The sequence below is a fragment of the Bradyrhizobium xenonodulans genome (assembly GCF_027594865.1).
Classification (GTDB): Bacteria; Pseudomonadota; Alphaproteobacteria; order Rhizobiales; family Xanthobacteraceae; genus Bradyrhizobium; species Bradyrhizobium xenonodulans.
Map to the genome: position 1 here is coordinate 3575029 of NZ_CP089391.1, position 56363 is coordinate 3631391.

54 protein-coding genes and 1 pseudogene (2 of these 55 only partly in view) are annotated in these 56363 nt (G+C 65.0%); 20 read left to right on the forward strand and 35 right to left on the reverse strand.

The features are described 5' to 3' along the window. Positions 1-532: the 3' portion of a guanylate kinase gene (gene gmk, locus I3J27_RS16605; RefSeq protein ID WP_270171348.1), read on the forward strand. Its footprint begins 128 nt before the window's first position; 532 of the gene's 660 nt are visible here — the last part of the coding sequence; its start codon lies beyond the left edge, outside the window; the stop codon is at positions 530-532. Here the strand turns inward: gmk and I3J27_RS16610 are convergent. From I3J27_RS16610 to I3J27_RS16620, 3 genes are all read right to left on the reverse strand, one after another. After that, entirely contained in the window at positions 465-1754 is a 1290-nt protein-coding gene (locus I3J27_RS16610) for a hypothetical protein (protein WP_270171350.1), read from the reverse strand. The two genes, gmk and I3J27_RS16610, sit on opposite strands and share 68 nt — an antisense overlap. A gap of 152 nt (positions 1755-1906) precedes the next feature. Then, positions 1907-2422, reverse strand: coding sequence for a hypothetical protein (locus I3J27_RS16615; protein ID WP_270171352.1), 516 nt, complete (start codon positions 2420-2422; stop codon positions 1907-1909). Positions 2423-2450: 28 nt separating this feature from the next. Beyond that, complete coding sequence (locus tag I3J27_RS16620) at positions 2451-3791, reverse strand: caspase family protein (RefSeq protein ID WP_270171354.1); 1341 nt, start codon at positions 3789-3791, stop codon at positions 2451-2453. Between the two features lie 210 nt (positions 3792-4001). Between I3J27_RS16620 and I3J27_RS16625 the strand changes: the two genes are divergently transcribed. Then, positions 4002-4616 (forward strand): cupin, encoded by a 615-nt coding sequence (locus tag I3J27_RS16625; protein WP_270171356.1) that lies wholly within the window; start codon positions 4002-4004, stop codon positions 4614-4616. Positions 4617-4742: 126 nt separating this feature from the next. Beyond that, complete coding sequence (locus I3J27_RS16630) at positions 4743-4970, forward strand: hypothetical protein (protein ID WP_270171358.1); 228 nt, start codon at positions 4743-4745, stop codon at positions 4968-4970. Between the two features lie 95 nt (positions 4971-5065). On the opposite strand, the gene I3J27_RS16635 is transcribed toward I3J27_RS16630, so the two are convergent. From I3J27_RS16635 to lptF, 13 genes are all read right to left on the reverse strand, one after another. Then, the gene (locus I3J27_RS16635; RefSeq protein ID WP_270171360.1) at positions 5066-5287 is read right to left on the reverse strand and encodes a hypothetical protein; all 222 of its coding nucleotides are present in this window, start codon (positions 5285-5287) and stop codon (positions 5066-5068) included. Positions 5288-5341: 54 nt separating this feature from the next. Further along, complete coding sequence (locus I3J27_RS16640; RefSeq protein WP_270171362.1) at positions 5342-5518, reverse strand: hypothetical protein; 177 nt, start codon at positions 5516-5518, stop codon at positions 5342-5344. A 32-nt stretch (positions 5519-5550) separates the two neighbouring features. Further along, the gene (locus tag I3J27_RS16645) at positions 5551-5742 is read right to left on the reverse strand and encodes a hypothetical protein (RefSeq protein ID WP_270171364.1); all 192 of its coding nucleotides are present in this window, start codon (positions 5740-5742) and stop codon (positions 5551-5553) included. A gap of 124 nt (positions 5743-5866) precedes the next feature. Continuing rightward, positions 5867-6082, reverse strand: coding sequence for a DUF6894 family protein (locus I3J27_RS16650; protein ID WP_270171366.1), 216 nt, complete (start codon positions 6080-6082; stop codon positions 5867-5869). A 57-nt stretch (positions 6083-6139) separates the two neighbouring features. After that, complete coding sequence (locus I3J27_RS16655; RefSeq protein WP_270171368.1) at positions 6140-6856, reverse strand: Crp/Fnr family transcriptional regulator; 717 nt, start codon at positions 6854-6856, stop codon at positions 6140-6142. Between the two features lie 358 nt (positions 6857-7214). Further along, positions 7215-7451: a hypothetical protein gene (locus I3J27_RS16660; RefSeq protein WP_270171370.1), complete on the reverse strand. Its 237-nt coding sequence runs from the start codon at positions 7449-7451 to the stop codon at positions 7215-7217. 61 nt (positions 7452-7512) lie between these two features. Further along, positions 7513-8571 carry an alcohol dehydrogenase gene (locus I3J27_RS16665; RefSeq protein ID WP_270171372.1) on the reverse strand — a complete coding sequence of 353 codons (1059 nt, stop codon included), beginning with the start codon at positions 8569-8571 and terminating at the stop codon, positions 7513-7515. Positions 8572-8596: 25 nt separating this feature from the next. Beyond that, positions 8597-9451 carry a 16S rRNA (adenine(1518)-N(6)/adenine(1519)-N(6))-dimethyltransferase RsmA gene (gene rsmA / locus I3J27_RS16670; RefSeq protein WP_270171374.1) on the reverse strand — a complete coding sequence of 285 codons (855 nt, stop codon included), beginning with the start codon at positions 9449-9451 and terminating at the stop codon, positions 8597-8599. Further along, positions 9448-10464: a 4-hydroxythreonine-4-phosphate dehydrogenase PdxA gene (gene pdxA / locus I3J27_RS16675; protein ID WP_270171376.1), complete on the reverse strand. Its 1017-nt coding sequence runs from the start codon at positions 10462-10464 to the stop codon at positions 9448-9450. Before pdxA ends, rsmA begins: the two co-directional genes overlap by 4 nt. Next, complete coding sequence (locus I3J27_RS16680) at positions 10464-11387, reverse strand: SurA N-terminal domain-containing protein (protein WP_270171378.1); 924 nt, start codon at positions 11385-11387, stop codon at positions 10464-10466. The genes pdxA and I3J27_RS16680 overlap by 1 nt, the downstream gene beginning before the upstream one ends. A gap of 69 nt (positions 11388-11456) precedes the next feature. Then, positions 11457-13943 (reverse strand): LPS-assembly protein LptD, encoded by a 2487-nt coding sequence (locus I3J27_RS16685; RefSeq protein ID WP_370691959.1) that lies wholly within the window; start codon positions 13941-13943, stop codon positions 11457-11459. Further along, positions 13943-15040, reverse strand: a complete 1098-nt coding sequence (gene lptG / locus I3J27_RS16690; protein ID WP_270171380.1) for an LPS export ABC transporter permease LptG — start codon at positions 15038-15040, stop codon at positions 13943-13945. The genes I3J27_RS16685 and lptG overlap by 1 nt, the downstream gene beginning before the upstream one ends. Beyond that, a complete protein-coding gene (lptF, locus tag I3J27_RS16695) occupies positions 15037-16206 on the reverse strand; it encodes an LPS export ABC transporter permease LptF (protein ID WP_270171382.1) in 1170 nt (389 codons plus the stop codon). The genes lptG and lptF overlap by 4 nt, the downstream gene beginning before the upstream one ends. A gap of 339 nt (positions 16207-16545) precedes the next feature. Here lptF and I3J27_RS16700 point away from each other — a divergent pair, with 339 nt between their 5' ends. The 3 genes from I3J27_RS16700 (at position 16546) to I3J27_RS16710 (ending at position 19149) form a co-directional block, all read left to right on the forward strand. Then, entirely contained in the window at positions 16546-18045 is a 1500-nt protein-coding gene (locus I3J27_RS16700) for a leucyl aminopeptidase (protein ID WP_270171384.1), read from the forward strand. Continuing rightward, positions 18042-18494, forward strand: coding sequence for a DNA polymerase III subunit chi (locus tag I3J27_RS16705; protein WP_270171386.1), 453 nt, complete (start codon positions 18042-18044; stop codon positions 18492-18494). Before I3J27_RS16700 ends, I3J27_RS16705 begins: the two co-directional genes overlap by 4 nt. A 166-nt stretch (positions 18495-18660) precedes the next feature. Next, positions 18661-19149, forward strand: coding sequence for a hypothetical protein (locus I3J27_RS16710; RefSeq protein WP_270171388.1), 489 nt, complete (start codon positions 18661-18663; stop codon positions 19147-19149). 18 nt (positions 19150-19167) lie between these two features. On the opposite strand, the gene I3J27_RS16715 is transcribed toward I3J27_RS16710, so the two are convergent. The 5 genes from I3J27_RS16715 to I3J27_RS16735 all read right to left on the reverse strand — a co-directional run bounded on the left by I3J27_RS16715 (position 19168) and on the right by I3J27_RS16735 (position 24032). Further along, entirely contained in the window at positions 19168-20136 is a 969-nt protein-coding gene (locus I3J27_RS16715) for a Bug family tripartite tricarboxylate transporter substrate binding protein (RefSeq protein WP_270171390.1), read from the reverse strand. A 95-nt stretch (positions 20137-20231) separates the two neighbouring features. Beyond that, complete coding sequence (locus I3J27_RS16720) at positions 20232-21359, reverse strand: helix-turn-helix transcriptional regulator (protein ID WP_270171392.1); 1128 nt, start codon at positions 21357-21359, stop codon at positions 20232-20234. Positions 21360-21462: 103 nt separating this feature from the next. Next, on the reverse strand, positions 21463-23325 hold the full coding sequence (locus tag I3J27_RS16725) for an ABC-F family ATP-binding cassette domain-containing protein (protein ID WP_270171394.1): 1863 nt from the start codon (positions 23323-23325) through the stop codon (positions 21463-21465). 67 nt (positions 23326-23392) lie between these two features. After that, positions 23393-23566, reverse strand: coding sequence for a hypothetical protein (locus tag I3J27_RS16730; protein ID WP_270171396.1), 174 nt, complete (start codon positions 23564-23566; stop codon positions 23393-23395). Positions 23567-23780: 214 nt separating this feature from the next. Then, the gene (locus tag I3J27_RS16735; protein ID WP_270171399.1) at positions 23781-24032 is read right to left on the reverse strand and encodes a sulfur globule protein precursor; all 252 of its coding nucleotides are present in this window, start codon (positions 24030-24032) and stop codon (positions 23781-23783) included. A 310-nt stretch (positions 24033-24342) separates the two neighbouring features. Here I3J27_RS16735 and ndk point away from each other — a divergent pair, with 310 nt between their 5' ends. The 4 genes and pseudogenes from ndk to I3J27_RS39090 all read left to right on the forward strand — a co-directional run bounded on the left by ndk (position 24343) and on the right by I3J27_RS39090 (position 28269). Then, the gene (ndk, locus tag I3J27_RS16740; RefSeq protein ID WP_027535388.1) at positions 24343-24765 is read left to right on the forward strand and encodes a nucleoside-diphosphate kinase; all 423 of its coding nucleotides are present in this window, start codon (positions 24343-24345) and stop codon (positions 24763-24765) included. A gap of 41 nt (positions 24766-24806) precedes the next feature. Continuing rightward, complete coding sequence (locus tag I3J27_RS16745; RefSeq protein ID WP_270171402.1) at positions 24807-25667, forward strand: TerC family protein; 861 nt, start codon at positions 24807-24809, stop codon at positions 25665-25667. A gap of 671 nt (positions 25668-26338) precedes the next feature. Then, positions 26339-27598, forward strand: a pseudogene (locus I3J27_RS39085) (TonB-dependent receptor); the annotation flags it as partial. 134 nt (positions 27599-27732) lie between these two features. Continuing rightward, on the forward strand, positions 27733-28269 hold the full coding sequence (locus I3J27_RS39090) for a TonB-dependent receptor domain-containing protein (RefSeq protein WP_370691960.1): 537 nt from the start codon (positions 27733-27735) through the stop codon (positions 28267-28269). Positions 28270-28287: 18 nt separating this feature from the next. Here I3J27_RS39090 and ppx read toward each other — a convergent pair whose 3' ends face one another. From ppx to I3J27_RS16770, 4 genes are all read right to left on the reverse strand, one after another. After that, entirely contained in the window at positions 28288-29790 is a 1503-nt protein-coding gene (gene ppx / locus I3J27_RS16755; RefSeq protein WP_270171404.1) for an exopolyphosphatase, read from the reverse strand. Between the two features lie 15 nt (positions 29791-29805). Next, positions 29806-31998 (reverse strand): RNA degradosome polyphosphate kinase, encoded by a 2193-nt coding sequence (locus I3J27_RS16760; RefSeq protein WP_270172822.1) that lies wholly within the window; start codon positions 31996-31998, stop codon positions 29806-29808. A 141-nt stretch (positions 31999-32139) separates the two neighbouring features. After that, the gene (locus I3J27_RS16765; protein ID WP_270171407.1) at positions 32140-32817 is read right to left on the reverse strand and encodes a P-loop NTPase family protein; all 678 of its coding nucleotides are present in this window, start codon (positions 32815-32817) and stop codon (positions 32140-32142) included. Positions 32818-32909: 92 nt separating this feature from the next. Next, positions 32910-33452, reverse strand: coding sequence for a CDP-alcohol phosphatidyltransferase family protein (locus I3J27_RS16770; RefSeq protein ID WP_270171409.1), 543 nt, complete (start codon positions 33450-33452; stop codon positions 32910-32912). Between the two features lie 156 nt (positions 33453-33608). Here I3J27_RS16770 and purM point away from each other — a divergent pair, with 156 nt between their 5' ends. Together purM and purN are read left to right on the forward strand one after the other, a co-directional pair. Further along, positions 33609-34682, forward strand: a complete 1074-nt coding sequence (purM, locus tag I3J27_RS16775; protein ID WP_270171411.1) for a phosphoribosylformylglycinamidine cyclo-ligase — start codon at positions 33609-33611, stop codon at positions 34680-34682. After that, positions 34682-35335 (forward strand): phosphoribosylglycinamide formyltransferase, encoded by a 654-nt coding sequence (gene purN / locus I3J27_RS16780; RefSeq protein WP_270171413.1) that lies wholly within the window; start codon positions 34682-34684, stop codon positions 35333-35335. The genes purM and purN overlap by 1 nt, the downstream gene beginning before the upstream one ends. A gap of 87 nt (positions 35336-35422) precedes the next feature. Here purN and I3J27_RS16785 read toward each other — a convergent pair whose 3' ends face one another. Continuing rightward, positions 35423-35629 carry a cold-shock protein gene (locus tag I3J27_RS16785; protein ID WP_007591938.1) on the reverse strand — a complete coding sequence of 69 codons (207 nt, stop codon included), beginning with the start codon at positions 35627-35629 and terminating at the stop codon, positions 35423-35425. Between the two features lie 379 nt (positions 35630-36008). Between I3J27_RS16785 and I3J27_RS16790 the strand changes: the two genes are divergently transcribed. Further along, positions 36009-37163 carry an autotransporter outer membrane beta-barrel domain-containing protein gene (locus I3J27_RS16790; protein WP_270172823.1) on the forward strand — a complete coding sequence of 385 codons (1155 nt, stop codon included), beginning with the start codon at positions 36009-36011 and terminating at the stop codon, positions 37161-37163. A 3-nt stretch (positions 37164-37166) separates the two neighbouring features. Here the strand turns inward: I3J27_RS16790 and I3J27_RS16795 are convergent, their stop codons facing one another. Next, positions 37167-38207 carry a LysR family transcriptional regulator gene (locus tag I3J27_RS16795; RefSeq protein WP_270171421.1) on the reverse strand — a complete coding sequence of 347 codons (1041 nt, stop codon included), beginning with the start codon at positions 38205-38207 and terminating at the stop codon, positions 37167-37169. A gap of 71 nt (positions 38208-38278) precedes the next feature. On the opposite strand from I3J27_RS16795, the gene I3J27_RS16800 reads away from it, so the two are divergent. From I3J27_RS16800 to I3J27_RS16815, 4 genes are all read left to right on the forward strand, one after another. Further along, positions 38279-38896 carry a hypothetical protein gene (locus I3J27_RS16800; protein WP_270171423.1) on the forward strand — a complete coding sequence of 206 codons (618 nt, stop codon included), beginning with the start codon at positions 38279-38281 and terminating at the stop codon, positions 38894-38896. Further along, positions 38883-39503: a GNAT family N-acetyltransferase gene (locus tag I3J27_RS16805; RefSeq protein ID WP_270171425.1), complete on the forward strand. Its 621-nt coding sequence runs from the start codon at positions 38883-38885 to the stop codon at positions 39501-39503. Before I3J27_RS16800 ends, I3J27_RS16805 begins: the two co-directional genes overlap by 14 nt. A 25-nt stretch (positions 39504-39528) precedes the next feature. Further along, entirely contained in the window at positions 39529-40092 is a 564-nt protein-coding gene (locus I3J27_RS16810; protein ID WP_270171428.1) for an isochorismatase family protein, read from the forward strand. Between the two features lie 367 nt (positions 40093-40459). Continuing rightward, a complete protein-coding gene (locus I3J27_RS16815) occupies positions 40460-41842 on the forward strand; it encodes an aspartate aminotransferase family protein (RefSeq protein ID WP_270171430.1) in 1383 nt (460 codons plus the stop codon). 167 nt (positions 41843-42009) lie between these two features. On the opposite strand, the gene rnd is transcribed toward I3J27_RS16815, so the two are convergent. Next, the gene (rnd, locus tag I3J27_RS16820; RefSeq protein WP_270171432.1) at positions 42010-43158 is read right to left on the reverse strand and encodes a ribonuclease D; all 1149 of its coding nucleotides are present in this window, start codon (positions 43156-43158) and stop codon (positions 42010-42012) included. 354 nt (positions 43159-43512) lie between these two features. After that, positions 43513-44394: a LysR family transcriptional regulator gene (locus I3J27_RS16825; protein ID WP_270171434.1), complete on the reverse strand. Its 882-nt coding sequence runs from the start codon at positions 44392-44394 to the stop codon at positions 43513-43515. A 121-nt stretch (positions 44395-44515) separates the two neighbouring features. Between I3J27_RS16825 and I3J27_RS16830 the strand changes: the two genes are divergently transcribed. Then, entirely contained in the window at positions 44516-45505 is a 990-nt protein-coding gene (locus I3J27_RS16830) for a zinc-dependent alcohol dehydrogenase family protein (protein ID WP_270171436.1), read from the forward strand. A 70-nt stretch (positions 45506-45575) separates the two neighbouring features. Here I3J27_RS16830 and I3J27_RS16835 read toward each other — a convergent pair whose 3' ends face one another. The 5 genes from I3J27_RS16835 to I3J27_RS16855 form a co-directional block, all read right to left on the reverse strand. After that, entirely contained in the window at positions 45576-46907 is a 1332-nt protein-coding gene (locus I3J27_RS16835) for an ABC transporter substrate-binding protein (protein WP_270171438.1), read from the reverse strand. Positions 46908-46918: 11 nt separating this feature from the next. After that, a complete protein-coding gene (locus I3J27_RS16840; protein ID WP_270171440.1) occupies positions 46919-47788 on the reverse strand; it encodes a carbohydrate ABC transporter permease in 870 nt (289 codons plus the stop codon). After that, entirely contained in the window at positions 47785-48735 is a 951-nt protein-coding gene (locus I3J27_RS16845) for a carbohydrate ABC transporter permease (protein WP_270171442.1), read from the reverse strand. Before I3J27_RS16845 ends, I3J27_RS16840 begins: the two co-directional genes overlap by 4 nt. A 1-nt stretch (position 48736) precedes the next feature. After that, the gene (locus I3J27_RS16850; RefSeq protein WP_270171444.1) at positions 48737-49588 is read right to left on the reverse strand and encodes a phosphodiesterase; all 852 of its coding nucleotides are present in this window, start codon (positions 49586-49588) and stop codon (positions 48737-48739) included. Between the two features lie 203 nt (positions 49589-49791). Then, positions 49792-51264 (reverse strand): protein adenylyltransferase SelO, encoded by a 1473-nt coding sequence (locus tag I3J27_RS16855; RefSeq protein WP_270171446.1) that lies wholly within the window; start codon positions 51262-51264, stop codon positions 49792-49794. 196 nt (positions 51265-51460) lie between these two features. Here I3J27_RS16855 and aspS point away from each other — a divergent pair, with 196 nt between their 5' ends. Next, positions 51461-53233: an aspartate--tRNA ligase gene (gene aspS / locus I3J27_RS16860; protein WP_270171448.1), complete on the forward strand. Its 1773-nt coding sequence runs from the start codon at positions 51461-51463 to the stop codon at positions 53231-53233. Positions 53234-53311: 78 nt separating this feature from the next. On the opposite strand, the gene I3J27_RS16865 is transcribed toward aspS, so the two are convergent. Beyond that, a complete protein-coding gene (locus tag I3J27_RS16865) occupies positions 53312-55282 on the reverse strand; it encodes an aq_1923 C-terminal domain (protein WP_270171451.1) in 1971 nt (656 codons plus the stop codon). Between the two features lie 246 nt (positions 55283-55528). Here I3J27_RS16865 and I3J27_RS16870 point away from each other — a divergent pair, with 246 nt between their 5' ends. Next, positions 55529-56363, forward strand: the 5' end (the start) of a protein-coding gene (locus I3J27_RS16870; protein WP_270171453.1) for an NADP-dependent malic enzyme. 1475 nt of this gene lie beyond the right edge of the window; the window shows 835 of its 2310 coding nt (coding positions 1-835); it begins with the start codon at positions 55529-55531; the stop codon falls past the right edge of the window.

Here is a 56363-nt window from a genome sequence, read left to right on the forward strand (position 1 = left end):
AATGTCGGTGTCCGCGACCACGCGGGCGATGCGGCCGGGCGAGGTCGACGGGCGCGACTATCTGTTCGTCGACAAGGCCAGGTTCGACGCGATGGTGAAGGGCGACGAGCTCTTGGAATGGGCCACCGTGTTCGACAACAGCTACGGCACGCCGCGGGGCCCCGTCGAGGTGGCGCTGTCAGCCGGGCAGGATGTTTTGTTCGACATCGACTGGCAGGGCACGCAGCAGCTCCGCGAAAAAGCGCGCGCCGACGTCGTCAGCGTGTTCATCCTGCCGCCTTCGGCGGCCGATCTCGAGAAGCGGCTGCATTCGCGCGCGCAGGATTCCGACGAGGTGATCCGCAAGCGCATGAGCCGCGCCAGCCACGAGATGAGCCACTGGGCCGAGTACGACTACATCGTCATCAATCACGACGTCGACGAGGCCTTCGCCGAGGTGCAGTCGATCCTGAAGGCCGAGCGCCTCAAGCGCGAGCGGCGGACTGGCCTCGTGGGGTTCGTGCGAAATCTGCAAGGTCAGCTTCAGGGCTAGGCTGCTTCAGCCGCGGCCCTTCCTGCGCCAGACGCTCCAGCATCGCCGTGATCACGTCGACATCGACGGCGTCCTCGAGTTGCAGGTCTTCCTTGAGCTGCAAGTCTTCCTCGAGCTGCGCGTCTTCGTCGCGATCGGTCGGCTCTTCGTCGTTGATGCCGTTGACCGCGAGCCGGGGTGCTGATGCCTCGATCTCGAATTCGCCGTTGAAGATGTCGGCCTCGTCGAGTTCGTCCGCGACCTCGTCGGGGGCGGGACGGGACTGTGCGGCGATCCTGCCGATCTCGATGCTGAAGGCGGCAAGCTGTGCTGCTTGGGGACGCGCGGCTTGCGGATCCGGCGCTTGGGGCGGTGCGGCTTGGGGCTGTGGGGCTTGCGGCTTCGGAGCTTGCGGACGCGCGGCATCGAAATCCACCGGGCGCGGCTGCTGCGCGCGCGGCGCATCAGCCGCCGTCGCGTTGAGCCAGGGCGCACGGCCGTCGTCGAGAGCGTGAGGCTCGAAATTGTCCCAGTTGACGCGGCGATGGTCGGTCTGGACACGGACGCGTCCACCGGCGAAGCGGTAGACGATGCTAGCGAGGATGCCCGCGAGCGCGAGCGCGCCGCCGATGACGAGCAGCAGCATCTGGATCGAGCCGGTCGGCTTGTCGGTGCTGCTGTCTGCTGCGGCGAGGGCCACCGGGGATTTCGACGGCTTTGCGCTCGGCTGCGTGGCCGCGGCGACAGGCGCGGGCGCGGCCTGCGGTGCGGGCGAAGCGGTCGTGGTGGAGGACGTATCGGCCCAGCGCGCCGCAACGGCAGACTGCTGTGCGCTGCTGTCGGCCGTCGGGCTCGCGGCTTGTTGCGTCGGCGCCGGCTGTGCCGTCGTCTTCGGAACGACGGCACCCTGCGGCGTCAGATATTCGGCGCGTGCGTCCTGCACTGACTGCGGCTGCGGCGCGGCTGACTCTGCTGTCGGCGTATCGGGCGCAGCCTGCGCGGTCTGTGTGACCTTGCCGCCTTCGGCGCGCAGATACCAGCACTGCCGCTTGGTCGCGCGCTCGAGGCGATAGTGCCAATGCTGTCCCTGCGGCGCTGCGCCCTTCGGCGAGGCGAGACAGTCGCTCGCGGCATTCGCCGGGCTCGTTGCCGTTGGTGCATTCTGCGACACGGCGGCCAGTGGCGCGCCGGCGATGATGCTGCCGACTAGCGCGGATATGAATTTTGCGGTGCGGTTGCCCATCCTGGTCTCCCGGTTACGCATGACGCAACTCTTGACCTGCCCTTTGTCTTCAAAGACTTGGGTGGCAATGAGCCGCAAATCCGGAGAGGATGTGGCTTGAATCGGGCCTGCGCGGCGTTCGTTCCGCCGCGAAATCAGGCATTTTCGGGGGGCTATTGCTTGGTCGAGCTCCAGCTTCCGCCGCAGCCGTCCGAGCGGCGCCACGTTCCGGAACCGCTGCGGCCGGACAGGCGGCCCGCCCCGGTGAAGGTCACGCCGTCGCCTTGACCGAACGTGCTGACCGAGCCGCCCGCGCTGACGGTGCCGCGCACGCCTTCGCCGATGACCTTGCCCGAGCTGATCACGACCGCACCGGTCGTGGAACCACCGCAGCCGATGCTGGTGACCATCCAGGCGCCGTCAAAGCCGCCACTGCCGCCACCACCACCGCCGGCACTTCGCCGCGACGATGGGCGTGACTCCTCGGCCGCCGGCTTGCTCCGGCGTGCCGAGGGCGCGGGCTCGGCGGAGCGGCCTGAAGAAGAATCCTGGCGCGAGCCGGACAGCGACTTCTCGTCATTGCCGATCGAGCCGCCGGCACTGCCGGACTGTGCAAGAGCGGATGACGATGCGAGGGCGAGGTTAAGGAGAGAGACGAGCGCGAACGTGCGGATGGCGGCAATGGGCATGGGCAGACAATCCAAAATGAAAATTGTATCAGCGGCCGGAGCCGTCGGCACAGACGGATCCGATAATGCGGCAAGTTTTGCCAGCCTTGCCGCATTCGTCAAGCGCGGCGTCCCTGGCGCGCTGGACGCTGTCGCGCTGGACCAGCGACCAGGATTTGTCGGAGATCGCGAACGCGCCGCAGCTCTTGCCGTAGAAGGAAAGTTCGATCGGACATTTGGCGCCGGCGCAATTGCCCTTCGCATCCGCCACCGCCGCGCGCCGCGAGGCATGATTCCACGCTATGCCCCATTTGCTGCTGTCGGGCCCGTACACGATCGAGCCCCAGGGCTTGAGATCCTCCATCTTGCGCATCCGCAGCAGCAGGCCTTCGGTGGCCTCGCCGTTCGGCGCCATGGAAATCCGCTGCTGGAGCTTCGTGATCGCACGCGTCAAGCCGTCAGGCGTGTCAGGATCGAAATTGAGCTCGTAGAGCCGCTCGCTCAATTCGCTGAGCAGCGCGGCATCGCGCAAGGGCACGCGGTCGGGATCGGCGCGCAGGCGCTCCGCCGGCAAGGAATCGGGCTGCATCGCCGCGACCTGCGGCGGGGCGGTCTGCGTCGGGGCTACGAAATAGAACGTGCCGTCGATCGGCGAGGACGAGACCCAGGGCTGCTGCGCGCCCGACGTGGCGCGCTTCACGGCGAGGCCGACCTGGTTGAAGGTCTGGAACACGTCGAGGCCGGCGGTCCGCACCGTCGCGGCCAGCGCCTTGGTGTAGGGGCTGTGGCCGTCGCTGCCGTCCTGCGCGACGTTGCCGGGCTGCGTCGCGTAGGAGATCAGCGTGCCCTCGGGCGCGCGCATCTGCGCAAGGCCGCCATCGGAGGCGCGCAGGCCGCGCGAGCCAAACGGGTTGTTGCGGCAGGCGTCCAGGATCACGAGGTTGAGGCGCGTGCCGGATCCCTGCATCTGGCGCAGCACGAGATTGACGTCGGTCATCTGGAAGTCGACGTCGGCCTCGCGCGTCGGATTGGCGCCGACAGGCACGAGGTAGTTGGAGCCGGCGACCTGCACGCCGTGGCCGGCATAATAGAACAGCGCGACGTCGGCGCCCTGGACCTGCCGGCCGAAGCTCTGCACCGCGATGTCCATCGCGCCCTTGTCGAGATCGAGCTGGGCGCGTCCGCCGACCAGCGTGAAGCCGAGCAGGCCGAGCGTCTCCGCCATCAGGCTCGCGTCCTTGGAGGGATTGTCGAGCGGCGTGATGTTCTTGTAGGCGGAGTTGCCGACCACGAGCGCAATGCGCTTCTCGGCCGAGGCCGGCGCAGCCGTGACGGCAAACAGGGCCAGCGCTGCCAGCCCCAAGACGCGATTGAAAATCCTCGCGCGCATCGAAAATCCCCAAAATAATGGCGTCAGTCTAGCAGTTAGGTGCGCGGGCGAAAAGCGGGGCGCCGGGCCTTTGCGACGCGAGCCCGTCCTTGCTGAACGCTGTCAAACAGGTGGGAGGATAGCTGCGCGCAACCCGCGGTGGTTCGCAGTCGGTCCCGACTTCGAAACCAATCCTTCCAGCCGTTGTTGAATCGTGGCTGAGGAGATGCCATGCCGATCAAGGATCAGATCAAGAATTTCGCCAAGAAGCTGGTGGAGAATCATCCCGACACGGCAACGCTGCGCGCTCTGGTGCGGGCGCGGAAGCCGGCGACGATCCATTTCCGGGACGACGGCATCGTGCCAAACCATCCTCGTTTTCCGGTGCTGCTCTATCGCGGCGCTGTGAACCTGAGGTCCCGGCGTTTTCCACCCGACGTCATCATCGACAGGCTATTCGATACTAATGGCTGGGGCCGATCATGGCGCGACACGGTGTACGACTTTGTCCATTACCATTCGCAGATCCATGAAGTGATGGGCGTTGCACGCGGCACGGCCAGGATCGAGTGCGGCGGGATCAAGGGGTGGACCCTGAGCGTAAAGGCCGGGGACGTTTTGGTGCTTCCCGCAGGCACGGGGCACCGGCTCATCGAGTCGAGCCGGGACTTTCTCGTTGTCGGTGCCTATCCGCAGGACGGGACCTATGACGAGTGCACCGACACAAAAGAGCGTCCCGACGCCATGAAGCGTATTGCCAAGGTCCGCAAACCGAAGACAGACCCGGTGCTGGGATCTGGCGGGCCGCTGCTCAACTTATGGCGGAGGGAGGCATCGCGATCGTGAGGGTTCGCCCAAGGCATGGGCTTCTTCCCTGCTGTCATCCGCGGGAGCGCAGCCCGCATGCGGCCACAGGATACTGCGGAACAACTGTCGCGGGGCCACGTCATCCATGAGACGAGGGAGATGCCCATGAAAGCGCTCATTGCGGCCATCGCATTTGCAGCCATGCCGGGGCCGGTCATTGCCCAGAATACGGGTCCGGCTCCGCAGACCGGGATGGACAGGCCGGAAAATACGAACGGTGCCACGGAAAAAGGGACGATGGACACCACGGGCATGAACGTCAATCGGGCAAATCAGCCTGAGACGAAAGGTGTGTCCAGAGAACGCAGGACAGGCGACAAGAAGAAGCCGTAGGACGTCGCAGCCTTACGCGAGATGATGGGTATCGCCTCGCCGTTGCTGATGGGAGAAGCGACGGGTTTCGCAAAGGCTCAACCCACCTTGCGAACTTACCTCCACACCCTTGCCAGCATCAGCGCCAGACACCCCAGCATGGCGCTGATCAGTCCCACCATCGCGTAGGATTGCGCGAACACGCCGGTTTGAATGAACACCTGCGACGCGATCACGACGCAGATTGCGGCCAGCAGCAGGCAGCCGCAGCCGGCGGCGATCAAGAGATAGCGGATCGCGGCTGCGACGGGCCTTGCGGGTGATGCAGGATCGGTCATACGGGATTCCAACAGCGCGAGCAGCAGCGGGTTCCTCCGCTGCCGCAGAGACCATCACTCGCGCGCGCAGCAATCGACCAGTGCGCGCCAGATGCGCTGGGCTTCGATCGTTCGCTGAAGTTCGAGGGCATGGTTCTCGCTTGCATGGGGGGATGGTGCCTCGGGGCGTGATTCGCGTGGTGCGATCCAGCGCTCGGAGATCGGATCGTACCATTTGTCGAGAATGACCAACCTTGTCTCCTCTCTTTCGCCCCCGGTTCTGCCTATCCCATGCGCCTGTTGCTGGTGTTCTGGGTGATGTTGCCGTGGTCGGCCTGCTCGCGAATGTTCTGCTTCTCGTCGTCGCGATGGCCCTTGGTGGTGTCCACCGGAACCTGCGGCGCACTGCCGGGGCCCTTGTGGCTCTGGTTCTCGTCCGGAACAGGCTGCACCGTTTTCGTCAGCGGCTTCGTCATGAGTTCTGACTCCGTCGTTGCCTCAACAAGGAGCAAACGCGCAGGTGACGCGCGACGTTCCAACTTTTCGGGGCGATGTGATCGGTGCCGGGATGCGCGAGCGTGCTTGGACGAAAGACGCGCTTTAGCGAAACCGCCGCGTCACCATCGCCAGCACGAACACCGGCTCGCTGCCGTCGAACACGCTGAGCGTCCAGCTGTCGCCTGGCCGCAGCGCGTGCTCGACGTCGCGGGAGAGGCGCACCGCTTCGCGCCATGCGGCCTCGTCGTCGGGAAGCGCTTCGCCGGTCGTGTCGGTGTGGGGCTGTTGGCCCTCGAAATGAAAGAAGTACCGCGGCATGTCCGGCAATGCCGGTTACGCGGATATGTTCCGGCGTACGTCGCTGCGCGGATCGACCTAGCCGCTTGAGGCCATGCGTCCCAGCACTTCGCGAAAGTGCTTCTTGACCGCGCCGTTGCAGGCGCAGGCGCTGGCCTCCAGCGCGGGCGGATCGAGGATCAGGATGGCGCCGCGGCGGGTCGCGAGGATGCGCCTGGCCTTGAACGTCTGGATGACGCGGCTGGCATAGCTGCGGGAGACGCCGAGCATGGCAGCGAGCTGCTCATGGGTGAGGGGGATCTCGTCGCCGCCGATATGCTCGTGCGCCGCGATGATCCATTTGGCCGCGCGTTGCTCGATCGAATGCGACGCGTTGCAGGCCGCGGTCTGGAGCAGTTGTGCGACCTGGCAAGCGGCATAGCGCGACATGGTCTCGTGGAGCGTTGCCGATCTCTGCTGCGTCTGCTCGAGCACGCGAAGCGGCAGGCGCATAAACGAGCCGCCGACCTTCACGACGATCCGGGAATAGGCCAGCAGGGGACTGCGGCCCGGGGCAATGCCGATCGCGCCTTCGCGGCCCACCAGCAGGCTTTCGACCTCACGGTCGTCCTCAACCGGCACCGCGAACGACACGAACGCAGGGCCACAGGGAAAATGGACGACGGAGATGCCGTCACCGGCGTAATGCAGAACGTGGTTCGCGGTGAGCTCGACCGATTGCAAATGTGGGGCGAGCAGCTCGAAATCCTGGGCGCCGAGCGTGCACAGCAGATCGTTCTTGGGCCGGCCGGTCACGCTTCTTGTCTCTTGATTCTAACCCGGCCGGGAATCGGCGGCTGGCAAAACCCTACGTTTCCACGGAGGAACCGACAGTTCCAAAGTGAACACAACAGCTTACGGGAAATCGAAAAGTTCGTCGGCGGTGAGCGTCACGCGTCAGGCGTTGCACGCGGGGCACGCCTCGAACTTTGTTCTCGTCCGGAGAACTACGGAATTTTGAGCTGCGCCAGGTGGCTCTGTTCACGAGTGAACATAAGGCGCGCCGGGATTGGGCTAGCGTTGAGCTTGCCGAGCGACGGCCGCGTTCGCTCTGCCCGAAGGACCGCCGGCCTTCACCTCACACCACGCCGCCGAGGCCGGCGGGTCCAAGGGGTCATCCGAGACGGATCTGGCGTTCCGCCGACAGACGGCTTTGCGCCCTTTGCCTGCGATAGGCATCGATCGCCCTGTTGGCGAGCATGAGCGGCCGCCGTTCACCGGTCCTGAGCTGCGCTTCGATGGCGTCGAGAATGAAGTTCGCGGTCTCGTCCGGAGGGCCGAGCTCGCCGCTCTGCTCCAGACAAGTCCAGGCGATGAAGAATGCGCTTTCGACGGTGCAGCGTATGGACATGCGCTGCCAACGCGGCCCTGCCGCCGCCGTTCCGTGCGGGATTCCGGGATTTTCGTTCGCGTCAGTTCTTCAGCACGATGCGGCCGACGACCTTGCCGGCGCGGAGCTCGTCGATCCATTTCTGGACATCGCCCATCGGCTCCTCGCGCATCGGCGTCGGCTTGATCTTGCCGGCGCGGGCGAGCGCCATCAGTTCCTGTGCTTCCGCGAGCGTGCCGACCATGAAGCCTTCGACCGTCAGGCGCTTGTAGACCCATTGCACCATCGGCAGAGTGAACTGGCCGCCCATCAGGCCGGAGACCACGACCTTGCCGCCGCGCGCGGCCACCGCCACCGCGAACGCCATCGACTTCTCGTTGCCGGCGAAGTCGACCACCTCGTCGAAGCCGCCCTCGGTCTCCTTCAGGATGCGCTTGATCACGTCGGGCTCGGACGGATCGTAGGCGACCGACGCGCCGTTCTTCAGCGCGGTCTCGCGCGCGGCCGGCGAGAGATCGGCAACCGTGATCGGCTGCTTGAACATGGCCTGCGCGAACGACAGGCCCATCATGCCGACGCCGCCGAGGCCGATCAGCAAAAGGTTGCGCTGGCGCGGACGGTCGACGAGGCGCTTGAGCGCGCCATAGGCGGTGACGCCCGAGCACATCAGCGTCGCGGCCTGGTTGACGGACAGAGGATCGTAGTCGAGCAGGTATTTTGCGTCGGGCACCAGCACGTGGGTGGCGAAGCCGCCGTCGATGGAGACGCCGAGGAAGCGCTGCCTGGCGCAGAGGTTCTCGTCGCCATTGGCGCAGTCGCGGCACTGGCCGCAGCCGATCCACGGAAACACGGCCTTCCTGGTGCCGACGAGGCCTGCTGCGACGTCCGGGCCGACTTCGTCGACGACGCCTGCGATCTCGTGGCCGAGCGTGAAAGGCAGCGTCATGCCGCGCGTGGTGTCGAGCTTCTTGCCGCCGCCGAGATCGGCATAGCCGTCCTGGATGTGCAAATCGGAATGGCAGAGGCCGCAGCGCTCGATGCGCACCAGCACCTCGCGTCCCGTCGGCTTCGGCGTGTCGACGATGGTCTCGCACAACGGCGCATCGAACTTGACCAGGGACTGCCGACGCATCAACGCCATATTCCTTCCTCCGAAATTCTGATTTTCACGCTTGGCTGCGTATATCCGCCAATTCACGCGCCATGGCAACAAAGCCGGAAATGGGAATGGTCTCCGCGCGTCGCGTCGCATCGACGCCGGCGGCGGCCGCGAGCCGTGCCGGATCGACGCCCAGCGATTTCAGGCTCTGGCGCAGCATCTTGCGGCGCTGGCCGAAGGCGGCGGCCGCGACCTGTTCGAGCAGCTTGCGATCACAGGGCAGCGGCTCTGCGCGCGGCACGAGGCGCACGACGGAGGAGGTCACTTTCGGCGGCGGCACGAAGGCCGACGGCGAGATGTCGAACAGGATCTTGGTCTCGCAGCGCCAGTTGGCAAGCACGCCGAGACGGCCATAGGCCTCCTCGTCCTCGCGTGCCACGATACGCTCGCCGACCTCGCGCTGAAACATCAGCACCATCATGTCGTACCAGGGCGGCCACGGCTCGGTGGTGAGCCAGTTGATCAGCAGCTGGGTCGCGATGTTGTAGGGCAGATTGGCGACGATCTTCGCGCGTTCGCCTGAGAGCAGCGGGCGCGGGTCGAAGGCCATGGCATCGCCATGCACGATCTCGAGCCTAGCAGGGTAGCGCGCGGAGATATCCTGAAGCGCAGGAATTGCGCGCTCGTCATGTTCGATGGCGATGACGCGTCTGGCGCCGAGCGCGAGCAGCGCGCGCGTCAGCCCGCCCGGGCCCGGACCGATCTCGACGATGGTGGAGTCCTCGAGGGGAGCGGCCGCACGCGCGATCCGCGCGGTGAGATTGAGGTCGAGCAGAAAGTTCTGGCCGAGCGACTTGCGCGCCGACAGCGCGTGCTGGCGAATGACCTCGCGAAGCGGCGGGAGGTCGTCGATCGCGCTCATCTGCTTTGCGACGCCGCCATGCGGCTGGCAAGCGCGAGCGCCGCGATCAGGCTGGCCGGATTGGCCTTGCCGGTGCCGGCGATGTCGAAGGCGGTGCCGTGGTCGGGCGAGGTGCGGATGAAGGGCAGGCCGAGCGTGACGTTGACGGCGTCGTCGAAGGCGACGGTCTTGATCGGGATCAGCGCCTGGTCATGATACATGCAGACCGCGCAGTCATAGCCGTTGCGTGCGGCCTCGTGGAACATGGTGTCGGCGGGCAGCGGGCCTTTCGCCTCGATGCCGTCGCTGCGCAGCGTCTTGAGCGCCGGCGCAATCACCGTCTGCTCCTCGTGGCCGAGCGAGCCGTCCTCGCCGGCATGCGGATTGAGGCCGGAGACCGCGATGCGCGGCCGCGCGATGCCGAAACGGGATTTGAGCTCGGCGGCGACGATGCGCACGGTCGAGACGATCAGCTCGCTGGTGAGTTGGGCCAGCGCATCGCGCAAGGAGAGGTGGATCGTCACCGGCACCACGGCGAGCCGCGGCGACCACAGCATCATCACCGGCTGCGGCACGCGGCCGCCGTCCGCGGCAAGCTCGGCGAGGAATTCGGTGTGGCCGGGATGGCGGAAGCCCGCGCGGTAGAGCACGCTCTTGGCGATCGGGTTGGTGATGACGGCGCCGGCACGGCCCTCGCGGACGTCCGCGACCGCCTGCCGGATCGAGGCGAGCGCGGCCGGTGCGCTGGATGCGTCGGGCTTGCCGGGCACGGCCGTCGCGCGCTCGCCGGTTGCGACCACCGGCAGGGCGTCGGTGAAGGCCGCATCGGCCTCGCCAGGGCTCACGGAGGCGATCCTGACGTCGATGCCGAGCGCTTTGGCGCGCCGGGCAATCACGGCCTCGTCGCCGAGCAGATAGAAGGCGGGCAGGTTCAGCTCGCGGCGCCGGAGCCAGGCTGCGATCGTGATGTCGGGGCCGATGCCGGCAGGCTCTCCGAGCGTGAGGGCGAGGGGCTTTACGGGAGCGGTGGCCATCAGCGGTTGCGATATTCGATCATCGCCGCCTTGCGGAGATCGTCGAGATAGGCCTTCTGGGTCTTCTCGTACTTCTCCTGATACATCTTATCGCGGACCTCGCGCTTCTTCGGCGTGTCGATCATGGTCGGCTTGCGCGAGCACAGCACCACCATCTCGATGCCTGCCTTGGTCACCTCGGGCGCGGTCAGATGGCCGACCGGGATGTCGTCGAGCACCTTGCGCAGCGCCTCGGGCAGCTCCGCGCTGGTCTTGGTGACGCTGTCGCGGATGGTGGCGTTGGGGGTCGAGCGGAACAGCGAATTGGCTTCCTCGCAGCTTCCGACACGCGAACGATAGGTCTCGGCTTCCTTGTGGCGCGTCTCCACGAACGCGGGGGACGAGCCGCGCGGCACGATCAGCACGATCGGCTGCATCTTGTACTCGGTGCCCTCGATCTGGAGCTTGTCGCCGACGGCCTGCGCGACGTCGCGCTCGCCGACCATCAGCTTCTCCTTGAAGCGGCCGCGCACGAGGCTGGTCCAGACCATCTCGGACTTCATGCGGCTCTTCAGGGTTTCGGGGCGGACGCCCTTGACCTCGAGCGACTTGGTGAGCTGGTCCGGCGAGATGCGCATGCGCTGCGCCATGCCCTCGTAGGATTGGTTGACGTCTGAGATGGTGGGGTCGACGCCGTACTTCTTGCCTTCCTTGAGCTTCACCTTGTCGTCGATCAACTCGTTGATGACCTGCTCCCGGCTCGGGGTCTTCTGCGTCGTCAGCGTGTCCAACTTGGAACGCTGCTCGATGTCGAAATCGGTGATCGGATCGCCATTGACCATGACGACGATGTTCTGCGCGCGCGACGGCGCGGGCAGGCCGGTCAGGATCAGCCCGGCACTGATGGCCAGGAGAAGGCGGAAGACGGGCATTTGGGTCGTCATGATTGTCGCTCGCATGTCAGCCGGGATGCGCGTGCGATCGGGAACACGCGGCTGCCACTTCAAACGGGTTCACTGGAGGCCGGCGGAACTGCTGCTCCCCGTCGAGGTCGCGAGCGTGCGCAGGCCGATCTGGAACATGAACGCGTGGCTCAGCACGGGCGGCGTCGAGCCCGCAGAATAGCTATACGAAGTTACATAGTTCGCCGCCAGCACGAAGCAATCGTCGACATAGCCGGCGCCGAGCACATATTGGTTGATCTTGTTGGCCTCGAGGTCCCAGCGCGCCGAGCCCGTCACCACCCAGTTGGGCGCGACCTTGATCGAGCCCGTGGTCAGGATGCCCGAGCGGCGCGTCAGGTAGCCGAGCTCCGGCTGCGGGGCGTAATTGCCGTACAGCATGCTGACCGACCAGCGATTGAAGTTGGCGCGGCCTTCCGCCTCGAAGCGCTGCACGTTCCAGGTCTGCTCGTCCATGCGGGAGCGGACGCTGAACGTGTAGGTGCTGTTGGGCGAGTAGGCGGCGCTCGCCACGTAGTCGGAGCGCGGCTTGTCGAGGCCGGAATCGAGGCCGGTGTTGATGGAGTCCTGGACTGCGTAGGAGTTCATGCCGAACAGCTGGTAGGACTGCCCGAACAGCACCTTGACGGCGCCGCCCTTGTCGAACTGCGTGGTGGACTGCACGCCGACATTGGCGCGGCCGCCGCCCTCGACGCGGTCGTAGCCGGAGAACTTGTCGACGCTGAACAGGTTCGAGGTGTCGAACACCATGCTCTGGGCGTCCTCGTTGGGAAGCTTGCCGGCATAGGTCTCGTTCGGGCGGATGATGATCTGCGCGATCGGCTCGATGGTGGTGGAGCCCCAGGGCTGAACGTTGATGAAGGGATAGCGATATTCGAGGCCCACGGTCGGCATCAGGCGAAACGCCTGGGTGTCGCCGACGGGAAGATAGCTCGACACGCCCGGCTGGCTGGAGACCGAGGAATTGATCGCGTCCGCGCGAAGGCTGGCGAACGGCGTCCAGATCTGGCCGAACGGATCGGTAAAGGACTTGCGCCACTGCGCTTCGGCGGTGAGGCGGGTATAGGTGCCGGGGAAGCCGCGCAGTAGGCACTGCGACGGCGTGCGGGCGAGCGGGTCGGCCGACGCGGTCGTGCACAGGCTGTTGGTGTTGGCGAGCGTCGTGATCGGATCGAACACCGCCGTTTCACGCGACAGGTTCACGAAATTGGTCTTGTAGCTGAACTCGCCGCCGAAGACGGGGTAGTTGAGCACGTTCGAATAGTCGATCACGGGATAGACGACCGGCACCTTGTCCTGGTTGCCGGAGAAGCTCAACCAGTACATCGTGCGCGCGTCGAAGAAGCTGCGATTGCCGACGCCGGTCAGATAGAGCTGCGACAGCGCGTCGGTCGGCAGGTTCAGGAACGAGCCGAGCGGGTCGCGATACTGCGCGAGGCGGTAGTCCGACATGAAATAGTAGTCGGAGAGCAGGACGCCGTCCCAGCCCCAGACCCATTTGTCGTTCAGCGCGAACTGGCCCTTGGTCTCGACGCCGCCGCGGAACTGGCGGTCGCCAGGGAGCCCTGCGAACTGGCTGGGGTCGAGCTGGTCGATGCCGTAGACGCGGATCTGGTAGGCGCCGTCCAGCAGGCGCTGGCGGAACTCGGCCTGGAACAGCACGCCCTGCTTGGAGGTGATGCGCGGGCTGAAGGTCGCGTCCATGTCCGGCGCGATCGCCCAGTAGAACGGGACTTCGACGCCGTAGCCGAACGCCGTGTAGGAGGTGAAGCCCGGCATCAGGAAGCCGGTCTTGCGCTTCACGGTCGGGTCCGGCGTCGAGAAATAGGGCATGTACGCGAGCGGCACGCCGAAGAATTCGAGCTGTGCCGTCTCGAAATACAGCATCTTCTCCTGCTGGTCGTGGATGATGCGCGCACCCTTGACCTGCCACAGCGGCGGCTTCTTCGGATCGTCCTTACAGGGCGCGCAGGCCGTGTAGACGCCGTTCTCGAACACCGTGTAATTGCCGCTGGAGCGGTCGGCGCGGCTCGCGGCCATGCGAGTCTGGTCGGCGGTGTCCACGCGCAGCGAATCGACGAATCCGTCGCGGTAGTCGTCGGAGAGATCCAGGATCTCGGCATAGGTGATCTTGCCGTCGGCATCCGTCATGCGGATGTTGCCTTCGGCATGCAGCCGCTTGGTCTTCTGGTCGTAGATGACCTTGTCGGCCTCGACGCTGGTGCCGTTGTAGAACAGCTGGACGTTACCGACCGCGGAGACGCGCGAATTGTTGTAGTCGTAATCGACCTCGGTCGCCTGAACCAGCATCTGGTTGTCGTTGGCGGCCTTCGGCGGCTTCGGACGCGGCGGCAGCGGATTGTAGGTGAAGCTCTGGGCGGAGGCGGGAGCTATGAAGGCTGCGTCCATCAGCCCGCCGAGCGACGCCATTGCGGCGGCAGCCAGCAGCAGCCTGCGAACGGACAAGCCGACCCCGTTCGCGCGCATCACGATGCGGCGCGTCAAACGAGACACGGGCCCTCGATGGACGGCAGTCACTAACCGTCCTCCTGGTACAACAAGGCCAAAAAGCCGGTGAGGCCGCCCACCACCACGGGCAACCACGCCGCAGCGATCGGATGCATCAACTCAGCCTTGCTCAAGTCTTCAGTCACTTTCGACAAAACGTAGAGCAGAAAGCCTGCGCCCACGCCACTCAAAACCATCTTCTGCACGCCGCCCATCCGGAAGAAGCGCAACGACACGGAAGCCGCCAGCATCACCATGGCGGCCAGCAAAAACGGCTGTGCCAAGAGCTTGTGATACTGGAGTCGATAGCCGGCTGTCGCGAAGCCCGAGCTCTCGGACGAGCGGATGTAGCTCGGTAGTTGCCAAAAGGACACAGTCTCGGGTGTCGAAAAGCTGTTGCGGACCTGGGCCTCGGTCAGCGTCGTCGGAATCTCCAGCGTGGCCTGGTCGATCGGCGGCGAATCCAGCGAGAAGCGGCGGACGGTCTTGAACAGCCAGTGGCCGGCCTCGAGCGTGGCCTCGCGCGCCTCGACGCGTTCCTTGAAGCGCTGCGCTGTATCAAACCGGAACAGCGTGAGCCCCGTGAGTCGCACGCCCTGCTGCTCGCTGCGCGCCGCGTTGATGATGACCTGGCCGTCATTGGTGACCTGGTTGAGCCAGAAGCCGGAGGCGTCCTGAATGCCGCCGCCGGGGGCCGAGCCGAACAGCTCGGCTTCCATGCGCTTGGAGAGCTCGCGCAGGTTCGCCGACATCGGATTGTAGGCGACGGTGGCGATCACCCCGATCAGCAGCGCGCTGCCGAGCGCCGGCGCGATGAACTGCCACGCCGAGATGCCGGCTGCGCGTGCGACCACCAGCTCGAGCCGGCGCGAGAGGGCGAGATAGCACGTCATGGCGCCGATCAGCATGCAGAACGGTGTCAGCTTCTCGAGGAGCTGCGGCACCCGGAACAGCGAGGTCTCGGCCACCATGACCGCGGAGGCGGACGCGAGCCCCGAGGTCTTGCGCACCATCTCGATGTAGTCGACCAGCACCAGCAGCAGGAAAATGCTCGCGAACACGCCGAGCGCCGCGACGACGAAGCGTCCGGCGAAGTAGCGGCCGAGTGTGTTGGTGAGCATGCTCATGCGGCGGCCGGCCGTCCGAACAGCCGCGCTATGCGCGCGTTCGACCTGTTGATGGCCTCCACGAGGCGGGGCGGCAGCTCGACCACGATCCCGCCGATGATCATCCACAGCCCGACGCCGATGGCGCCGAAGACCATCGCGTATTGGACCAGCACCGGGCCGGGCGACTTCACCGCCATCACCGAGCAGGCAAATCCCGCCATGCGCAGGCCGAACACGGCGAGCACCGAGCCGCCGATCGAGAAGTTGCGGCTCTGGCGGGTGGTGCGCGGCGCGCCGAGGAAGGCGAAGGTCAGCACGGCAAAGGCGAACGGATAGATCGGCGCCAGCAGGCTGTCGTGCAGGGCCGAGCGGAACTGACCGGGAATCTGCTTGTAGACCGGGTCCTCCTCGGACGGCGAGAGCAGCTCCCAGAGATAGCGCTCGCGGATGCCGAGGGCGACGTCACGGCCCTGGTTGCCGAACTTCGACATGTCGAAGCCGTAGCGGCCGAACGCCACCAGCGCGGGATCGCGCTTGCCGGCTTCGAAGCGCTGGAGATTGCCGTCCTTGAGCACGAGGAACGAGCCGTTCTCGTTCTTCACGACCTCGCCATACTCGGCGACGATCGAGACGCGCTCGTTCGGGTCGCGCCGATCGTCGATGAAGATGCCGGCGAGGATGCCGCCGGGCTGGCGCTCGCGGATCCGGATTGTGAGATTTTTGTCGAGCTGGGCGAAGCGGCCGGGCTGAAGGATGTTGGTGAGAACGTCGGCGGTGATCTCGGCGTCCCACTGCTTGATCCGCCGCATGCCGTCGGGCGCGAGATAAGCCGCGATGAAGGCGACCAGCACCGCCACCACGCAGGTGGCGTAGAAGAACGGATAGAACAGCCGGAACGGCGAGAAGCCGGCGGCATTCATCACGATGATCTCGGAATCCGTCGCGAGCTTGTTCAGCGTGTGCGAGATCGCGATCATCAGCGCGATTGGCGAGATGATCAGGACGAGGGCGGGCACGACGAGACTGGTGATGCCGAGGAAGGTCAGGATGGTCTGACCCTGGCTCGTCATCAGGTCGATGCCGCGCAACGCCTGCGTAATCCAGATCACGCCGGTGAGGCTGACCAGGACGAGCGCAAACGACGCCAGCGTCGTGCGGAAGATATACCTATCTATCGACCCCATGCGCTACCGCACGAATCCCACCAAGTCCCCAAATCCGGCCGGAATTTCGGCTGTCCGACCAATCCCCGTAAGGGATCCCCAAGGTCGGCAAACCATCTCTTCCGCCGGCTTACTCTCTCACTACCATCCCTTTGATCCGTCAACAAAATGGCTGCCCCGTGGCACCCTCTCTATATGGTTAATATTTCCCCCGTTGTGGCCTCGCGGCCACGGAGGGTGCTTGGCATCTGACGGGCCGGTGGCCCATAGTGAGGAAAGTCCAGTGAATCGTCGTTCAGCTCCGGCCCGTGGCCGGGACCGCAGGCCGACGAAAAACCCGATGTTTTGAAGGAGTTACCCATGTCCGATGCCATCAAGGTCGGCTTCGTCCCGCTGTCTGCCGCCGCCCGTGGCATCCTGGTGGTGTTCTGCGACGACGGTTTGAAGCTGGGCCCGGCGACGGCCAAGGCGCTAGGCGGTGCCACCGACCTCGTCAAGCGGGCAGCTTCCGCCGCCAGCTTCAAGGGCAAAAGCGGCGCCGCGCTGGACATCCTGGCACCGGAGGGGGTGAAGGCCACCCGTCTGATCGTGATTGGTGCCGGTAAGGCGGCGAGCCTGAAGGCGAATGACTTTCTCAAGTTCGGCGGCGTGGCGGCGAGCAAGCTGTCCGCGGGGTCCGCGGCCATGACAATCGTGGCGGAACTGCCCAATGGCGCCATGACGAGCGAGCAGGCGGTCGCGATCGCCTCGGGCCTTCGCTTACGCGCCTACAAGTTCGATCGCTACAAGACGAAAAAGAAGGATGGCGAGGAGGGCGGCTTGCGCGCCGACGTCTCGGTTGCGGTGGGCGATGCAGCCGCGGCGAAGAAGGCGTTCGTCGCGGCCGACCATGTCGTCGACGGCGTGATCATCGCGCGCGACCTCGTCAACGAGCCGCCGAACGTGCTTTTCCCCGAGGAATTCGCGCGCCGCGCGGGCCTGCTGCGCAAGCTCGGCGTCAAGATCGAGGTGCTCGACGTCAAGGCGATGGACAAGCTCGGCATGGGCGCGCTGCTCGGCGTCGGCCAGGGCTCGGCGCGGCCGAGCCGCACCGTGATCATGCGTTGGGACGGCGGCAAGAAGGGCGAGGCGCCGGTTGCCTTCGTCGGCAAGGGCGTCTGCTTCGACACCGGCGGCATCTCGATCAAGCCGGCCGGCAGCATGGAGGACATGAAAGGCGACATGGGCGGCGCTGCCTGCGTCGTCGGCCTGATGCATGCGCTGGCGGCGCGGAAAGCGAAGGCCAACGTGGTCGGCGCTATCGGTCTCGTCGAGAACATGCCCGACGGCAATGCGCAGCGGCCCGGCGACATCGTCACCTCGATGTCGGGCCAGACCATCGAGATCATCAACACCGACGCCGAGGGCCGCCTCGTGCTGGCCGACGTGCTCTGGTACGTCGCAAAGAAGACCAAGCCGCAATTCATGGTGGATCTGGCGACGCTGACCGGCGCAATCATGGTCGCGCTCGGCACCGAGCATGCCGGCATGTTCTCCAACAATGACGAGCTCGCCGCGCGCCTGCTGGCCGCCGGTATCGAGAGCGGCGAGAAGGTCTGGCGCATGCCGCTCGGCCCCGAATACGACAAGCTGATCGATTCCCAGTTCGCCGACATGAAGAACACCGGCGGGCGGCACGGCGGCTCGATCACCGCGGCGCAGTTCCTCCAGCGCTTCGTCGACGGCACGCCCTGGGCGCATCTCGACATCGCTGGCACCGCGATGGGGGCGCCCAAGACCGACATCAACCAGAGCTGGGGAAGCGGTTATGGCGTCCGTCTCCTGGATCGTCTGGTGGCCGACCACTACGAGCGCAAATGACGGAAGTGCTGTTCTACCATCTGCAAAACATGACGGTGGAGAACGTGTTGCCGCCGCTTCTCGAGAAATCGCTCGAGCGCGGCTGGCGCGTCGTGGTGCAGTCGACGTCGGAGGAGCGCGCCGATGCGCTCGACGCGCATTTGTGGACCTATCGCGACGATTCCTTCCTGCCGCATGCGACATGGCGCGTGAACGATGCCGCCGATCAGCCGATCGTGCTGGCGATCGAGGAGGGCAATCCCAACGGCGCCAATGTCCGCTTCCTGATCGACAACGCCGCGCTGCCGCAGGACGCGCAGGGCTATGAGCGCATGGTGCTGCTGTTCAACGGCGACGATCCGGACGCGCTCGCTTTGGCCCGCAGCGCCTGGACGGATTGCAAGGCGCGGGGATTTGATGTCACCTATTGGCAGGCCGACGAACGGGGCCGGTGGCAGAAGCGGAATTAGCGGTCGTTTGTAATTAATGATAATTTGCACTTTTCGGGCGATGCTGGCTTTTGTCACCTTCGTGCCGCAAAGTGATGTTGGGACAATTGCTTAGGGCCGGTCCTTCACACGGGGAAATTGGTTTATCGTGCGACATCAAAAGCTTCCCAGCTCGCTCATAGTTGCGTTGGCTGCCGTAGCACCGCTGGTCGCGGGCTGCTCGGGTGGGACCGATCTGTTGTCCAGGGACGCCCAGTGGTTCAACACACCGAGCCGCCTGTTCATCAAGAGCATCTCGATTGAGTCGCCGCCGCTGACGCCCGAGAAGCCGGTTGGGGCCGAGGATCTGGTCAGCGCCGACGGCGGATGTCCCGGTATGGCGCCGCCCCCCGGGCCGGCTGATGCCAATGCGTCGACGACGGCGCCCGCGGGCGGTACGGTCGCGCTCGGCCACACCGAATGCGACGTGGTCCGTGGCGTCGGCGCGCCCTCGACCGTCAACCTCTCCAGCGATGCCGCCGGCCGGCGCGTTGCCGTTGTGACGTGGACCACCGGTCCGCGCGCGGGCGTCTACACCTTCACCTCCGGCCGGCTGTCCTCGATCGAGGGCAACCCGGACCCGCAGCCGGTTCCGAGGGCGCCGAAGCCGAAGCCGAAGAAGAAGTCGGCGACCTGAGGTTTCCGTTGGCGCTGATTACTGGATCGGCGCTATGCCGACCCGCCTGATCAGTTCTGCCCATCTCGGAGTTTCGGTCCGGATATCGGCTGCGAATTCGTCCGGCGTGCGCGTCACGGTTTCCATGCCAAGCGTAGCGAACTTTGCTCGTGCAGCCGGCGCGGCCACTGCTTTCTGAGCCTCCTCGTTGAGAGACTTGATCACCGAAGCCGGCGTTCCGGCCGGTGCCATCAAACCAAACCAGGCGGTGGCATCGAAGCCGCGGAAGCCGAGTTCGTCCAGCGTCGGCAGGTCGGGAACGGCAGACGAGCGCCGCGCCGATGTGATTGCCAGGGCGCGAATTCCGCCGTCGCGAACCTGGGGCAGCACCGACGCGATGCTGCCAAAGAACATCGTCACGCGGCCGGCCATGAGATCACTCAACAGCGCCGTGCTGTCGCGGTACGGTACGTGTTGGATCTTGATACCCGCCATGGTCTGGAATAGCTCGCCCGCCAAATGGGTGGAGGTGCCTACTCCCGCCGAGGCAAAGGTGAGGGTACCAGGATTGCGCCGCGCCAGATCGACCAGATCCTGAACGCCTGCCGCCGGCACGTCCTTGTTCAAGACCAGGATGTTCGGCGCGACCGTGACTTGGGCCACCGGGACCAGATCGTGCGCCGGATCATACGGCAGCTTTGCGTAAAGAGAGGGATTGATGACGATTGCCGCGTTGCCCGCCATCAGCAGCGTGGCTCCGTCCGGCGCCGATTTGGCGACGTGATCCGCTGCGATATTGCCGCCCGCGCCCAACATGTTCTCGACCACGACGGGCTTGCCCCAGGTCGCCATGAAATGGTCGGCGAGGATGCGGGCCGCCACGTCGGGTGCGCTACCCGGACTGAAGCCCAGCACGATGCGAATGGTCGATTGCGGGTATCTCGGCTCCGCTTGAAGTGGATTTGTCAGCCACAGAAGCAGGATCGGAACGAGTGCTGGCCGTAACATGGTTGGTCTCCCTGTCTCGGACCAGACTGTCCTTGCCGCTCGGTCGCTCGTCGTCACCCCATGGGGTGACAGCCACCCTCCGTTGATCGACGGCGCTACATCGAGGGATCGAGCACCCGGGCGATGTCGGCAATCGATTGCACCAGCTCCGCGTGGCCACGGACGCCGATCTTGGCGTAGATCCGCTTGGTATGGGACTTGAGGGTGTTGCGACTGATGCCGAGCATGACTGCGGCCGTCCTCATGTCGCTGCTCTGGGTGAGGGCCGTTGCGACCCGCAGTTCGGCCGTCGTCAGGCCATGGCGGGCCGCCAACAGCGCGCTCGCGGCCTCGCCGTTGTGCGAGAGGTCAACCAGGAGTGCGATTGCGGCAGGACTCGCCGTTCTGTGATGCGAGGGGTGATCGAATGCGCGCCCACGCACCGGCGTTACGGTCAGGCCGATTTCCCGACCGTTCGGCCGCGACAGCCGGCGTGTTCCTGCGGTGCCGCTGCGGACAGCATCCGCGAGAAGCGCCCGGACGCCGTTCACGATGCCCGGTGGCCCCGACAGATCGCTGCCGGCGACAACCCGAAGCGATAGTTCTTCGCCCCGCATCCGGGCTGAAGAGTTGGCGAACAGCACCCGCTGCCCGGCATCGAAAGTGATGATTCCGGTCGACAACGCATCGAGCGCATCGCGCTCGGCCTGCGCCGCCTCGCGGTAGTCGTGCATTCGCAATCGCAGCTCGCAGGCGCGCCGCACATGCGGCAGGAGCGACCGGAGGATCGCAGCGTCACGTTCGTTGAACGGTCCGCTTTTCTCGCTGCGTTCGACGTTGAGCGAGACCCGGAATCCCGGGCGGCTGACCACATTGACGATCGTGCCGTGCGCCAGATTCTGCGGCCGGAGAACGTCGTCATAGAACGCGGTACGCTTGAGCTCCGGTAGCCCGATCAAGTCATCGGAGTGCACGATGCGACCTGCCGGAAAGCGGCTCGACCGCATCCACGGATTGGTCACGTGATAAAGTTCGTGACGATGCTTGCACTCCGGATCGATCCGACCGAGGTTGTGGAACGTGTACAGCTTGCGATCGACGCAGTAGCCGTGCATGAGCGCGGCCGCGCTATGAGTGATATCCGCGAGCCCCTCCAGAGCAGCGCTCCAGAGCGAGGCATCAAGTACGGCGTCGTAGATCAGACCAACGAGCGCTTCTCGCCTTTGTTCGAACCCGGCCGCCATGTGCGTCCCTCCACAGGAGCCCCAAGCTCGCCGATGCCGACGTACTCCGCAAGCATTCTCGCTTCGCTATTTCGACGGCAGCGGAACCGCGTTGCGAGGATCGTCACCCCGCCGCCTGGTCAAACTGCGCACTTGCCTCGAGCCATTGCTCCTCTGCGCGCGCCAGCGCATCGGCTGCATTCGCGCGCGCCTTTGACAGTTGCGCGGCCTGCTTGGGATCGCGGGTGAAGATATCGGGCAGGGCGAGGGCGGTATCGATCTTGGCGATGATGTCGCTGACGCGGGCGATCTCGGTCTCGGCTTCCGCGATGCGCTTCTTCAGCGAGCCGCGATTGTCCGATTTCGGACGCTGCGGCTTTTCGCTTGGCGCGCTGCGCTCGCGCGGGGCGGGTTCGCCGTTACGCGACGACAGCACCAGGCGGCGGTACTCGTCGAGATCGCCATCGTAATTGGTGACGGTGCGGTCGGCGACGATCCAGAGCCGGTCGGCGCAGGCCTCGATCAGATAGCGGTCGTGCGAGACCATGATGACCGCGCCGGGGAATTCGTTGATGGCTTCGGCAAGCGCGGCACGGCTGTCGATGTCGAGATGGTTGGTCGGCTCGTCCAGGATGATCATGTTGGGGCCGAAGAAGGTCGCAAGCCCCAGCAGGAGCCGCGCCTTCTCGCCGCCCGACAGTTTGCCGACCTTGGTATCGCCCGCCTTGCCGGAGAAGCCGATGGCGCCGGTGCGTCCGCGCACTTTTGTTTCGGGCGCATCGCCCATCAGCTTGCGGACGTGGTCGTAGGCGGAGGCGTCCTCGTTCAGCTCATCGAGCTGGTGCTGCGCGAAATAGGCGATCGACAGCTTGTCCGCGCGCGTCACCTTCCCCGAGAAGGGCGCGAGCCGTCCCGCGAGCAGCTTGACCAGCGTCGACTTGCCGTTGCCGTTGGCGCCGAGCAGCGCGATGCGGTCGTCGTTGTCGATTCGGAGCGTCACGCGGCCGAGCACGGGCGTTGCCGGGTCATAGCCGACCGAAACGTTGTCGACGGCGATGATCGGCGGCGACAGGATTTTTTCTGGCGCGGGGAAGGTGATCTCGCGCACGTCCTCGGTGACCAGCGCCGTGATCGGCTTCAGCCGCTCCAGCATTTTGACGCGAGACTGGGCCTGGCGCGCTTTCGAGGCCTTGGCCTTGAAGCGGTCGACGAAGGCTTGCAGGCGCGCGCGCTCGGCTTCCTGGCGCTTGACCTGCTTGGCGTCGAGCAGCTCGCGCGCGGCGCGCTGCTCCTCGAAGGAGGAATAGCCGCCTTTGTAGAGCGTGAGCTTGCCGCGCTCCAGATGCAGGATCTGGTCGACCGAGCTTTCCAAGAGGTCGCGGTCGTGGCTGATCACGATCACGGTGCGCGGATAATGCGCGAGGTGATCCTCCAGCCACAGCGTGCCTTCGAGGTCGAGATAGTTGGTGGGCTCGTCGAGCAGCAACAGGTCGGGGGCCGCGAACAGCGTGGCGGCGAGCGCGACGCGCATGCGCCAGCCGCCGGAGAATTCGGCGCAGGGGCGAAGTTGATCCGCGGCGGAGAAGCCGAGGCCGGAGAGGATCGCGGCCGCACGGCTCGGCGCTGAATGCGCGTCGATGTCGACGAGCCGGGTCTGGATCTCGGCAATCCGATGTGGATCGGTCGCGCTCTCGGCTTCATGCAGCAGTGCGTCGCGTTCGAGGTCGGCCTTGAGCACGACCGAGATCAGGCTCTCGGGCCCGTTCGGGGCTTCCTGGGCGAGGCTGCCGACGCGCCAGCGCGGCGGCAGCGTGACCGAGCCGTGCTCGGCCGCCAGCTCGCCGCGGATCACCTTGAAAAGGGTCGACTTGCCGGTGCCGTTGCGCCCGACCATGCCGACGCGCGATCCGGGCGTGATCTGCACGGAACTCTGGTCAATCAGAAGGCGTCCGGCGAGGCGGATGGAAAGGTCGGTGATCGCAAGCATGCGGCCTTGTCACCGCAAGGCGCGCCGAACGCAACCCGTTTTTCCGTGTCCGCAAGCCGGTATCAAGTCAGTGCGGTTCGCGCTCGCGCTTCCTCAACTCGTCCATCAGCTGCTCGAGATGCGTGGGGAGCCGGGGATCGGGTCGCAGGCTCTGCTGAAGCCGCTCGCCCACGGCATCGCAAATCGAGCGGCTGGTGCGCCGGTCGATCTGTTCGCTGTTATTGGCAAAAGGGCCAGCCATCGCAGGTTCCGTGTTCTCAAAGGAGTGACACGGTATCAAGTCATTGCCCCCGAAATGGTTTCCCCACTCGCGGAGATTGCCAGGCTTTCTCGCGAAAATTGTATGAATTCGCCGTGTCTGCCTAAATACAAAGCCCCGGCGCAGGGGGGACGCCGGGGCTTCGCTTGGAAGGCACCTTGGGGGGCGTAGGTACCTCAGGAAGGTGCTGTCGGGCTCAGTAGCAGCGGTTGATCATCCGCCAGCGGGGACCCCAGGGGGTCGGGACCAGCCGGCGCACATAGCAGCCGCCATAACCGTAGGAGACGACGGGGCCGCGGGCATAAAAGCGCGGTCCGCCCCAACCGTGATGGCCCCAGCCGCCGCCGTGCCAGCCACCGCCATGCCAGTGCGCGGAGGCGGAGGTCGGCGCCAGCGCGGCACCCAGCGCAACCGCGGCGACTGCGGCAAGCGAAAGTTTCCTCAACATGGTGATCTCCTCAAAACTGCCGGCGCGGGGCTATCGCGTCGATGGAAAGGCCGCCGAAACGGTCCGCCTCATGATCAGGCTTTCGGTTTCGATAGGCTTGACCTTACGCCGGCGAAGCTGAACCGAACCCTGACGGAGGTTTCAGATTGGGTTCATCTGGGTGAAATTGTTGTAATTCATGTTGGAATCCCGGGCCTGGCCCTGCGGCGAAGCGCCTGTGAGGCCGTTTTTGCGGTCGCTTGCCGTATGACGATGGCGCCGATATAAGCCCCGCAACTCCAAACCACCGTTTTTCCTCAAGGACATGACCATGGCGATTGAACGCACCTTCTCGATCATCAAGCCCGATGCGACCGCGCGTAACCTGACCGGTGCGGTCAACGCCGTGATCGAAAAGGCGGGCCTGCGCATCGTCGCGCAGAAGCGCATCCGCATGACCAAGGAACAGGCCGAGACCTTCTATGCCGTCCACAAGGCCCGCCCGTTCTTCGGCGAGCTCGTCGAGTTCATGACCTCGGGCCCGGTCGTCGTCCAGGTGCTGGAAGCCGAGGGCGCCATCGCCAAGTACCGCGATGCCATGGGCGCGACCGATCCGTCCAAGGCGGCCGACGGCACCATCCGCAAGCTCTACGCAAAGTCGATCGGCGAGAATTCCGCTCACGGTTCGGACGCGCCGGAGACCGCCGCGATCGAGATCGCGCAGTTCTTCTCGGGCAACGAGATCGTCGGCTGATCCAGCCGATCGTTTAAGTCCACGGGGCGAAAGGACGTATTGTGAACTGGCTCTGGCAGATCTTCGATCCCGCTACGATCGGGGCATTCTTCACCCAGTTTCGCAACGAGATGGCCGAGCCGACCTTCTGGATTGCGGTCGGGAAGATCATCTGGATCAACATCCTGCTCTCCGGCGACAACGCGCTGGTGATTGCGCTCGCCTGCCGCGGCCTCAAGCCGCGGCACCGGCTGTGGGGCATGATCTTCGGTGCCGGCGCAGCGGTGCTGCTGCGGATCATCTTCACCGGCATCGTCGCGAGCCTGATGGAGCTGCCGTACCTCAAGCTCGTCGGCGGTCTCGCACTGATCGTGATCGCGGCAAAGCTGCTGGTGCCGGAAGAGGAGGACGAGGACGGCGTCGAGTCCGCCTCGCATCTGTGGCAGGCGGTGCAGATCGTCGTCGTTGCCGACATCGTCATGAGCCTGGACAACGTCATTGCGGTCGCCGCCGCCGCCAATGGCAGCGTGCCGCTGTTGATCCTCGGTCTCGCCATCAGCGTGCCGCTGATCGTCGCCGGTGCGGCGCTGATCATGGCGCTGCTGGCCAGGCTTCCGGTCCTGGTGTGGGCCGGCGCGGCGCTGCTCGGCTGGATCGCGGGCGAGGTGATCGCGACCGATCCCGGCGTGGCGCCGAAGCTGCACACGCTGTTCGACAGCCCGTTCGGGGCTTCGCTGGACGGCATGCTCAGCACCTTGCGCATCCCGCCGCAATTCGGTCATGGCGGCGGTGGCGGTGAATATCTCTGCGCGGCCCTCGGCGTCGTCGTCGTGCTGGTCGTCGGCACCATCTGGCGCCGTCGCAGCCTCAGCACGGCCGCGCTGGCGTCGTCCGAGCGGCACGCCAAGGCCTCGGCGGAATAATCCACGCGTGTGATCGGACTTGTCGGCCGCCCCAAGCGGGAGCGGCCCTTGCCTTGCGCATGTTGGCGAGCGTTGCAGCTCTTCGCGCGCTCCGCGCGCGCGACGACGCGTCGCACCGTGACTCACACCGCTCGCAACCTGCGGGCGATTTAGAGTTTATCTCATTATAAACGACTGAAACGAAAGGGTCCTTTCGTTGACTCGATAATGCTGTCCGCGGCACGTCGCTCCGAAATTCATTCTGTCAGATCGGAAGCTTTACGATGCCGTCGCGAGTCATTTGCCGTCCCGTTAACGTTCTCGCCGTCACCGTCAAAGCACGTCCGACGTATTCGACGCCTGCGGCCGTCGCGGCGTCCGTGGTCTCCATCGCATTGCTCGGTGCGGGCCTGCCGCAGCAGGCCAACGCGCAAGGCACCGCGCCGGCGACCGACAGCGCGACCGCGTTACCGGCGGTGAACGTCACTGCGGAGGCGCCAAGGCAGCGCGCGCGTCCACGATCCAATCCGGGCCGAACGGCGGCCCGTGGCAGCTCGCGCACAACTGAGCGGGCCGCAGTTCAGGCGGAAGGAAATCCGCCGGCGCCGAAGCCCGGCGCGCTGCCGCCGTCCTATGCGGGCGGGCAGGTCGCGCGCGGAGGCCAGGTCGGTTTGCTCGGCAACAAGGATTTCATGGATACGCCGTTCAACATCACGAGTTACACCGCGAAGAAGATCGAGGATCAACAGGCCACCACGGTCGCCGACGTCGTCAGCAACGACCCTTCGGTCCGTTTCACGGGGCAGACCGGCGGCATCCTCGACTCCTTCTTCATTCGCGGCTTTCCGATCGGCGAGGGCAATGTCGGAGAAATTGCCTTCAACGGCGTCTATGGCGTCGTGCCGAACTACCGTGTGTTCACCGACTACGTCGAACGGATCGAGATCATCAAGGGGCCGACCGCGCTGCTTTACGGCATGGTCCCGAACAGCAGTGTCGGCGGCACCATCAACATCGTTCCGAAGCGCGCCGGAGATGTCGATCTGACACGGGTGACGACCGATTACGCCTCGAACTCCCAGCTCGGCACGCATCTGGATGTGAGCCGACGGTTCGGCGAGAACCGCGAATTCGGCATTCGCGTCAATGGCAGCTATCACAATGGCGATACGCCGCTGGATAACCAGAGCCGCGAGGCGCATGTCGGCGCCGCGGCGTTCGACTATCGCGGCGAGAAATTCAGGGCGTCGCTCGACTTCATCGACCAGGATGAAAAGTTCGACGCGCCGACGAGGCCGTTTCTGGTCGCAACGGGCGTCGCCGTCCCGACCGCGCCGGTCGGCCGCCGCAACGTCACGCAGTCCTGGGAATGGGCCAAGGTTCATGACAATTCGCTGCTAGCGCGCGGCGAGTTCGACGTGACGGATACCGTGACGGTGTTCGCCAGTGGCGGTGGCGGCAGGACGCAGGTCGATCGTCTGTTCGGCACGCCGACGATCCTGAACGCGGCCGGCAACACCACGACGACACCGGGACGCTTCAAATTCGACATCGACAGGAACGTCGCGGACGCCGGTGTGCGCGCCCGCTTTGAAACCGCCGCGATCAGCCACGCTGTGACCTTCCAGGGAAGCTACTACACAGATCAGGTCGGGCGCGGATCTGTGAACGGAACGCCGGTGCTGTCCAATATCTACGCGCCAATCGCCCGCCCGGAGCAACTCGTTGCGGCTCCTGCGACCATACCGAAACTCTCGGACAGCGAACTGACCGGCCTTGCGCTGGCCGACACCATGTCGGTCTTCCAGGAACGCCTGCAACTGACCGTCGGCGTACGGCAACAGGGCGTCAAGGGGACCAACTACAATACCACGACGGGCGCCGTGACGTCCGCCTACGACCAGACGGCGTACACGCCGATGGTCGGCCTCGTCGTGAAGCCGTGGAGCAACGTTTCGCTGTACGCCAACTACATCGACGGGCTCAGCAAAGGCGATACCGCACCGATGGGGGCGGCCAATCAAGGCGAAGTCCTCGCGCCGTATTTAGCAAGCAGAAGGAAGTGGGCGCGAAGGTCGATTTCGGCATGCTGGCGACCACGATCAGCCTGTTCGAGATCACCAAGCCGTCGGGGCAGACCGGAGCCGGCAACGTCTTCCGAGCCGATCAGGAGCAGCGCAATCGCGGCGTGGAATTCAGCGTGTTCGGCGAGGTGCAGCCAGGCATTCGCGTCCTTGGCGGCGTGACGCTGATCGACGCGGAGCTGACAAAAACGAGCACGGCAGCCAATCTCGGCAAGACGCCGATCGGAGTGCCCCAGGTGCAAGCCAATCTGTCTGCCGAATGGGACACCCCGTTCGCGCCTGGACTGACGCTGGTCGCGAACACCATCTATACCGGGCACCAATATCTGAACGGGGCGAACACACAGGTCATCCCGGCCTGGACGAGGCTCGATCTGGGAGCCCGCTACAACACACGGATCAACAACCGGCCGGTGACGCTCCGGGCTCTGGTCCAGAACGTGTTCGACACCAACTACTGGGCCGGCGTCGCGAGCTTCTCCGCATTGTCGCAAGGCGCGCCGCGAACACTATTATTGTCGATGTCGACAGATTTCTGAGCCTGGGAGGCCGCCCGTCTACCGTCGGACGATCGAGCCGGCGCGGCTCACCAGGCGCGCGAGTTGCTTGAAGCGGCTGCCGACGCGGTCGGCGACGAGGTCGCCGAGCCGGTGCTCGAACACCAGCATCAGATTGCGGGCCCGGCTGCGGAAATGCGTGGCGGGCAGCACGCCCGGGCGCGCCGCCGAGATCAGGTGCGCGACGCGGAAAGCCGCGCCCAAGAGGCGGGCGCGTTCGAGCTGGGCCGGCGTCAGCAATTCCTGCATCGTCACCGGCGGCTGGTTCTCCTCGCTGAGGCCCGCATAGCGATAGAACACGGAGAGGCCGACGAAGGCGCGCTCGGTGTGGGTGATCGCGCCGAAATTGCCGTTGACGACGAGGCTCAGCGTCTGCTCGCCGCGATGGTCGGGATGCACGCGCCAGCCGATATCCGAGAGCAGGCACGCGGTGTGACGCAGGCGGCGATCCTCGTCGGTCTCGCGCAGCTTGACCACGCGCGCGAGACGGTCGGTCCAGGCAATCAGCTCGCGGGCGTGCTTGGCCGAGCGCGACAGCAGCTGGTTCAGCTCTTCGGCCGCGCAGATCAGTCCGTCCTTGTTGCGCTCGGACTCCGGCAGCTTTTCGTGCAGCAGGCCCTCGCGCACGCCGAAGGTCGAGAACACGATGGTCTTGGGCTTTGCGACGCGGATGATGTGCTCGAGCACCAGCGCCGCATAGGTGAGGAGCGGGCGCCGCGCATCGGCGACGACCTCGATGTCGGCGAGCGTGTTGCTGGCCGCGAGGCGGCGCAGACGGCGCGAGAAGTCGAGCGCCTCGGCGGCCGAAATCGAATAGCCGTGCATCACCTGGAGCGGATAGCCGCTCTGGATGATGTGGATGCGTGCGAGCGCGCGCCAGGTGCCGCCGACCGCGTAAAAGGTGCGGCCGCGGCCCGCGATGAGCAGCTCGACCTCGTCGATCTCCTCCCGCACGATCCGGTCGGCGCGCTTGAGCGATTTGTGCGCGAGGTCCTGGAGCGCGAGGCCGCCGAGCGGCAGCGTCACGCCGCTGCGCACGGCGTTCCGGCGCACGTCGATCAGCTCGAGCGAGCCGCCGCCGAGATCGCCGACGATGCCGTCGGGATGATGGATGCCAGAGATGACGCCGAGCGCCGACAGCCGCGCCTCGCGCGGGCCCGACAGGATCTCGATCTTCACGGCGCAGATGCGCTCGGCCTTGGCGATGAAGTCGGGGCCGTTGGAGGCGTCGCGGCAGGCCGCGGTCGCGATCGCGAACACGCGTCCGACCTGCATCACCCGGCACAGCGCGCGAAAGCGCCTCAGCGAGGTCAGCGCCTTGTCGACGGCATCAGGGGCGAGCAGACCCGTGCTCTGCACCTCGCGCCCGAGGCCGCACAGCGTCTTCTCGTTGAAGATCGGGATGAGGCTCCGCGTCAGTCCCTCGTAGACGACGAGACGGACCGAGTTGGAGCCGATGTCGATGACCGCGACGCTCGTGCCGCGCTTGCGCGGCCGCTTCACGTCGCAGATCCCGGATCAGGATTGATGACGTTCATTACGGCGCGTGAGGCGGCGCGGCGAGGATTCCTTGAGCGACTTTCCACGGCCAGACAGACTCGGATTTGTCATGAAGTAGTTGTGCACGTTGAAAGGCTCCTCGCCCTTCGCGGTCTTCATACGCGTTGAAGACCCGTCCGGCAATAACTGCCAGCTCTGCTCATTGTCCTTCAGATTCGCGACCATGATCTGTTCGAGAACCTGCTGATGCACCGTGGGATTTTGCAGCGGACACAGCACCTCGACGCGGCGGTCGAGGTTGCGCGGCATCATGTCGGCCGACGAGATATACACAGCCGCTTTCGTGCTCGGCAGGCCCTGACCCATGCCGAAGCAATAGATTCGGCCATGTTCCAGGAAGCGCCCGATGATCGACTTGACGCGGATGTTCTCCGACAGGCCGGGAATGCCGGGCCGCAGGCAGCAGATGCCGCGCACCACGAGCTCGACCTGCACGCCGGCCTGCGAGGCCTCATAGAGCGCGTCGATGATGTCGGGGTCGACCAGCGCATTCATCTTCATCCAGACCGCACCGGGACGGCCGTGCCGCGCATGCGCGGTCTCGCCCTGGATGTGCTCGATGATGCGCTTGCGCAAGGTCAGCGGCGACACCGCCATCTTTTCCAGATCGCTCGGCGCGGCATAGCCGGTGATGAAGTTGAACACGCGCGCGGCGTCGCGGCCGATGGTCGGATCCGAGGTGAAGTACGAGAGGTCGGTATAGATGCGCGCGGTCACCGGGTGATAATTGCCGGTGCCGGTATGGACGTAGGTCGTGAGGCTGCCGCCCTCACGGCGCACCACCATCGAGAGCTTGGCGTGCGTCTTCAGCTCGAGGAAGCCGTAGACGACCTGCACGCCGGCGCGTTCGAGGTCGCGCGCCCAGCGGATGTTGGCTTCCTCGTCGAAGCGCGCCTTCAGCTCGATCAGCGCGGTGACGGATTTGCCGGCCTCGGCGGCTTCCGCGAGCGCGCGGACGATCGGCGAATTGTTGGAGGTGCGGTAGAGCGTCTGCTTGATCGCGACGACATCGGGGTCGCGCGTGGCTTGCTGGAGGAACTGCACCACCACGTCGAAGGATTCGTAAGGGTGATGGACGACGAGATCCTTCTGCCGGATCGCAGCAAAGATGTCGCCGCCATGTTCGCGCACGCGCTCCGGATGGCGCGGCACGTAGGGGGTGAATTCGAGGTCGGGCCGGTCGAGGCGGGTGAGCTGCGAGAGCTCGTTCATGGCCAGCACGCCGTCCACGAGGAACACCTCGTCGTCGGCGGCCGAGAGCGCGTGCTGCACGAAGCTGCGCAGCTCCTCCGGCATCTTGGCGTCGATTTCGAGCCGGATCACCGATCCGCGGCGGCGGCGCTTCAGCGCGGTCTCGAACAGGCGGACGAGGTCTTCGGCCTCTTCCTCGATTTCGAGCTCGGAGTCGCGGATGATGCGGAAGGCGCCCTGGCCCTGAAGATTGTAGCCGGGGAACAGGCGGTTGATGAACAGGCCGGTCGCCTGCTCCAGCGAGATCAGCCGGACGACCTTGCCCTCGGTCGGCAGCCGGATGAAGCGGTCGATCTTGCCGGGCATGCGGATCAGCGCGTTCATCTGCTTGCCGTCGGCCTCGCGCGTCAGCTGGAGCGCGATGGTGAAGCCGAGGCTCGGAATGAACGGGAAGGGGTGGGCTGGGTCGATCGCGAGCGGCGTCAGCAGCGGGAACACGTTGTGGAGGAAGTAGTCCTCGATCCAGGTTCGCTCAGCCTTGGTGACGTCCTTGCCTTCGACCAGCGCGATGCCGACACCGGCCAGCGTCCCGCGCAGGTCGGCCCAGATCGCCTGCTGATCGCTGGCAAGCCGCGAGACGGTGCGGTTGATCAAGGCGAGCTGCTCGGACGGCGTCAGGCCATCGGGGGCGCGTTCGGCAATCCCCTCGCGCACCTGGGCCTTGATGCCGGCGACGCGGACCATGAAGAACTCGTCGAGATTATTCGCCGAAATCGACAGGAATCGCACCCGCTCCAGCACGGGATGGTTGAGATTGACCGATTCCTCCAGGACGCGGCGGTTGAAATGCAGCCAGGACAGCTCGCGATTGATGAATCGCTCGGGGCTCGAGGCAATCGCCGGCAGTCCCTCGGCTTCCGTGACTTTTTCTTTTGTTTCAACAGCTTGCGCGGAGTCCATGAGAAGTCGGTCCATCCAGTTCGCCCCAATTTGCGACTTATGCGCAAAATCGGCGGGAGCATGTGTTAGTCCGATGACGTTTCGATGACATTGATGTTCCGCTGCCATGCCGCGTCAAGCGGCTTGGAGGCGGGCGGCTGGTCAGGCGTCCCGTAGCAGCTCAGCGGCCAGCGCCCTCGTGACAGGGCGGCCGAGGCGCAGGGCCTCGCTGTCGAGCAGTTCGACGGCCTGCCGGGCGGCGGCCGAGGACCGCTCCAGGCGGGTGGCGAGGTAGCTGACCACGCTCTCGTCCACGGCGAGCTGGCGATCAGCGCAGAATTTGACGATCAGGCCGCGGAAGAGCTGGTCGTCGGGTGGCAGCAGCGAGATGACAGGCACGGCGCGCAGGCGCGAGCGCAGGTCGCGCAGCTCGATCTCGAGCGATGCCGGCACCTCGCGGCCGGTGAAGAGGACATAGGCGCCGTCCTCGCGGGCGAGGTTCATCAGGTGGAACAGGGCCCGCTCGTCGAACTCTTTGGCCTTGAGATCCTCGACCACCAGCGCGCCGGTGGCGAGCGCGCCCGGCACGGCGTCGGCGGTCAGCCCGTTGGCCGCGGCCGAGCGGGCGCCGGCATCTTCGGCCCAGATCGCGGCAAGATGGCTCTTGCCGCTGCCTTCGGGGCCGGCCAGCCACATGATCCGGTTCGGCCATTCCGGCCATGCGTCGATGAGGGCAAGACCGGCTTCGTTGGCGGGACCTTCGAGGAAATTGTCCCGGCTGAGGCTCTCCGCATGCGGAAGCGAGAACGCCAATTGTCGGGGGGGAACGCGGCCTGCCACGCTTGCTTTGCTCCGTGCCGGCATGCCGGCTTCGTTTGAAGAGATTCGACTTAATCGAGCGGGAGTTGGCCTTTTACGGGGCCGCATCTAGCTCATTTGGCCTCGATCGTGCTCATGTGCCGCAGCCACTCGACGAGATAGAGCGACACCGAAGAGAGCGTGAAGACCGTGACGAGGCCCATCAGGATCATATCATAGGGCCCGGGCTTGAAGCCGAAGGCGAGGGAGGCCAGCACTAGCGCCGCATAGGCCACCTGGGCCGCGGTGTTGAGCTTCGACACTTTCGAGGGCTTCATCTCGACCGGCTTGTCAAACAGCCAGGACACGATCACCGCCGTGACGATCATGATGTCGCGCGACACCACCAGGATCACGATCCAGCGCGGGATGTCGCCCCAGATGCCGAGCGCCAGATAGATCGAGACCAGCAGCGCCTTGTCGGCGAGCGGATCGAGCAGGGCGCCCAGCTCGCTCGTCATGTTGAAGCGCTTGGCCAGGAAGCCGTCGACGGCGTCGCTGATGCCGGCAATGAGGAAGACGGCGAACGCCACCTCCATTTGGCTCGACACGATGGCCCAGACGATGATCGGGACCAGCAGGATGCGGCCCAGGGTAATGATGTTCGGAATACTCACGCGGCGCTTCCCGGCACCCAATCTGACCTCGAATCCGGCCCCCTTTGAGGCTGAACCGGTTGATATCTCTACATAGTATACGGAGGGGCGCCATGCGAGCCATTGCGCGTCCCCGGAATTCGACGTAACCAGCCGCAAACCCACTGGAAATCGGGCATGACCGACCGCAAAAACGGCCTCACTTACGCCGATTCAGGCGTCGATATCGACGCGGGCAACCGCTTGGTCGATCTGATCAAGCCGATGGTGCGTGCCACCGCACGGCCCGGCGCCGACGCCGAGATCGGCGGATTCGGCGGCCTGTTCGACCTCAAGGCGGCCGGATTCAAGGACCCCGTCCTGGTCGCCGCCACCGACGGCGTCGGCACCAAGGTCAAGATCGCGATCGAAACCGGCCTTCATGGCGGGATCGGCATCGACCTCGTCGCCATGAGCGTCAATGATCTCGTGGTGCAGGGCGCCGAGCCGCTGTTCTTCCTGGACTATTTCGCCTGCGGCAAGCTCGATCCGGAGGCGACCGCCTCGATCGTCGCGGGTATCGCCGAAGGCTGCCGCGAATCCGGCTGTGCCCTGATCGGCGGCGAGACCGCCGAGATGCCCGGCCTCTACAAGGATGGCGACTACGATCTCGGCGGCTTTGCCGTCGGTGCCGCCGAGCGCGGTACGCTGTTGCCGCGCAAGGATATCGCCGCGGGCGATGCCGTGATCGGCCTTGCCTCATCGGGCGTGCATTCCAACGGCTTCTCGCTGGTGCGCAAGATCGTCGAGCAGTCCGGTCTCGGCTTCGAGGCGCCGGCGCCGTTTTCTCCAGTGATGACGCTCGGCGGCGCGCTGCTGACGCCGACCCGGCTCTACGTCAAATCCTGCCTACGCGCGATCCGCGAGACCGGCGCGGTCAAGGGGCTCGCCCACATCACCGGCGGCGGTTTCACCGACAACATTCCGCGCGTGCTGCCGAGCCATCTCGGCGTCGGCATCGATCTGGCGCGCCTGCCGGTGCTGCCGGTGTTCAAATGGCTGGCGGCCCAGGCCGGCATTGCCGAACTCGAAATGCTGCGCACCTTCAACTGCGGCATCGGCATGATCGCGATCGTGGAGCCCGACAAGGTCGATCGGGTCGTGCAGGTCTTCACCGATGCCGGCGAGACCGTGGCGCAGCTCGGCACCGTGATCCCGGCCGAGGGCGAGCATCGCGTCGTCTATAACGGCCATCTCGACCTGGCGCTGTGATGAAGCGACGCGTCGCCATCCTGATCTCCGGCCGCGGTTCCAACATGTCCGCGCTGATCAAGGCAGCAAGCGCGGCGGATTTTCCGGCGGAGATTTCGCTCGTCGTCTCGAACAAGGCCGATGCGCTCGGACTCGAGCGCGCCAAGGCGGCCGGCGTGACAACGCTGGTGATCGAGAGCAAGCCGTTCGGCAAGGATCGCGCGGGCTTCGAAAAGCTGCTGCAAGCAGCCCTCGACCAGCACGGCATCGAGCTGATCTGTCTCGGCGGCTTCATGCGCCTGTTCACGGCGGAGTTCACCAGGGCCTGGTACGGGCGGATGCTCAATATCCATCCGTCGCTGCTGCCGTCGTTCCCCGGCCTCGACCCGCACGGCCAGGCCTTGCGCGCCGGCGTCAAGCTGTCTGGCGCGACAGTCCACTTCGTGATCCCGGAAACCGATGCCGGCCCGATCGTCATGCAAGGCGCGGTTCCCGTCGGCGACCACGATACCGGGGATACGCTGTCGGAGCGCATCCTCGAAGTCGAGCACCGCATCTATCCGGAAGCGCTTCGTCTGCTCGCGACCGGCAAGGTCCAGATCGAGGGCGATGTGTGCAAGACGGACGGAAGCGCGGCGTCGGAGAATTTTCTGGTCGCGCCGGTGGTACGCTGAAGCGGTCGCGTTCTGCCGCTCCAAACAAAATCCCCCGGCAGAGCCGGGGGCAACGTCATGATCTCTCGCGCGAAGCTTTGAGAGAAATCAGGAGACCTTGAGGTTCTCCGCGGATGCCTTGCCGCGGTTCTCCACGAGGTCGTATTCAACCACCTGATTCTCGTTGAGGGTGGAAAGTCCGGCACGCTCGACGGCTGAGATGTGGACGAACACGTCCTTGTCGCTGCCGTTCGGCTTGATGAACCCATAGCCCTTGGTCGGGTTGAACCATTTGACGGTGCCCTTTTGCGGCATCGCTCATCTCCTCCACTAGATAAGAAAAAGACGCGGCCGCTTTTTCGCGTGCCACGCCACAAACGGGCTTCCGAAGTCTGTTCGAGTCTTAGGTCTCAATGTCGCGAAACGCACAGTCGAGCAGCCAATTCCGATTGTGTCCGATATTGCAACATGAAAATCGCGCGATAGCAAGCCGCGCGCCGATTTCAAGGTCGGGCCGGGTGTCGCCGCTTGCTATTTGCGACCTGTGGCAGCGGAACCACAATCGGGCGCAATAGGCTCGGCCAGGGCGCGCCAACCGGTTGACCCTCCGTGGCAGTTCAGCACAAATCGCCGCACGCGCCGCAGATCGTGTTGCATTTTTGCGCGGTGCCGCTTGGCTTCGGGATTCATCGTCATGTGCTGCACCTCGCAGCCCTCCGGCACACGGCAGACGGTCGGGCTGGACCGCGTCCGCCGGATCGCGACCGCGATCGCGATGGCGTTTGCGCTCGTGGTGATGATGTCGGCGACACCAGGCCTGGCGCAGAGCCCAACGCCAACCCCAACCCCGACGCCCACACCATCGCCGACTCCGGTCCCGACACCGTCCTCGACCAATTACGACCAATCGGCCGGCAACAGCGCGCTCAATCTCGGCTCGAATTTCCTGGAACGTCTCGGCAACCAGGCCTCCGGCGGCGTCAACCGGGCATTCCGCACCAACCCCGGCGGCGGCGGTGCGTCGGCGAGCACGGAAGATCCGCGCTATCGCACCTGGTTCGAGGGCTACGGCATCTCGGTGCGGACCGATGCGCAAGGCGACTTCGTCGGCGACAAGCGCAAGACCTTTGGCGGCGTCGCCGGCTTCGGCGCGCGGGTTGTGCCGGGCGTCAATCTCGGCTTCTCCGTCGACCAGAGCCACACCGACATCGACGTGCCGCTGGCGCTCCAGTCGGCGACGCTCGACCTGACGCAAATCGGCTTCAACGGCTCGGTCGACAAGGGGCCCTGGACCTGGGCGTTCGCGGTGGTGCACGGTTTCGGCAAGGTCCATTCCAGCCGGGACACTGGCCTTGGTCTTGCGACCGCGGGCTATCGCGCCGCCGTCGACGGCGCACTGACCGAGATCAGCTATTACTGGACCAAGGATCAGATGCGCATCGTGCCCAAGGGTGCGCTCGAATATGTGCGAGCGACCAGCGTCGCGTTCCAGGAGGCCGGAGGGCTCGATCCTCTCAATGTCGGCTCCACGGCACTCTCACGCGCCCGCGTGATGATCGGGGCGGAGATCGGGCGCTACTTCATCTTCGACCGGAAGATTCTGGACCTGTCGGCCTACGGCAAGTTCGTCGACAATTTCTACCAGAACCTCGGGTCGGTGCAGGTGAGCCTGGGGACCCAGAGCATCGTCGTGCCCGGCATCGGCGAGAGCCGTTACGGCATGGACGCCGGCGCCTCGGCTTCGCTCAGCCTGACCAATACCGCGCGGCTCTACGTCAATTACGACGGCAAGTTCCGCAATGAGCTAACGTCGCACCAGGGCACGGTCGGCTTCGAATATCGCTGGTGAGGCTTACCCCGGCGTCACGGCGACATAACCCGTGAGCCCAAAGCCTTCGCGCGCGGCCGTCATCATCGGCACCAGCGCGTTCGGATGGATGAACTCGTCGCGGAAGCAGGGATGGGTCTTGGGATCGAAGATCTTCTTCAGCCAGTCGACCACGACCTTGTGGCGCTCGGAGTCGCGGAATTCCTTGTGATAGGTGAGCCAGAGATCGGCGTGATGGCTGACGCCGAGATCGACGGCGATGAGCGGTGCGCCAAGCGCGATCGACACTGTCGGCAGGAAGCCGATGCCGGCACCGCGCTCTACCGCGTAGAGCACGCCGACGGACGAGTTGGTCTTGATCCCGACGATGCCCTCGAGCGATTTCAACCCGAGCACCCGGGCATAGGCGCCGTCGTCGACCTGCGGCGCGCTCTGCTTGATGATGCGGTGGTTCTTCAATTCAGCGAGCGTTGCCGGCACGCCGTAGAGGTTCTCGTACTCCTTGGAGACGAAAGGATAGATGTGCAGGCGGCCGAGCTTGGCGACGATCAGGTCGGGATTGGTCGGTGGCTCGAGCTGGATCGCAATGTCGGACTCGAGCCGCGCGACGTCTGCCTGCTCCATCGCGCAGCGCAAATCGACGGTGATCTTGCGATAGGTCTTCTGGAAGTCGATCAGGCGCGGCAGGATCCAGAAATTGCCCGGGCCTTCGGTCACCGCGACGCGCACGGTGCCCGCGGTGTCGCTCGACGATCGCGAAGCGCGGCGGAAGACGTTGAAGGCATGACGCTCCATGTGCGCGACGTCGGCGATCATCGCGGTACCTTCATCGCTGAGCGTCAGCCCGCTCTGGTCGCGCAGGAACAGCTTGCAGCCGATGCTCTCCTCGAGCCGGTCGATCCGGCGCATCAAGGTGGTGGAGGTGAGTGCGAGCTCTTCGGCGGCGTTGCGGAAGCTTTTATATTTTGCGCACGCTAAAAACAGTTTCAAATCGTCCCAGGACGCGCCCAGGACTTCTTCACGGTGCTGCGTCATCGCAGCACCCCGGTGCAATAACTGCTGCATACTCCTGATCCCCAACCGCTAAGCTCAATGTCGTAGCGGGGCACTAAAGCCTCGAACGATAGAGGCGCGACATGGCTATGGAAAGGGGCTGGTTTGCCGCAAGGCATGATTTCGATGCCTTGCCGCTCAGTCCGGACATCGATGTCCGTTGTGCGCAATTTTCCGAAATTGCCGCACTTTCCGAAATGGCGCACCGGCTGGTGCCGGGGGTGCAGATCGGAACGGATGAGCTGGCAAGATATTTCACGTTCGATCCGCAGAGCATCCTGACGTTCAGCCGCAAGGGCCGGCTGCTCGGCGGCATGGCTTTCCTGTTTCTGAACGATCGTGGACATGATGCGCTGCTGCTCGACGAGGTCTGCCTCACCGCGCCCGAGACGCACTATCTCGCTTCCGCGAAGGAGGACGTTGCCGCCATCTACATCTGGGCGATCGCGGCGACGGGTCGCGGCATCGCCGGTCTCGGCAAGGCCGCGGCTCATCTGCGCCAGATAAGATTTCACGGCGCCGATTGCTATGCGCAGCCGTCAACGGTGGCCGGACGCGACATCATGAAGGCGACGGGCTTTGCGCCCGTTCCCAGCTTCCAGCCCGACCTCTGGTGTTACGAGCGACCCTGGCTTCGGCAGCCGATGCGCATGCCCGGCGCCATCATCCAAGCAAGGAGTTTTGCAGATGCACGGCACTAGGATTCCTCTCGCGAAGCCCGACTCCCGCGCCATCACCATCCGCCTCGCGCGCGATCCGAGTGATCTGATGCTGGTCACCGCCATTCGCTCGGCGGTCTATCTGGCCGAGCAGGATTGTCCGTTCGAGGAGGAGTTCGACGGCAACGACATGGTCGCCGCGCACTTCATCGGCTATGTCGGCAACGAGCCTGCGGGCTGCCTGCGAGTACGCTTCTTCGGCGATTTCGCCAAGGTGGAGCGGCTTGCGGTGCGCCACCAATATCGGCGCTCGCGCGTCTCGTTCAAGCTGGTGCAGGCGAGCGTCGATTACGTGAAGCGCAAGGGCTTTCGCAAGATCTACGGCCAGGCGCAGGACCGGCTGGTCGATTTCTGGGCTCATTTCGGCGCCAAGCCGCTCGGCCACAACCGCAAGGTCACCTTTTCGGATTTCTCCTACACGGAAATGCTGCTGGAGATCGAGCCGGGGCCGGACGCCATCACGCTGGACAGCGATCCCTATGTAATCATCCGTCCCGAAGGCGATTGGGACCGACCCGGCGTCCTCGACGCATCGGCGGGGCGGGCGGTGACCTCGCCGCTGCGGGACCTCGCACTCGCCGATCGCTGAAACTGGTGCAGCTCCGCGCAAGACAATGCTGGATTCCATTCAAGACGATCCGCCGATCCTGATCTGCGCGGATCTCCAGGTCGAATACCTGACCCCCGGGCGTCGCCACGTCATCCGCGATGGCGAGGCCGCCACCGCGCGCTGCCTGGAACTCCTGGCGCTGTGGCGCAGCAATCTCTGGCCGGTGATGCATCTGAAACGCATCGCGCAGGCCGCCTGGTTCAATCCGGCATCAAGGCTGACCGATTGGATCGCCGAGGCGAAGCCGCGGCCCGGCGAAATGACGTTCGAGCACCCGCTGCCATCGGCCTACAGTTCCGCGCGGTTCGTGGACTACATGTCCAATATCCGCAACGTTCGCGGTGTGCTGGCAGGCTTTTCCCTGGACGAGACCATCCTGGCCACCGCCGTCGACGGGTTTCACCGCAGTCACCGCTACCAGGTGGTCGGCGATGCCGTGGCCTGCCGGCAGCTAAGTACGGGCGATGCCGCCGCCTACAAGCATGCGGTGGTGAATGTCATCGGGAATTTTGCTACAATTCATGTCAGCGCCGAACTGATCAGAACCAGCGGCGCCGTTGCGGTGTAGGCGGCCGCCATCGGCGGATGGGGTGAGAATTGTCACGGGGAGAAGAGCTCAAGGAGCTGGCGAGCGATTTGTCGCGGGCCGCCGAGGCGGCGCGACGCCTCGGTTTGCCTACGACGGTCTATCTGCTGTCGATGGCGCTGGTGGAAGTGAGGGAGGCTGCCGCCGTACACGATGGGGATGACGACAGCGCAGCTTGAGAGCCTCCCGGTTTACACGCCAGCTTTACAAGCCACTTGTGTGCGGCTTTGTGCATCGCTGCTGAGCGCTTGCTGCCGACGAATTGGCGTTGCAAGTTTTGCCTCGGCGCAATAGCCAAGTGATCACGTTGGCCGCGCCGGCGACGTGACGACCTAAGGGATCCCTGCAAATGTCCATGCTGCCCAATTCGCAAGAAGCCCGCGATGTGGCCTACCAGCTCCATGCCTATACCAACGCGCGCGCCCATCAGCAGGCCGGCCCCCTGGTGATCGAGCGCGGTGAGGGTCCCTACGTGTTCGACGCGGCGGGCAAGCGCTATTTCGAGGCGATGGCGGGCCTGTGGAGCGTCGGGCTCGGCTTCAACGAAAAGCGGCTGGTCGAGGCCGCGCACAAGCAGATGCAGGCGCTGCCGTTCTACCACACCTTCTCCGCCAAATCGCACGGGCCCTCGATCGACCTCGCCGAGAAGCTGGTCGCGCTCGCGCCTGTGCCGATGAGCAAGGTGTTCTTCACCAATTCCGGGTCGGAAGCGAACGACACGGTGCTGAAGCTGATCGCCTACCGCTCCAATTCGCTCGGCCAGCCGCAGCGCAAGAAGATCATCAGCCGCATGCGCGCCTATCACGGCGTCACCATCGCCTCCGCCAGCCTCACGGGCCTGCCGAACAATCACCGCTCGTTCGACCTGCCGCTGCCCAACATCCTGCACACCGGCTCGCCGCATTTCTACAAGGACGGCGCGCCAGGGGAGAGCGAGGAGGCGTTCGCGACGCGGCGGGCCGAGGAGCTCGACGCGCTGATCCAGAAGGAGGGGCCGGAGACGATCGCGGCCTTCTTCGGCGAGCCGGTGATGGGGGCGGGCGGCGTGATCGTGCCGCCGGCGACCTATTGGGACAAGATCCAGAAGGTCCTGAACAAGTACGACATCCTGCTGGTCGCCGACGAAGTGATTTGCGGCTTCGGCCGCACCGGCAAGATGTTCGGCTGCGAGACCTATGGCATCAAGCCCGACGTGATGGTGGTCTCCAAGCAGATCACCTCGAGCTATTTCCCGTTCTCGGCGATCCTGATGAACGACAAGATGTTCGAGCCGATCGCCGACGAGAGCAACAAGATCGGCGTGCTTGGCCACGGCTTCACCGCGGGCGGCCATCCGGTCGGCTCGGCCGTCGCGCTGGAAAACCTCAAGATCATCGAGGAGCGCGGCCTGGTCGCGCATGCCGCCGAGCTCGGCGGCTACATGCAGGGCCGCTTGCGCGAGCTCACCAGCCATCCGCTGGTCGGGGAGGTCCGCGGCGTCGGCATGATCGCGGCGATCGAGCTCGTGCTCGACAAGGGTCGCAAGACGGCAGCGGCGACGCCCGGTGCCGTCGGCGGTATCGCCAGCCGCATGCTCCAGGAGCGCGGCGTGATCTCCCGCAACATGCTGGACGCCATCGCCATCTGCCCGCCGATGATCGTCACCAAGGCCCAGATCGACGAGCTGGTCGCTGCGATTTCGGGCGTGCTGGATGACATGAAGGTGGAAGTGGCGAAGCTGACGCCGGCGTAAGGAGCTCTCGCTTTGCCTGGCGATCGGTCTAACTCCGTCGCCCTGAGGCGGCCGCTTCTACAGCGGCCCTCGAAGGGTGACGGCCCGGCGGAGGCCGCGGGGCCGTTCATCCTTCGAGGCTCGCCACGCTACGCGTAGCTCGCACCTCCAGGATGACGGTTTAGCAATTACGCCCGCTGAACCCCGATCACGCGGCCTTTCTCGATCGCGAGCGCCAGCTCACCGCGCTTGAGCTTCAAGGCGGCATCGCCGAACAGCTCGCGTCGCCAGCCGCGCAAAGCGGGGACGTCGGCCTCGTCGTCGGCTGCGATCTCCTCGAGATCGTCGACGGTGGCGATCACCTTGCTGGCGACCGCATGACGTTCCGCCGTCATGCGCAGCAGCACCTTCAACAGCTCGACGGTCGCGGCGCCATTGTTGTTGTTGCGCGGCTTCTCCAGCTTCGGCAGCGTCGAGAAATCCCGCGCCAGGCCGCGCTCGACCGCGGCGACGATATCCGCGCCCCATTTGGATTTCTCAAACCCCTTCGGCACGGAGCGCAGGTTTGCGAGCTTCTCCAGCGTGTTCGGCGCGTGGGTGGCGATGTCGCTGACGGCCTCGTCGCGCAGCACGCGGCCGCGCGGCACGTCGCGGCTCTGCGCTTCCTGCTCGCGCCAGGCGGCGACCTCCATCAGGACGGCGAGGTCCTTCGGCTTGCGCACCCGCGTCTTGAGCCGTTCCCAGGCCCGCTCGGGGTGGAAGTCGTAGGTGCGGGGCGAGGTCAGAACCTCCATCTCGATCGAGACCCATTCGCTGCGGCGCCGCTTCTTGAGATCGGCATCGAGCGCGGCGAACACGTCGCGCAAATGCGTGACGTCGGACACTGCGTAATGCATCTGCTCCTTGGTCAGCGGCCGCCGCGACCAGTCGGTGAAGCGGTGGGTCTTGTCCGGGCGGTGGCCGGTGACCTTCTCGACCAGCGCGTCATAGGCGATGCTGTCGCCATAGCCGAGCACCATGGCCGCGACCTGGGTGTCGAACACCGGGTGCGGGATGATATTGGCCTGGTGCCAGATGATTTCGATGTCCTGGCGGGCGGCGTGAAAGACCTTCAGCACGCTCTCGTTGCCCATCAGCTCGAAGAACGGCTTGAGGTCAATGCCTGCGGCCAGGGTGTCGATGACGATCGCTTCCTCGGGGCTGGCCATCTGCACCACGCACAGCAGCGGGTAATAGGTGGTTTCGCGCAGGAACTCGGTATCGACGGTAATGACGGGGTGCTTGGCCAGCCGGCTGCAGGCAGCCGCGAGGTCAGCGGTGGTGGTAATCAAATCCATGAACGGCCCATGACGAGATCATCAGCCGTTCTGCCGAAAGCGCTGTGATGTCAAGGGGCTTGGAGCGAATTCGAGCCTTGCATTTGGGCCGGAATCGCGTGCGAAGGCCAAAATTCCTATTCGTAGCGGACCCGCTGCGAGGATTTCCGGGCACACGGCAGGGCCACCACGAGCACGCACATGGCGACCAGAGCCAGTCCCAGGAACTCAAAAACCAGCAGATCCACGGCAAATTCCCCCAAAAGCATTGCTAGACTTGTCTGGGGTGCGTTGAGGGTCTGTTAATTCTCGTGGTTAGCGGCGGGAGGGCGGGCCGGATGGTAGACGAAGGGTTAACGGGGCGGGGGCCTACCTTCACGTCGTCAGTTTCGGTAACGCTGCGGCGAGGGTGTTCACGGCGGCGCGGACCTTTGGCGGCAGGCGGGGTGAACGCGGCCAAAGCGCGTGGCAGTCGTAGAGGAATTCGGGCTGGCCCGTGAAGAGATCGACCAGCGCGCCCGTGTTGAGGCGCTCGCGGACCAGCCAATAAGGCAGCCAGGCGAGCCCCATGCCCTGCGTAGCGGCATCGGCGATTGCCTCCATATCGTCGAGCCTCAGCCTACCCGACGGCATGATCTCGCGCGGAGGCTGGTCGCCCAGCGGAAACAACCATGGCCGGACACGGCCCGAGCGGCGATAGATGATCGCTTGATGGGCGGAGAGATCGTCGATCGATCTCGGCTTGCCGTTGGCGCGCAGATAAGAGCGTGCACCGCACACCACCATGCGCTGGCTTGCGATGCGCCGCGTGATCAGGCCGGACTGGTCGTCGAGATCACCGGTCCGGATCGCAAGATCATAGCCAGCCTCGACGATGTCGGCGATCGGATCGCCGAAGGCGAGGTCGAGCTCGAGATGCGGATGTTTGCGTGCCAGCTTCAACAGCAAGGGCGCGATGCAGTGCCGTCCCAGCAGGGCCGGCATGGTCACGCGCAGCCTGCCACGCGGCTCGGACAATTCGTCGGTCGCGACGGCATCGGCGGCTTCGGCCTCGCTGAGCACCGCGCGACAGCGTTCGTAATAGGCCTGGCCAGCCTCGGTCAGGCTCTGGCGCCGCGTGGTGCGGTTGAGGAGGCGCACGCCGAGCCGCTCTTCGAGGAAGCGGACGTGCTTGCCGACCATCGGTCCTGACATCTCCAGGGCGTCGGCCGCGGCCGCGAACGAGCCGAGATCGACAGCCCGGACGAACACGGCCATGCTGGTCAGGCGGTCCTTGATTGAAAACTCCTGGTTTCGACTGTCTGCCTATTCGGGTGATTTATCCGCTTCTGCGGGACCGGCATAGCTCCATTCAGCTCAACTGTTTTGGAGTGTATCCATGGCTCGCGTCGTTCGCCTTCATCAACATGGCGGTCCCGAAGTGCTGCGCATCGAGACGGTCGATGTCCCGCCGCCGGCGAAGAGCGAGGTCCAGATCCGGATCAAGGCGCTCGGGCTCAACCGTGCCGAAGCCTTGCTGCGGAGAGGGACCTATATCGAAACCGCGACATTTCCATCGGGCCTTGGTCTGGAGGCGGCAGGCCTCGTCGAGGCCGTGGGTGAAGGCGTCGCCGACTTTGTGGCAGGCGATGCCGTGAGCATCGTGCCGCCGCTGTCGATGGTGCGATGGCCGGCCTATGCCGAACTCGCGACGTTTCCGGCCGAGCTCGTCGTGAAGCATCCGCCGGAGCTTGGTTTCGAGACGGCGGCCGCGGTGTGGATGCAATATCTTACGGCCTACGGCGCTCTCGTCGATATTGCTGGCCTCGGGCGTGGCGACGTGGTTGCCATCACGGCCGCATCGAGCAGTGTCGGGCTTGCCGCAATCCAGATCGCCAACCGGATCGGCGCTGTTCCGGTCGCTCTGACCCGGACCTCGGTCAAGCGGCGCGCCTTGCGCGATGTCGGCGCCGCCCACGTGATCGCCTCGGACGAGGAGGACATCGAAGCGCGGCTCGCGGAGATTGCTGGTGCAAACGGCGTCCGGGTTGTGTTCGACGCTGTCGGCGGTCCGGCATTCGAGCCGCTGACCGCGGCGATGTCACCGGGCGGCGTCCTGATCGAGTATGGTGGACTAAGTCCCGCGCCGACGCCATTTCCCCTGGCCAACGTGCTCAGCAAGAGCCTGATGCTGCGCGGCTACCTCGTACACGAGGTCATCCGCGATCCCGCGCGTCTTGCGGGGGCGAAGGCGTTTATTCTCGACGGGCTGTCGGACGGCACCTTGAAGCCGATCATCGCCAGGACGTTTCAGTTCGACGAGATCGTCGAGGCGCATCGCTTCCTGGAGTCGAATACGCAGTTCGGGAAGATCGTGGTGACGATCTGAGCCGGCCAGTCCAAACGCATTCGGCGCCCCGCATGACGGAGCGCCGATGTTCGTTGCCGTTCAGCCGCCCTTACGGCAGCTTCAACGACGTTTCCGCATTGTAAGGCTTCAGCGTCTCATCGGCGGCCTTCTGGGCGGCGGCGAGGGCTTCCTTCGGCTGCTTCTTGCCGTTGAGGACCAGCATCACCTCATCCTCGAGGTTCTTGCGGACAGGGACCGTCTTGTAGGTCGCGAACCAGGGCTTTGCGACGTCGAGCTGCTCGACGGCGGTCTTGGCGTCCGGGTTCTTGTTCAGGAAGTCGACCATGTCAGGTGTCTTGTACGCCGCCATGTTGGGCGCGAAATAGCCGGTGGCGCGGCTCCACCAGCCGCTCTTCTCGGGCGAGGTCATCCACTTGATCAGCGTCCAGGCAGCCTTCTGCTTGTCGGCTTCGAGCCCGGCCGGAACGATCAGCGAGGCGCCGCCGATCGGCACGGCGTTGCGGACGTTGCGCGGGATGAACGCGACCTTGTAGGCGAACTTGGCGTTGTCGCGCACATAGGTGAGCGAGCCCGTCGACAGCATCATCATCGCGGCATTGCCGGAGATGAAGGAGGTGCTGACGGCCGGACCGGGCGTCGCGCCGGGGGCGTGGACCTTGTGCTTATAGACGAGGTCGTTCCACCAGGAGAGCGCGCCGAGCATCGAGGGCGTGTCGTAATAGACCTCGCCGCCGAACTCCTCGTTGTAGTAACGCCCGCCATTGGACATGGTGAGCGTTTCCATCATCCAGCCGCAATAGTCATAGGCGCAGGGGATCGCGATGCCCCATTGGGTGACCTTGTCGCCTTCGCGCTTGGTGAGCTTCTTGGCCCAGTCGGTGAGCTCGGCCCAGGTCTGCGGCGGCTTGCTCGGATCGAGCCCGGCTTCCTTCGCCTTGTCGGCGTTGATGTAGAGCAGCGGCGTCGAATTGTGGAAGGGCACGCCGTAGACCGAGCGGTTGATCACCGCGTTGCCCTGGAGTGCCGGGAAGAACTGGCCCAAAAACTGCTCTTTGGTGGTGCCGTCGGCGGCGATCAGTGGATCGAGATTGGTGAGCTCGTTCTCGATCTGCATGTCGAGCAGGAAGTTGGCCGACATGATCACGGCGGACGGCGGCTTGCCGGCCTTGATCGCGGCGCGCGTCTTGATCAGCGTGTCGTCATAGGAGCCAGTGTAGACGGCGGTCGCCTTGATGTTCGGATGTCCTTCGTTGAACTCCTTGATCAGGGTGCCCATGTCGCGGGCGAGCTTGCCGTCGACGGGGACGGGGAAGAACAGGTCGATCTCGGTCGGACCTTCGGCCATCGCCGGGAAGGTGAGGGCGCCTGCCAAAGAGCCTGCCATGGCAAGGCCAAGCATGAGCCTGCGGGAAAACAGCATCGAGAAATCTCCTATTTGATGCCTGAGGTGACGAAAGAACTGATGAAGCGTTTCTGGAAGATCAGGAAGGTGATGAGCAGCGGCGCGATCACCATCAGCGTGCCGGCGGCGATGGTGCCCCAGGCCTGCGTGCCTTCGGCCGTCGCGGTGAACACCGACAGCCCGACCGTGAGCGGCCGCTTGTCCGGCGAATTGATCACCATCAGCGGCCACAGGAAGTCGTTCCAATGGCTGGTCACGGAGATGATGGCGAACGCCGAGAAGCTCGGCATCGACAGCGGCACGTAGATGTGACGGATGCGCTGGAGCAGGCTGGCGCCGTCGATCAGGGCGGCATCTTCCAGCTCGGTCGGAATAGCCTCGAAGGCCTGCCGCATCAGGAAGGTGCCGAAGGCGGAGGCAAAGAACGGCATCATCACGCCGGTGAGTGTGTCATAGAGGCCGAGCTGCGCGACAAGGCTCAAATTCGGCACGATCAGCAGCACCGGCACCAGCATCAGCTGCATCAGGAACAGGTAGAAGATCAGCGTCTTGCCGGCGAAGTCGAGCCGCGCAAAGGCAAAGCCCGCCAGCGTGATCGTGACGAACTGCACCAGCAGGATGCCGGTGCAGATGATCATGGTGTTGAGGGTATAGCGGGGGAAATCGCCGATCTCCCAGGCGTCCCTGACATTGTCGAGCGTCGGCTTCAGGCTTGGCATCAGCTCGGCCATGAGATTGATGCCATCGGAGGCCGGGCGCAGCGTCGCCACACCCATCCACAGGAACGGGATCAGCCAGACGATTGCGAGCAGCACGGTCAGCACAAAGCCGAGCTTGGGGGTGATCTCATTTCGCGTGGCGAGCGGGGCGTCCTTGAACAGGCGGTCAAGCAGCTTCATGGTCCGCCCTCGCGGTTCGCCATGGTGCGGAAGGAGAGCGCGGTGAGGCCCATCAAAGCGGCGAGCGTCAGCAGCGTCGCCGCCGAGGCCTTGCCGATGTCGTAATGCTCGACCGCCTGCTGGTAGATGTAGAACAGCACGAGGTTGGTCGAATTGGACGGCCCGCCCTTGGTCATGACAAAGACGTGGTCGACCTGCGTGACCGCATTGAGCGTTGCGATCACGATGACGAACAGGAAGGTGGGCTTGAGCTCCGGCAGGATGATGTGACGAAACCGCATGAACGGCCCGGCGCCGTCGAGATGGGCCGCCTCCATCACATCCTCGGGCACGGCCTGGAGGCCGGCGAGGAAGAACAGCATGTAATAGCCGGCGTTCTTCCAGATCGTGATCACCATGATCGCGGACAGCGCGATGTCGGGATCGCCGAGCCAGTTCGGCAGCACCGGCAGCAGCCGGCCGATGTAATAGTCGAGCAGACCGACATTCGGCAGGAAGATGAACAGGAACAGCGCTGACGCCGCCACCATCGGGATCAGCACCGGCAGGAAGAGCGCGGCGCGTAGTACGCTGTTCACCGCATGAGTCCGCGCCAGCGCCAGCGCGAACAGCAGCGCGAGGCCGATGCTGGGGATCGCGGTGCCGACGGCGTAGATGAGGTTGTTGATAACGGCGCCGGTGAAGGCGGGGTCGGCCAGCACCGCACTGATATTGTCGAGGCCGACGAAGCGGATCGGCGCCTTCGGCGTGGCGCGCTGATAGAGCGCATCGACGAACACGCGGCCCATCGCGCCGTAGGTGAACAGCGCGAGGAAGACCAGCGAGGGCAGTAGCAGCAGATAGGCCGGCAGCGAGGCTTTGAAGCGGCCCAGGAAACGCTTCAGGAGACGAAGGCGCGGCGCCGCTGATGCCGCGACCGGGAGAGCCGCGGGTTCAGCGAGGCTCATCTCACCGCGCCGCGAACTTGAGCGCATAGTCGCGGCCGTCCATTCCCGCGGGCGGGTCGAACGGGAAGCGCAGACTTTCGTCGAGGAAGTCGTGGCTGTGCACGACCAGGTTCTGATCGTCGATCAGCACCACGCCGTAGGCCGGCGGCTCGTGGCTCGCCAGATGGTCGGTGACGGCTGGGTTGAGCTCGAACCAGACCTGGTGATTGGTGCCGCGCAGCGTCGAGAACGGGATCTTGCCGTAGCTGCCGAAGATCGGGCGGTGCACATGGCCGAAGAACAGGTGGCGGATGCGCGACCGGTAAGGCGCAATCACTTCGGCGAATTCGGCACTCTGCGCCAGCGCGATTTCGTCCATCGCGTGGACGCCGACCGGGAAGGGCGGATGATGCATGAACACGACGAACGGCATGTCAGCGGGCGCGGCCGCGAGCGTCTTCGCCAGCCAGTCGAAGCGTTTTGCGCACATCTCGCCGGCGTGGCTGGTCTCGTCCAGAGTATCGAGGAAGACGAACAGGCCGTGCTCGGTGGTGCGCGTGCCCTGCACGAAGCCGTTTGGATCGCGCGGCGCGGCCTTCAGGCTATCGAGGCAGGCGACGCGCTTGTCGTGATTGCCGACCATGGCGATGTAGGGAATCTTCAGCGCGGACATTGCGTCGGCGAAATTGGCGTAGGATTCCGGCTCGCCCCAATGGGTGAGATCGCCGGTCACAACGGCGAAGGCGGCATCGGACTGGTGCGTGTTGATGTCGGCAATCGCCGCGTCCAGCCGGGCGCGCGGATCGAGGCCGTAGAGCTTCAGCCCGGGGTTCGCAAGATGCGTGTCGGTGAGGTGGATGAACTTGAAGGGCATGGCGCGCTTTGTCGGGACTGTTGGAGGATGGACGCCTCCGGCAAGACGACCCTGACAGGCGGTTAGAGCGCGTGTGTTTCAGTTTGATGACAGCGGTTCCCGGGGGCGGGACGTGTCCACAACGCCCGCCGGCCTGGATGGATTAGCGACGGGCGAGATCCACCCGGTGAAGCAATTAGAGGTCGTGGTAAAGCGAGCTGCGTTCAGGTCCCGCAGAACGTCTGCAACACCCGTTGATCCGGCAGCGGCGGATCGGCATATGCCACGTAGTCCGGCTGGTCCTCGTAGGGCTTGGCCAGCACCTTCACCAGCTCCTCGAACGGCGCGTAGTCGTCATCGTTCACTGCGGCCTGGATCACGGCCTCGACGCGGTGATTGCGCGGGATGAACACTGGATTGACGGCGTGCATCGCGGCTTGCCGGTCAGTCGCGCTCTGCGGCTCCAGCGCGATGCGCGTGCGCCAGCGTCCGGCCCACTCGTCGAAAGCTGCGGGCTCCATGAATTGCGCGCGCACGTCGGCGCCGTCATCGCCTGCGGCGTCACCGAGCTTGCGGAAGGTCAGCGTAAAGTCGGCCTGGTTCTTGGCCATGGCGTCGAGCAGGTCCTGGATCAGCGCGTCGTCGCCGTCGCGCATCGTGAACAGGCCGACCTTCTTGCGCAGGCCCGCTTGATAGGCGGCGCTGAACGTCTCGGCGAAGGCGCCGAGAATGTCCTGGGCTTCGGCGACCGCCTTCTCCTGCTCGTCGGAAAACAACGGCAGCAGGCATTCGGCCAGGCGCGTCAGATTCCACAAGCCAATGCGCGGCTGGTTGGCATAGGCGTAGCGGCCCATCTCGTCGATCGAGGAGAACACCTGCGAAGGGTTGTAGGCGTCCATGAAGGCGCAGGGGCCGTAGTCGATGGTCTCACCGGAGATGGAGCTGTTGTCGGTGTTCATCACGCCGTGGATGAAGCCGACCAGGAGCCAGCGCGCGATGAGCTCGGCCTGGCGCGCGACGATGGCGGCGAGCAGGGTGTGGTAGGGGCGCTCGACCTGGAGTAGGTCCGGGTAATGGCGGGCGATGACGTGGTCGGCGAGCCGGCGGATCGCCTCGGTGTCGCGGCGGACGGCAAAGAACTGGAAGGTGCCGACACGGATATGGCTCGAGGCGACGCGCGTCAGCACCGCGCCGGGCAGCGCGGTCTCGCGGATGACGTGCTCGCCGGTGACGACGGCGGCGAGCGAGCGCGTGGTCGGAATGCCCAGCGCGAACATGGCTTCGCTGACGATGTATTCGCGCAAGACCGGCCCGAGCGCGGCGCGGCCATCGCCGCGGCGGGAAAACGGGGTGGGGCCGCTGCCCTTGAGCTGGATGTCGCGGCGGACGCCGTCCTTGTCGATGACCTCGCCGAGCAGGATGGCGCGGCCGTCACCGAGCTGGGGCACGAATTGCCCGAACTGGTGGCCGGCATAGGCCATGGCGATCGGATCGGCCCCGGCGGGAACCGTCTTGCCGGCCAGGATTTCGGCGCCTTCCGGGGTCTCCAAAAGGTCGGGATCGAGCCCGAGCTGGACCGCCAGCGGCCGGTTCAGCTTGATCAGCCGGGGCGCGGCGACCGGGGTCGGCGCAACGCGGGCAAAGAAGCTGTCCGGCAGCGCCGAATAGGAGTTCTGGAAGGGGAAATGAACCGTCATGGCCTCAAGATAGGGCTGGAACGCGGGATGGCAAAGGCTTGGCCCCCGATAGAGCAAAAATGGGCACTTCCGGCCCAAAACAGGGCGTTCCCTTGGTTGCCGCCCCCGGCCTCGTCGGGTAAACCCTGCCGCAACTTCGGACCGGCCGTTCCCGGCCGTCCGATTCGACCCCTCCGACATTGATTTTGGGACGACAATGCATCGCTACCGGTCACATACATGCGGCGCGCTCCGCGAGAGCAACATCGGCGAGACGGTTCGCCTCTCGGGCTGGGTCCATCGCGTTCGCGACCACGGCGGCGTGCTGTTCATCGACCTGCGCGACCATTACGGCCTGACCCAGTGCGTGGTCGACCCGGACTCGCCGGCGTTCTCGCTGGCCGAAAAGCTGCGCTCGGAATTCGTGGTGCGGATGGACGGCAAGGCCCGCCGCCGCCCCGAGGGCACCGACAATGACGATCTGCCGACCGGCAAGATCGAGATCTATGTCGGCGAGATCGAGGTGCTGGGCCCGGCCGGCGATTTGCCGCTGCCGGTGTTCGGCGACCAGGAATATCCCGAGGACATCCGCCTCAAATATCGCTTCCTGGATCTGCGTCGCGAAAAGCTGCACCAGAACATCATGACGCGCGTCGAGATCATCAAGTCGATGCGCCGGCGCATGGAGGGGCAGGGCTTCTTCGAGTTCAACACCCCGATCCTGACCGCGTCCTCGCCGGAAGGCGCGCGCGACTTCCTGGTGCCCTCGCGCATCCATCCGGGAAAATTCTACGCGCTGCCGCAGGCGCCGCAGCAGTACAAGCAGCTGCTGATGATGTCCGGCTTCGACCGCTACTTCCAGATCGCGCCCTGTTTCCGCGACGAGGACCCGCGCGCCGACCGTCTGCCGGGCGAGTTTTACCAGCTCGACGTCGAGATGAGCTTTGTGACTCAGGAAGACGTCTTCGCGGCGATGGAGCCCGTCATCACCGGCGTGTTCGAGGAGTTTGCCAAGGGCAAGCCGGTGAGCAAGAACTGGCGCCGGATTCCGTTCGCCGAGGCGCTGCGGAAGTACGGCAGCGACAAGCCGGATTTGCGCAACCCCATCGAGATGCAGGACGTCTCCGAGCACTTCCGCGGCTCCGGCTTCAAGGTGTTCGCGCGAATGCTCGAAGACCCCAAGAACCAGGTCTGGGCCATTCCGGCAACGGGCGGCGGCAGCCGCGCGTTCTGCGACCGCATGAATTCGTGGGCGCAAGGCGAGGGCCAGCCGGGCCTCGGCTACATCATGTGGCGCGAAGGCGGCGAGGGCGCAGGTCCCCTTGCGAACAACATCGGGCCCGAGCGCACCGCTGCGATCCGCGCACAGATCGGCACCAAGGAAGGCGATGCCGCCTTCTTCGTCGCCGGCGATCCCGACAAGTTCTGGAAGTTCTCTGGATTGGCCCGCAACAAGGTCGGCGAGGAGTTGAACCTCACCGACAAGGAGCGGTTCGAGCTCGCCTGGATCGTCGACTTCCCGATGTACGAGTACAACGAGGACGACAAGAAGGTCGATTTCTCGCACAACCCGTTCTCGATGCCGCAGGGCGGCCTCGAGGCGCTTAGGGGGCAGGATCCGCTGACCATCAAGGCGTTCCAGTACGACATCACCTGCAACGGCTACGAGATCGCCTCCGGCGGCATCCGCAACCACGTGCCGGAGGCGATGGTGAAGGCGTTCGAGATCGCAGGCTACGGTGAGCAGGAAGTGGTCGACCGTTTTGGTGGCATGTACCGCGCCTTCCAGTACGGCGCGCCGCCGCACGGCGGCATGGCCGCGGGCGTCGACCGCATCGTGATGCTTCTGTGCGGCACCAACAATCTGCGCGAGATATCGCTATTCCCGATGAACCAGCAGGCCATGGACCTGCTGATGGGTGCGCCGTCAGACGCCACCACCAAACAGCTCCGCGAGCTGCATGTGAAGGTGAACCTGCCGCAGAAGTGAGTGCCCGTGCCCCGAACGCAGCGCAGCGCTACTTCAGCGGTGCGCTGTGCCGCGCCGCGTCTGCGACACGAGATCGAACTACAACCCCGTCGCCGCCTCGATCCTGAACTGCGCCAGCGCGACGATCGGCTCGCTGTTGAGAACATCCATGAGCTGGAGCACCGGCACCTTGCCGAGCGGAGTCAGCTTGATGGTCAGCGTCTGCCCCGGCGTCTCGACGAAGCCGGCGAGCGCGTCCACCGCCACCCTGGCGTCGACATTGGAGGCCGCGATCTTCTCGCCCTGCGCCTTTATCATCTCGACGAGGGCGCTGCGCGCGGCATCGCGATTGACGTTCTGGATGCGCGAGAACTGTGCCACGACGAGATCGACGACGCCGCTGTCGCGCAAGGAGAGCTCGATCGCGCCGGTCTCGATCTGTGCCGCCTGACCCCTGGCCTCCATCGGGTTGGTTGTGGTGAACAGGTCGCGCGGCACATTGGCGAGCGCGAAGCGGGCCTGCGCCTTGGCGAGGTTGCCGAGCTCGATGCTAGCCGGAGCGAGCGCAAACGCACCTGTCGACTCGGTCCAGGCCGCACCGAGATCGAGATCGATCGCGAGCTTGTCGATGCCGGCCATGATCAGCGGCCGCTGTACCGGATTGGCCGGATCGGTCGGCGTGACCATCTTCACGACCAGATTGGCCTTGCTCGGGATCGATCCGACCAGCTGGCCCCAGGTCAGGCTGATCGTGTCGATGGTGACGAGCTGCCGCGTGTTCTTGTAAGGCGAGACGACGCCCTTGATCTCGGCGCCTTCGAGCACCCTGAATAGGCCCAGCATCTGGTCCGGCGAGGGCGGTTGCCCGGGATTGGTGAGGCCCGCCGCCCAGCGCATCAGGCTCGGCACGCTCAAGGACTTCAGCGCGAAGCGCTCCATCTTGAACTGTCCCTGCGGCGACGGCGTATCGACGCCCTCGATCGCGAGTTCGCCCTGCCGGTAGCGCACCGCATTGATCTTCGCGGTTCCCTGCGGTGTGCCGATCGAGGTCTTGCCGATCTCGGCCTTGCCGACGCGAATACCGTCATAGAATCCAGCGACCTTCTCCATCAGTTCGCGCGCTTGCGCGGGAGTTGGCGGGGCCGATTTGTCCTGCGGCAGCATGGCGAACATCTCGAACAAATGGAGTTTCGATGGCTGCACGTCGATGTCTTCCATGGCGAAGCCGTCGATATCCATGCGCAGTCCCAGCGCGGACTTCAGCACATAGGGGCCGGTCGAGATTTGCCGATAAACCCGGCGGTAGCTGACGTCACCGCTCGCCTGCGGATCGAGCGCGGCGAGGATCGGGGTCGAGTCGAAATCATTGACGATGATGGCGGAGATCTCGCCGGTCAGCTTCTCCGCCTTGCCCGGCTGCGGAACGTTGATTGTGAAGGTGGCGCGATCCGTCTCCATCGCATCGACCTTGCCGCGGCCGAGGTTTTGGAGCGCGAGGCCCGAATAGACCACGTCACCGCTGCCGCCGTTGTTGCCGGCGTCGAAACTGATGTTGATGGACGGGACCGTCACGGAGGTCGCGGTCACGCTCGCGAACTGGTCGAGCACGAACCGGTAGATGTCGATTAGGGAGCCCGATGCCGGCACGTTTCGAACGTGAACTGGACCGGCATAGTCGCGCAGCGTCATCTGCGGAATCTTGTAGGCCAGTTTGAGCTTGGCGGGGCCGAATTCTTCCACCGCAATCTCGACGCCCGAGATGTCGATGCTATCAGCGGCAAAGCGCGTCTCGTCGACCTGGTGGATGCCGGTGCTTTTGAAGGCGCCGATCTTGACGTGCCCTTGCGGCTGGTTGCCCGGATCGACCGCGATGTCCTCGATCGTTAGCGTGCGCGTCGACAGTTCGAACGCGACCTTGCCGTGGCTCGCCTTGCTGCCGCCGGCGCGAAGCCGGTCGAACGCCGCTTCGACCTCGGTGGTGGCGCGATGTTGTGCATAGAGGTTGAAGCCGAACCATCCGCCCGCGGCAAGCGCCGCTGCCACGATCAGGCCGATCAGGATTCGTTTCATTCCCAGCTCCAGTTGCTCGTTTCGCACCGCGCAACCTGCCATATTCGCGAAATGCCGCGCGGTCCAGGGAAAGCGAGCACTATCAGATATTTGACCACGCGCCCTGTTGATGGGGCCGCAATCGGATGTTGCCACCGGGCCTTCGGCCGTGCTTCATCCCGTTTCCACGGCCCGGAAATACCGTCCGCTTGGGCGGCCGCTCCGGATCGTGCATTTTGAGGCCGGTAAAGCGAAGCGAGACACCGCATGTCGTCCTATTCTGATGATCTCCACCAGGCGGCGCTCGCCTATCACCGCCTGCCGCGCCCCGGCAAGCTCGAGATCCAGGCAAGCAAGCCGCTTGCCAACCAGCGCGACCTCGCGCTTGCCTATTCTCCGGGCGTTGCTGCCGCCTGCACCGAGATCGCCAAGAACCCGGCGGAAGCCGCCACGCTGACCACCCGCGCCAATCTGGTCGCCGTGGTCTCCAACGGCACCGCGGTGCTCGGCCTCGGCAATATCGGCCCGCTGGCCTCCAAGCCGGTGATGGAAGGCAAGGCGGTCCTGTTCAAGAAGTTCGCTGGCATCGACGTGTTCGACATCGAGATCGCCGCTGACACCATCGACCGCGTGGTCGAGACCGTGGCGGCGCTCGAGCCGACCTTCGGCGGCATCAATCTGGAAGACATCCGCGGACCGGAATGCTTCGAGATCGAGGCGCAGCTGAAGGAGCGCATGAAGATCCCGGTCTTCCACGACGACCAGCACGGCACCGCCATCATCGTCGCCGCCGCCATCACCAATGGCCTCAGGCTGAACGGCAAGAAGCTGTCCGACGTCAAGATCGTGGCGTCGGGGGCGGGGGCCGCCGCGATTGCCACGCTCAATCTGCTGGTGTCGATGGGCGCGCAGCGCAAGAACATCTGGGTGTGTGACATCGACGGCCTCGTGCATGAGGGCCGCAACACCACGATGGATCGCTGGAAGGCGGTCTACGCGCAGAAGACCGACAAGCGCACGCTTGGCGACGTCATCGGCGGCGCCGACATCTTCATCGGGCTCTCCGCACCGGGCGTGCTGAAGCCGGAGATGGCGAAGGCGA

Coding starts and splice junctions, on each gene's coding strand:
- I3J27_RS16610 (WP_270171350.1), bottom strand. CDS start 1,754: ATGGGCAACCGCACCGCAAAATTCATATCCGCGCTAGTCGGCAGCATC.
- I3J27_RS16615 (WP_270171352.1), bottom strand. CDS start 2,422: ATGCCCATTGCCGCCATCCGCACGTTCGCGCTCGTCTCTCTCCTTAAC.
- I3J27_RS16620 (WP_270171354.1), bottom strand. CDS start 3,791: ATGCGCGCGAGGATTTTCAATCGCGTCTTGGGGCTGGCAGCGCTGGCC.
- I3J27_RS16625 (WP_270171356.1), top strand. CDS start 4,002: ATGCCGATCAAGGATCAGATCAAGAATTTCGCCAAGAAGCTGGTGGAG.
- I3J27_RS16630 (WP_270171358.1), top strand. CDS start 4,743: ATGAAAGCGCTCATTGCGGCCATCGCATTTGCAGCCATGCCGGGGCCG.
- I3J27_RS16635 (WP_270171360.1), bottom strand. CDS start 5,287: ATGACCGATCCTGCATCACCCGCAAGGCCCGTCGCAGCCGCGATCCGC.
- I3J27_RS16645 (WP_270171364.1), bottom strand. CDS start 5,742: ATGACGAAGCCGCTGACGAAAACGGTGCAGCCTGTTCCGGACGAGAAC.
- I3J27_RS16650 (WP_270171366.1), bottom strand. CDS start 6,082: ATGCCGCGGTACTTCTTTCATTTCGAGGGCCAACAGCCCCACACCGAC.
- I3J27_RS16660 (WP_270171370.1), bottom strand. CDS start 7,451: ATGTCCATACGCTGCACCGTCGAAAGCGCATTCTTCATCGCCTGGACT.
- I3J27_RS16665 (WP_270171372.1), bottom strand. CDS start 8,571: ATGGCGTTGATGCGTCGGCAGTCCCTGGTCAAGTTCGATGCGCCGTTG.
- rsmA (WP_270171374.1), bottom strand. CDS start 9,451: ATGAGCGCGATCGACGACCTCCCGCCGCTTCGCGAGGTCATTCGCCAG.
- pdxA (WP_270171376.1), bottom strand. CDS start 10,464: ATGGCCACCGCTCCCGTAAAGCCCCTCGCCCTCACGCTCGGAGAGCCT.
- I3J27_RS16680 (WP_270171378.1), bottom strand. CDS start 11,387: ATGACGACCCAAATGCCCGTCTTCCGCCTTCTCCTGGCCATCAGTGCC.
- lptG (WP_270171380.1), bottom strand. CDS start 15,040: ATGAGCATGCTCACCAACACACTCGGCCGCTACTTCGCCGGACGCTTC.
- lptF (WP_270171382.1), bottom strand. CDS start 16,206: ATGGGGTCGATAGATAGGTATATCTTCCGCACGACGCTGGCGTCGTTT.
- I3J27_RS16700 (WP_270171384.1), top strand. CDS start 16,546: ATGTCCGATGCCATCAAGGTCGGCTTCGTCCCGCTGTCTGCCGCCGCC.
- I3J27_RS16705 (WP_270171386.1), top strand. CDS start 18,042: ATGACGGAAGTGCTGTTCTACCATCTGCAAAACATGACGGTGGAGAAC.
- I3J27_RS16715 (WP_270171390.1), bottom strand. CDS start 20,136: ATGTTACGGCCAGCACTCGTTCCGATCCTGCTTCTGTGGCTGACAAAT.
- I3J27_RS16720 (WP_270171392.1), bottom strand. CDS start 21,359: ATGGCGGCCGGGTTCGAACAAAGGCGAGAAGCGCTCGTTGGTCTGATC.
- I3J27_RS16725 (WP_270171394.1), bottom strand. CDS start 23,325: ATGCTTGCGATCACCGACCTTTCCATCCGCCTCGCCGGACGCCTTCTG.
- I3J27_RS16730 (WP_270171396.1), bottom strand. CDS start 23,566: ATGGCTGGCCCTTTTGCCAATAACAGCGAACAGATCGACCGGCGCACC.
- I3J27_RS16735 (WP_270171399.1), bottom strand. CDS start 24,032: ATGTTGAGGAAACTTTCGCTTGCCGCAGTCGCCGCGGTTGCGCTGGGT.
- ndk (WP_027535388.1), top strand. CDS start 24,343: ATGGCGATTGAACGCACCTTCTCGATCATCAAGCCCGATGCGACCGCG.
- I3J27_RS39090 (WP_370691960.1), top strand. CDS start 27,733: ATGCTGGCGACCACGATCAGCCTGTTCGAGATCACCAAGCCGTCGGGG.
- I3J27_RS16760 (WP_270172822.1), bottom strand. CDS start 31,998: ATGGACTCCGCGCAAGCTGTTGAAACAAAAGAAAAAGTCACGGAAGCC.
- purM (WP_270171411.1), top strand. CDS start 33,609: ATGACCGACCGCAAAAACGGCCTCACTTACGCCGATTCAGGCGTCGAT.
- purN (WP_270171413.1), top strand. CDS start 34,682: ATGAAGCGACGCGTCGCCATCCTGATCTCCGGCCGCGGTTCCAACATG.
- I3J27_RS16785 (WP_007591938.1), bottom strand. CDS start 35,629: ATGCCGCAAAAGGGCACCGTCAAATGGTTCAACCCGACCAAGGGCTAT.
- I3J27_RS16790 (WP_270172823.1), top strand. CDS start 36,009: ATGTGCTGCACCTCGCAGCCCTCCGGCACACGGCAGACGGTCGGGCTG.
- I3J27_RS16795 (WP_270171421.1), bottom strand. CDS start 38,207: ATGCAGCAGTTATTGCACCGGGGTGCTGCGATGACGCAGCACCGTGAA.
- I3J27_RS16800 (WP_270171423.1), top strand. CDS start 38,279: ATGGCTATGGAAAGGGGCTGGTTTGCCGCAAGGCATGATTTCGATGCC.
- I3J27_RS16805 (WP_270171425.1), top strand. CDS start 38,883: ATGCACGGCACTAGGATTCCTCTCGCGAAGCCCGACTCCCGCGCCATC.
- I3J27_RS16810 (WP_270171428.1), top strand. CDS start 39,529: ATGCTGGATTCCATTCAAGACGATCCGCCGATCCTGATCTGCGCGGAT.
- I3J27_RS16815 (WP_270171430.1), top strand. CDS start 40,460: ATGTCCATGCTGCCCAATTCGCAAGAAGCCCGCGATGTGGCCTACCAG.
- rnd (WP_270171432.1), bottom strand. CDS start 43,158: ATGGATTTGATTACCACCACCGCTGACCTCGCGGCTGCCTGCAGCCGG.
- I3J27_RS16825 (WP_270171434.1), bottom strand. CDS start 44,394: ATGGCCGTGTTCGTCCGGGCTGTCGATCTCGGCTCGTTCGCGGCCGCG.
- I3J27_RS16830 (WP_270171436.1), top strand. CDS start 44,516: ATGGCTCGCGTCGTTCGCCTTCATCAACATGGCGGTCCCGAAGTGCTG.
- I3J27_RS16835 (WP_270171438.1), bottom strand. CDS start 46,907: ATGCTGTTTTCCCGCAGGCTCATGCTTGGCCTTGCCATGGCAGGCTCT.
- I3J27_RS16840 (WP_270171440.1), bottom strand. CDS start 47,788: ATGAAGCTGCTTGACCGCCTGTTCAAGGACGCCCCGCTCGCCACGCGA.
- I3J27_RS16845 (WP_270171442.1), bottom strand. CDS start 48,735: ATGAGCCTCGCTGAACCCGCGGCTCTCCCGGTCGCGGCATCAGCGGCG.
- I3J27_RS16850 (WP_270171444.1), bottom strand. CDS start 49,588: ATGCCCTTCAAGTTCATCCACCTCACCGACACGCATCTTGCGAACCCC.
- I3J27_RS16855 (WP_270171446.1), bottom strand. CDS start 51,264: ATGACGGTTCATTTCCCCTTCCAGAACTCCTATTCGGCGCTGCCGGAC.
- aspS (WP_270171448.1), top strand. CDS start 51,461: ATGCATCGCTACCGGTCACATACATGCGGCGCGCTCCGCGAGAGCAAC.
- I3J27_RS16865 (WP_270171451.1), bottom strand. CDS start 55,282: ATGAAACGAATCCTGATCGGCCTGATCGTGGCAGCGGCGCTTGCCGCG.